This is a genomic window from Blautia sp. MSK17_66 (genome assembly GCF_020538025.1).
In the GTDB taxonomy this organism is placed as follows: Bacteria; Bacillota; Clostridia; order Lachnospirales; family Lachnospiraceae; genus Blautia_A.
The window spans coordinates 1-57,671 of record NZ_JAJBNQ010000004.1 but is presented as its reverse complement, the minus strand read 5'-3'; the positions used below and the strand labels follow the sequence as shown (position 1 = coordinate 57,671).

50 protein-coding genes (1 of these 50 running past the window's edge) are annotated in these 57,671 nt (G+C 43.9%); 43 read left to right on the top strand and 7 right to left on the bottom strand.

The window, feature by feature from the left end; translation table 11 throughout:
* The 5 genes from LIR34_RS03280 to LIR34_RS03260 all read left to right on the top strand — a co-directional run.
* Positions 1–470, top strand: the 3' portion of a protein-coding gene (locus tag LIR34_RS03280; protein ID WP_161284557.1) for an ABC transporter permease. 385 nt of this gene lie to the left of the window's left edge; 470 of the gene's 855 nt are visible here — the last part of the coding sequence; its start codon lies off the left edge, out of view; it ends in the stop codon at positions 468–470.
* On the top strand, positions 467–1,258 hold the full coding sequence (locus LIR34_RS03275; protein ID WP_161284556.1) for an ABC transporter permease: 792 nt from the start codon (positions 467–469) through the stop codon (positions 1,256–1,258). The genes LIR34_RS03280 and LIR34_RS03275 overlap by 4 nt, the downstream gene beginning before the upstream one ends.
* 140 nt (positions 1,259–1,398) lie before the next feature.
* Positions 1,399–2,433 (top strand): polyamine ABC transporter substrate-binding protein, encoded by a 1,035-nt coding sequence (locus LIR34_RS03270; RefSeq protein ID WP_173901903.1) that lies wholly within the window; start codon positions 1,399–1,401, stop codon positions 2,431–2,433.
* A 21-nt stretch (positions 2,434–2,454) separates the two neighbouring features.
* Entirely contained in the window at positions 2,455–4,086 is a 1,632-nt protein-coding gene (gene ptsP, locus LIR34_RS03265) for a phosphoenolpyruvate--protein phosphotransferase (RefSeq protein WP_173901904.1), read from the top strand.
* On the top strand, positions 4,079–5,218 hold the full coding sequence (locus LIR34_RS03260; RefSeq protein WP_173901905.1) for a DUF362 domain-containing protein: 1,140 nt from the start codon (positions 4,079–4,081) through the stop codon (positions 5,216–5,218). The genes ptsP and LIR34_RS03260 overlap by 8 nt, the downstream gene beginning before the upstream one ends.
* Before the next feature lie 89 nt (positions 5,219–5,307).
* Here LIR34_RS03260 and LIR34_RS03255 read toward each other — a convergent pair whose 3' ends face one another.
* Positions 5,308–6,177, bottom strand: a complete 870-nt coding sequence (locus LIR34_RS03255) for a homocysteine S-methyltransferase family protein (RefSeq protein ID WP_161284553.1) — start codon at positions 6,175–6,177, stop codon at positions 5,308–5,310.
* Positions 6,178–6,487: 310 nt separating this feature from the next.
* On the opposite strand from LIR34_RS03255, the gene LIR34_RS03250 reads away from it, so the two are divergent.
* From LIR34_RS03250 to LIR34_RS03185, 14 genes are all read left to right on the top strand, one after another.
* Positions 6,488–7,228 (top strand): DUF3825 domain-containing protein, encoded by a 741-nt coding sequence (locus LIR34_RS03250; RefSeq protein WP_192925977.1) that lies wholly within the window; start codon positions 6,488–6,490, stop codon positions 7,226–7,228.
* 98 nt (positions 7,229–7,326) lie between these two features.
* Positions 7,327–7,962: a signal peptidase I gene (locus LIR34_RS03245; RefSeq protein ID WP_173901906.1), complete on the top strand. Its 636-nt coding sequence runs from the start codon at positions 7,327–7,329 to the stop codon at positions 7,960–7,962.
* 61 nt (positions 7,963–8,023) lie between these two features.
* A complete protein-coding gene (locus tag LIR34_RS03240; RefSeq protein WP_173901907.1) occupies positions 8,024–8,743 on the top strand; it encodes a hypothetical protein in 720 nt (239 codons plus the stop codon).
* Between the two features lie 131 nt (positions 8,744–8,874).
* Complete coding sequence (locus LIR34_RS03235) at positions 8,875–10,902, top strand: signal peptidase I (RefSeq protein WP_173901908.1); 2,028 nt, start codon at positions 8,875–8,877, stop codon at positions 10,900–10,902.
* 60 nt (positions 10,903–10,962) lie between these two features.
* Complete coding sequence (locus LIR34_RS03230; RefSeq protein WP_207718743.1) at positions 10,963–11,628, top strand: hypothetical protein; 666 nt, start codon at positions 10,963–10,965, stop codon at positions 11,626–11,628.
* A 99-nt stretch (positions 11,629–11,727) separates the two neighbouring features.
* Positions 11,728–12,801: an ABC transporter ATP-binding protein gene (locus LIR34_RS03225; RefSeq protein WP_173901910.1), complete on the top strand. Its 1,074-nt coding sequence runs from the start codon at positions 11,728–11,730 to the stop codon at positions 12,799–12,801.
* Positions 12,791–13,606, top strand: a complete 816-nt coding sequence (locus tag LIR34_RS03220) for an ABC transporter permease (protein ID WP_161284546.1) — start codon at positions 12,791–12,793, stop codon at positions 13,604–13,606. The genes LIR34_RS03225 and LIR34_RS03220 overlap by 11 nt, the downstream gene beginning before the upstream one ends.
* Positions 13,603–15,483, top strand: a complete 1,881-nt coding sequence (locus LIR34_RS03215) for an extracellular solute-binding protein (RefSeq protein WP_161284545.1) — start codon at positions 13,603–13,605, stop codon at positions 15,481–15,483. Before LIR34_RS03220 ends, LIR34_RS03215 begins: the two co-directional genes overlap by 4 nt.
* A 282-nt stretch (positions 15,484–15,765) precedes the next feature.
* Entirely contained in the window at positions 15,766–16,245 is a 480-nt protein-coding gene (locus LIR34_RS03210) for a complex I 24 kDa subunit family protein (RefSeq protein ID WP_161284544.1), read from the top strand.
* The gene (locus tag LIR34_RS03205) at positions 16,242–18,110 is read left to right on the top strand and encodes an NADH-quinone oxidoreductase subunit NuoF (RefSeq protein ID WP_173901911.1); all 1,869 of its coding nucleotides are present in this window, start codon (positions 16,242–16,244) and stop codon (positions 18,108–18,110) included. The genes LIR34_RS03210 and LIR34_RS03205 overlap by 4 nt, the downstream gene beginning before the upstream one ends.
* Positions 18,111–18,130: 20 nt before the next feature.
* On the top strand, positions 18,131–20,836 hold the full coding sequence (fdhF, locus tag LIR34_RS03200; RefSeq protein ID WP_173901912.1) for a formate dehydrogenase subunit alpha: 2,706 nt from the start codon (positions 18,131–18,133) through the stop codon (positions 20,834–20,836).
* 217 nt (positions 20,837–21,053) lie between these two features.
* The gene (locus LIR34_RS03195; protein ID WP_173901913.1) at positions 21,054–22,259 is read left to right on the top strand and encodes a molybdopterin molybdotransferase MoeA; all 1,206 of its coding nucleotides are present in this window, start codon (positions 21,054–21,056) and stop codon (positions 22,257–22,259) included.
* A gap of 13 nt (positions 22,260–22,272) precedes the next feature.
* Positions 22,273–22,815 (top strand): molybdopterin-guanine dinucleotide biosynthesis protein B, encoded by a 543-nt coding sequence (gene mobB, locus LIR34_RS03190; RefSeq protein WP_173901914.1) that lies wholly within the window; start codon positions 22,273–22,275, stop codon positions 22,813–22,815.
* Positions 22,816–22,846: 31 nt separating this feature from the next.
* On the top strand, positions 22,847–23,239 hold the full coding sequence (locus LIR34_RS03185) for a winged helix-turn-helix domain-containing protein (RefSeq protein ID WP_161284539.1): 393 nt from the start codon (positions 22,847–22,849) through the stop codon (positions 23,237–23,239).
* Here the strand turns inward: LIR34_RS03185 and fdhD are convergent.
* Positions 23,232–24,041, bottom strand: coding sequence for a formate dehydrogenase accessory sulfurtransferase FdhD (fdhD, locus tag LIR34_RS03180; protein ID WP_161284538.1), 810 nt, complete (start codon positions 24,039–24,041; stop codon positions 23,232–23,234). The genes LIR34_RS03185 and fdhD overlap by 8 nt on opposite strands.
* A gap of 166 nt (positions 24,042–24,207) precedes the next feature.
* On the opposite strand from fdhD, the gene moaA reads away from it, so the two are divergent.
* Both moaA and mobA read left to right on the top strand, forming a co-directional pair.
* The gene (moaA, locus tag LIR34_RS03175; protein ID WP_161284537.1) at positions 24,208–25,182 is read left to right on the top strand and encodes a GTP 3',8-cyclase MoaA; all 975 of its coding nucleotides are present in this window, start codon (positions 24,208–24,210) and stop codon (positions 25,180–25,182) included.
* A 56-nt stretch (positions 25,183–25,238) separates the two neighbouring features.
* Positions 25,239–25,829 carry a molybdenum cofactor guanylyltransferase gene (gene mobA, locus LIR34_RS03170; protein WP_173901915.1) on the top strand — a complete coding sequence of 197 codons (591 nt, stop codon included), beginning with the start codon at positions 25,239–25,241 and terminating at the stop codon, positions 25,827–25,829.
* 27 nt (positions 25,830–25,856) lie between these two features.
* On the opposite strand, the gene LIR34_RS03165 is transcribed toward mobA, so the two are convergent.
* Positions 25,857–26,651, bottom strand: coding sequence for an ABC transporter permease (locus tag LIR34_RS03165; protein ID WP_173901916.1), 795 nt, complete (start codon positions 26,649–26,651; stop codon positions 25,857–25,859).
* A complete protein-coding gene (locus LIR34_RS03160) occupies positions 26,644–27,411 on the bottom strand; it encodes an ABC transporter ATP-binding protein (RefSeq protein ID WP_173901917.1) in 768 nt (255 codons plus the stop codon). The genes LIR34_RS03165 and LIR34_RS03160 overlap by 8 nt, the downstream gene beginning before the upstream one ends.
* A 180-nt stretch (positions 27,412–27,591) precedes the next feature.
* On the opposite strand from LIR34_RS03160, the gene LIR34_RS03155 reads away from it, so the two are divergent.
* The 7 genes from LIR34_RS03155 to LIR34_RS03125 all read left to right on the top strand — a co-directional run bounded on the left by LIR34_RS03155 (position 27,592) and on the right by LIR34_RS03125 (position 35,844).
* A complete protein-coding gene (locus LIR34_RS03155) occupies positions 27,592–28,251 on the top strand; it encodes an epoxyqueuosine reductase QueH (protein WP_173901937.1) in 660 nt (219 codons plus the stop codon).
* Positions 28,252–28,351: 100 nt separating this feature from the next.
* Positions 28,352–29,731: an argininosuccinate lyase gene (argH, locus tag LIR34_RS03150; protein ID WP_173901938.1), complete on the top strand. Its 1,380-nt coding sequence runs from the start codon at positions 28,352–28,354 to the stop codon at positions 29,729–29,731.
* 103 nt (positions 29,732–29,834) lie between these two features.
* Entirely contained in the window at positions 29,835–30,920 is a 1,086-nt protein-coding gene (asd, locus tag LIR34_RS03145; RefSeq protein WP_161284532.1) for an aspartate-semialdehyde dehydrogenase, read from the top strand.
* Positions 30,921–31,148: 228 nt separating this feature from the next.
* Positions 31,149–32,180, top strand: coding sequence for a selenide, water dikinase SelD (gene selD / locus LIR34_RS03140; protein ID WP_173901918.1), 1,032 nt, complete (start codon positions 31,149–31,151; stop codon positions 32,178–32,180).
* 189 nt (positions 32,181–32,369) lie between these two features.
* Positions 32,370–33,128 (top strand): formate/nitrite transporter family protein, encoded by a 759-nt coding sequence (locus tag LIR34_RS03135; protein WP_173901919.1) that lies wholly within the window; start codon positions 32,370–32,372, stop codon positions 33,126–33,128.
* Between the two features lies 1 nt (position 33,129).
* The gene (locus LIR34_RS03130) at positions 33,130–35,175 is read left to right on the top strand and encodes a DNA topoisomerase (RefSeq protein WP_173901920.1); all 2,046 of its coding nucleotides are present in this window, start codon (positions 33,130–33,132) and stop codon (positions 35,173–35,175) included.
* On the top strand, positions 35,176–35,844 hold the full coding sequence (locus LIR34_RS03125) for a UDP-N-acetylglucosamine pyrophosphorylase (protein ID WP_173901921.1): 669 nt from the start codon (positions 35,176–35,178) through the stop codon (positions 35,842–35,844).
* Between the two features lie 9 nt (positions 35,845–35,853).
* On the opposite strand, the gene LIR34_RS03120 is transcribed toward LIR34_RS03125, so the two are convergent.
* Complete coding sequence (locus tag LIR34_RS03120; protein ID WP_161284527.1) at positions 35,854–36,609, bottom strand: TraX family protein; 756 nt, start codon at positions 36,607–36,609, stop codon at positions 35,854–35,856.
* Positions 36,610–36,929: 320 nt separating this feature from the next.
* Here LIR34_RS03120 and LIR34_RS03115 point away from each other — a divergent pair, with 320 nt between their 5' ends.
* The 7 genes from LIR34_RS03115 (at position 36,930) to LIR34_RS03085 (ending at position 44,051) form a co-directional block, all read left to right on the top strand.
* Complete coding sequence (locus LIR34_RS03115) at positions 36,930–37,694, top strand: alpha/beta hydrolase (protein WP_173901922.1); 765 nt, start codon at positions 36,930–36,932, stop codon at positions 37,692–37,694.
* Positions 37,695–37,698: 4 nt separating this feature from the next.
* Entirely contained in the window at positions 37,699–38,457 is a 759-nt protein-coding gene (locus tag LIR34_RS03110) for an esterase family protein (RefSeq protein WP_173901923.1), read from the top strand.
* Between the two features lie 28 nt (positions 38,458–38,485).
* Positions 38,486–39,679 carry an ATP-grasp domain-containing protein gene (locus LIR34_RS03105; protein WP_173901924.1) on the top strand — a complete coding sequence of 398 codons (1,194 nt, stop codon included), beginning with the start codon at positions 38,486–38,488 and terminating at the stop codon, positions 39,677–39,679.
* Between the two features lie 122 nt (positions 39,680–39,801).
* Complete coding sequence (locus LIR34_RS03100; protein WP_005422272.1) at positions 39,802–40,494, top strand: iron-sulfur cluster assembly scaffold protein; 693 nt, start codon at positions 39,802–39,804, stop codon at positions 40,492–40,494.
* Positions 40,495–40,527: 33 nt separating this feature from the next.
* Complete coding sequence (locus tag LIR34_RS03095) at positions 40,528–41,538, top strand: GGGtGRT protein (RefSeq protein WP_005422274.1); 1,011 nt, start codon at positions 40,528–40,530, stop codon at positions 41,536–41,538.
* Positions 41,539–41,671: 133 nt separating this feature from the next.
* Positions 41,672–42,982 carry a glycosyltransferase family protein gene (locus LIR34_RS03090; protein ID WP_173901925.1) on the top strand — a complete coding sequence of 437 codons (1,311 nt, stop codon included), beginning with the start codon at positions 41,672–41,674 and terminating at the stop codon, positions 42,980–42,982.
* Positions 42,957–44,051, top strand: coding sequence for an acyltransferase family protein (locus LIR34_RS03085; protein WP_173901926.1), 1,095 nt, complete (start codon positions 42,957–42,959; stop codon positions 44,049–44,051). Before LIR34_RS03090 ends, LIR34_RS03085 begins: the two co-directional genes overlap by 26 nt.
* Positions 44,052–44,105: 54 nt before the next feature.
* Here the strand turns inward: LIR34_RS03085 and LIR34_RS03080 are convergent, their stop codons facing one another.
* Positions 44,106–45,575 (bottom strand): glycosyltransferase family 2 protein, encoded by a 1,470-nt coding sequence (locus LIR34_RS03080; protein WP_173901927.1) that lies wholly within the window; start codon positions 45,573–45,575, stop codon positions 44,106–44,108.
* A 180-nt stretch (positions 45,576–45,755) separates the two neighbouring features.
* On the opposite strand from LIR34_RS03080, the gene LIR34_RS03075 reads away from it, so the two are divergent.
* From LIR34_RS03075 to tagD, 5 genes are all read left to right on the top strand, one after another.
* Positions 45,756–46,895: a glycosyltransferase family 2 protein gene (locus LIR34_RS03075; protein ID WP_173901928.1), complete on the top strand. Its 1,140-nt coding sequence runs from the start codon at positions 45,756–45,758 to the stop codon at positions 46,893–46,895.
* Positions 46,896–46,986: 91 nt separating this feature from the next.
* Positions 46,987–49,122 carry a glycosyltransferase gene (locus tag LIR34_RS03070; protein ID WP_173901929.1) on the top strand — a complete coding sequence of 712 codons (2,136 nt, stop codon included), beginning with the start codon at positions 46,987–46,989 and terminating at the stop codon, positions 49,120–49,122.
* Positions 49,123–49,208: 86 nt separating this feature from the next.
* The gene (gene glf / locus LIR34_RS03065) at positions 49,209–50,330 is read left to right on the top strand and encodes a UDP-galactopyranose mutase (protein WP_161284511.1); all 1,122 of its coding nucleotides are present in this window, start codon (positions 49,209–49,211) and stop codon (positions 50,328–50,330) included.
* A 162-nt stretch (positions 50,331–50,492) separates the two neighbouring features.
* Positions 50,493–51,884 (top strand): InlB B-repeat-containing protein, encoded by a 1,392-nt coding sequence (locus LIR34_RS03060; protein ID WP_173901930.1) that lies wholly within the window; start codon positions 50,493–50,495, stop codon positions 51,882–51,884.
* 33 nt (positions 51,885–51,917) lie between these two features.
* Entirely contained in the window at positions 51,918–52,325 is a 408-nt protein-coding gene (gene tagD, locus LIR34_RS03055; RefSeq protein WP_161284509.1) for a glycerol-3-phosphate cytidylyltransferase, read from the top strand.
* A gap of 14 nt (positions 52,326–52,339) precedes the next feature.
* Here the strand turns inward: tagD and LIR34_RS03050 are convergent, their stop codons facing one another.
* Positions 52,340–53,182 (bottom strand): polysaccharide deacetylase family protein, encoded by an 843-nt coding sequence (locus LIR34_RS03050; protein ID WP_330603594.1) that lies wholly within the window; start codon positions 53,180–53,182, stop codon positions 52,340–52,342.
* Between the two features lie 519 nt (positions 53,183–53,701).
* On the opposite strand from LIR34_RS03050, the gene eno reads away from it, so the two are divergent.
* The 3 genes from eno to rnr all read left to right on the top strand — a co-directional run bounded on the left by eno (position 53,702) and on the right by rnr (position 57,584).
* Positions 53,702–55,039: a phosphopyruvate hydratase gene (gene eno, locus LIR34_RS03045; protein ID WP_173901931.1), complete on the top strand. Its 1,338-nt coding sequence runs from the start codon at positions 53,702–53,704 to the stop codon at positions 55,037–55,039.
* Positions 55,040–55,243: 204 nt separating this feature from the next.
* Positions 55,244–55,483, top strand: a complete 240-nt coding sequence (gene secG / locus LIR34_RS03040) for a preprotein translocase subunit SecG (RefSeq protein WP_161284506.1) — start codon at positions 55,244–55,246, stop codon at positions 55,481–55,483.
* A 67-nt stretch (positions 55,484–55,550) separates the two neighbouring features.
* The gene (rnr, locus tag LIR34_RS03035) at positions 55,551–57,584 is read left to right on the top strand and encodes a ribonuclease R (RefSeq protein ID WP_173901932.1); all 2,034 of its coding nucleotides are present in this window, start codon (positions 55,551–55,553) and stop codon (positions 57,582–57,584) included.
* Positions 57,585–57,671: the final 87 nt, after the last annotated feature.

The window sequence follows — 57,671 nt, the reverse complement described above, 5'->3', positions numbered from 1 at the left end:
TTCTGAACCATGCACTCAAAAGTCTGGGACTGATCGACAAGCCGCTTCGGATTCTCTACAGCTATCCGGCGATCGTGATCGGTATGACCTATGTGCTGCTTCCGTTTATGATCCTCTCTGTATATTCCAGTGCGGAGAAGCTGGACTGGTCACTAGTCGAGGCAGCCAGAGATCTTGGGGCAAAGCCGTTTAAGGCGTTCTGGACAGTCTCTTTTAAACTGACACTTCCGGGTCTGCTGTCCGGTGTGATCCTGACGTTTGTTCCGTCCATGGGACTGTTTTTCATCGCAGACATTCTGGGCGGAAATAAGATCGTACTTGTGGGAAGTCTGATCCAGGAACAGATGACAAGAGGAAGTAACTGGCCGTTTGCAGCAGCTCTTGCGGTGGTCCTCATGATCCTGACGACACTGATGATCATGCTTTACCGTAAAATTACAAATGCAAAAGAATTGGAGGGTGTGGGATGAAAAAAAATTCAAAACTCTCCGGGTTTTACCTTGGACTGATTTTTGTACTGATGTATCTGCCGATCGCAGTTGTCATCGTATTCTCGTTTAATGAATCAAAACTTCCGGTACGTTTTACCGGCTTTTCGCTGAAATGGTATCAGCAGCTTTTTTCAGACAGTGCCATGATCGAGGCACTTGGAAACAGTTTGTTCCTGGGTGTGGTCAGTTGTCTGGTATCAGCTGTGATTGGAACTCTTGGGGCAGTGGGACTTTCCAGGATTCACTGGAAGACAAAGGGAGCTCTGGAATATATTTCTATCCTGCCGCTGATGATCCCTGAGATCATCCTCGGTATGGTTATGATGGCATTTTTTTATATGCTGAATCTGCCGTTCGGCATGCTGACACTGCTGATCGGGCATACAGTGTTCTGTGTACCATATATTCTTATGGAAGTAAAGGCGCGTCTGGCGGGAATGGATCCGTCTCTTGAGGAGGCAGCCAGAGATCTTGGAGCGGGACCTTTCAGGGCCTTCTGGGATATCATCCTTCCGCTCATCATGCCGGCGGTAATGTCAGGTTCACTTCTGGCATTTGCAATGTCCATGGATGATGTGGTCATCAGTATTTTTATCAATGGTCCGAGACTGTCCACCCTGCCAATCAAGGTGTACACACAGATAAAGACCGGTGTTACGCCGGAGGTCAATGCACTCTGTACGATCATGCTGGCAGTAACGATCCTGATTCTGCTTATTTATACAGCAATTGGGAAAATTACCGGAAGAAATCAGAAAAATAATTAAGAAACTCTTTTCAATGCAACAAAAGTAAGCTATACTAAACCTGTCTGAGGTTTAAAGTAAATAATGAGTAACTGTTTACAGCTAATGTTACTGCGAACAAAGTGGACAGTAACATGAAAGACAAGAAGAGGAGAAAAATTATGAAGAAATTAGTGGTATGTGCATTATGTGCGGCACTTGTGGTTCCGACACTGGCAGTTTCTGTCTCGGCAGATGACTCCAAAGAACTTGTACTTTACACATGGGAGAATATGTTCCCACAGGAAGTTCTGGACGGCTTTGAAGAAGAAACAGGTATCAAGGTTGTCTATTCCAATTTTGATACAGATGAAAACATGCTGGAGAAGCTTTCCATGGCAAAGGGCGGAGATTATGATGTTATTGTAGCAGACGATTATATCATCCAGACAGCAATCGAGGAAGGTCTGGTAGAGAAGCTTGACACATCTAAGCTGACAGGCTGGAAAAACATCAATCCGCTTTATCAGGGACAGTTTTATGACCCGAACGATGAATATACAGCACCATACGGTGCAGGCATTCCGCTGATCGTTTACGATCCGGAGCTGGTGGACATCGATATCAAAGGCTATAATGACCTCTGGGATGCCTCTTTAGAGGACAGCATTGCCCTGACTGCCAATTACCGTGTGCTCAACGGTATCACAAATCTTGCTCTTGGCCAGGACTTTAATGACCAGAATACAGATGATATCGCCAAAACAGGGGAGAAGCTTCTGGAGTTAGCACCAAACGTGCGTCTGATTCAGGATGACAATACACAGGATGCGCTTCTTAATGGGGAAGCTAGTGTTGCCTTCCTTTATACATCTCAGGTAACAACAGCCCTTCAGGAGAATCCGGATCTCAAGGTTGTTTATCCGGAAGAGGGACTTGGATTTGGCGTTATGGGTATGTTTATCCCAAGCCAGGCACCGGACAAGGATGAGGCATATCAGTTCATGGACTACATTCTTCAGCCGGAAAACGCAGCAAAATGTTTCGACTACATCGGATATTACTGCACAAACAAAGCAGCAGATTCCCTGCTTGAGAATCAGGACCTTGTTGTCCCGGATTCTGTCACAGAGGGATCAGCAGTAGAAAACATCAGTGCAGAGGCAGATGAAGCCTACAATAAGAACTGGACAGAATTCAAGGCTGCCTGCAACTGATAAAAACAAGGGGGAAGCAGGATGGAAATCTACAAAGGTGTCGCTACCTTTTCGGGAATTGCCATCGGTAAAATTTTATATTACAGCAGAGGAGAATATCAGATACGCCAATGTCTGGTCAGCAATATCAAGAAAGAAATCGATGATTTCCAGAAAGCCAGAGAACAGGCAGTCAGTAAACTCAGAGAGCTGTACGAAACCAATAAATCTCTGAATGAGCAGGAGGCCAGAGCTTTCCTTGACCAGGCAAAGCTTCTGGACTCCGAAAGTTTTCAGAGAGCAATCGAGAGCAGCATTGCCAATGAAAAAGTCAATGCTGCTTATGCAGTTATGACAAACCGTGATGAACTGGTGGAGACCTTCCGCAATCTGGAGGAACCAGTGATCCGTAAGAGAATTTCAGATATGCAGGAGATTTCGAATCGTTTGATCCAGATTCTTGGAGGTGCGGCAATTCGCATAAACCTGGGAGAAGAACCGGTGATCCTTGTTGCGGAGGCACTTTCACCGACAGAGATCATGGAGATGGACAAAGAGAAGCTTCTCGGGGTTGTCATGCATCATGGCTCAGCTGTCTCACACGCCTCTATCATGACGAAGACCATGGAGATCCCGACTCTGGTGGATATTGCACCGGATGATGAGTGGGATGGCATGACCGCGATCGTAGATGGTTATACGGGAACTTTGTACCTGGATCCGGATGCAGAGATCAAGCGGGAATATGAGATCCGTCTGGAGGCAGACAGAAAAGAAAGAGAAGAACTTCTCAAACTCAAGAGCCAGAAGGATGAGACAAAAGACGGCAGAAAGATTGGCCTGTATGCCAACATCGGCAACATGAGTGATCTGAGCAGCGTTCTTTTTTACGGAGCGTCGGGTATCGGACTTCTTCGAAGTGAGTTTCAGTACCTTGGAAGAGAAAATTATCCAAGAGAGAATGAACTTTTTCATGCGTATAAGAAGCTGGCAGAGACAATGGGCGAGCGTATGGCAGTAATCCGTACAGCCGATCTGGGGGCTGATAAGCAGGCTTCTTATCTGGATATTCCATCAGAAACAAATCCGATCATGGGAAACAGAGGTATCCGTCTCTGTCTGGACCGTAAGAGAATGTTTAAGGCACAGCTTCGTGCAATCTATCGTGCCAGTGCCTATGGAAATCTTGCGATGATGTATCCGATGATTGATTCGGAGGAGGAGATGGATCAGATCGAGGAGATCATCCGTGAGGTTAAGGAAGGACTTGATGAGAAGGGGATTCCTTATCGTGACATCCGCACAGGGATCATGATCGAGACACCGGCGGCAGTTATGATCAGCCGGGAACTTGCAAGGAGAGTAAATTTCTTAAGCATCGGAACAAATGATCTGACACAGTATACACTTGCCATGGATCGACAGAATCCGCTGCTCAAGGATAAATATAACGATCATCATCCGGCAGTCCTGCGTATGATCAAAATGGTGGTGGAAGCTGCCCATCAGGAAAACCGTCAGGCGGGAATCTGTGGAGAAATTGCAGCAGATACGGAACTGACAGAAACCTTCCTCCGAATGGGCGTTGATTTCCTGTCTGTTGTACCGGCGTGTATCCTTCCGGTCCGAAAGGCGATCCGTGCAACAGATCTCGGAGAGGGTAACTATGAATAAAAAAAGCAAAGTAATTCTTCTTCCCTGTAATTCCTACAGGGAAGAACTCGTTTATGAGAGTCTGGAACTCGGTCTGGAGCTTCTGGGTGGAATTGAAGGTATTATAGATAAAAATGAGTCAATTTTGCTGAAACCGAATCTTCTTAAGAAAGCAGAAGTGGACAAGGCAGTCATCACACATCCGACCGTCGTTGGTATGTTTGCCAGACTGATGAGGGAAAAGGGATATCAGGATATCGTACTGGCAGATTCCTGCGGAAACGGAACGACCAGTAAGGTGATCCATGGAACAGGAATGGACACTTATCTGGAGAAGTTTGATATTCCGGCAATTGATTATACAAAGGGGATTCATGTGGAGAACCCGAAGGGAATCCAGGCGAAGGAGTTTGTTCTTCCTAAGGAGCTTCTGGACAGGGACTGTGTGATTTCACTGTGCAAAATGAAGACGCATGCTCTGGAACGCATTACAGGTGCAGTTAAGAACAGTTATGGATTTGTTTATGGATTTCACAAGGCAAAAGGACATACCCTGTATCCGAGTGCAGACAGTTTTGCCAGGATGTTGGTAGATCTGAACCAGTATGTGAAGCCGCGTCTGTATATTATGGATGGAATTGTTGCGATGGAGGGCAATGGACCGGGCTCCGGCGAACCGGCACCGATGAATGTAATGCTGATGTCGCAGGATCCGGTGGCACTGGACAGTGTATTCTGTCACCTGATCCATCTGAAGCCGGAGATGGTGCCGACAAACTATCACGGAGAAAAAATGGGACTTGGAACATGGAAGGAAGAAGAGATTGAGATTCTCACACCGAATGGTCCGATCACCATGGGAAATGCGACTGCCCAGTATGGCAATCCATATTTTGATGTGGACAGGAGAGTGGCACGGTCCGGTATGTGGGAGCGTCTCGCAAAGGCTCTGAATATTTTTCAGAAAAAACCATATATCCAGCCAGATAAATGTATCCGCTGCGGCATCTGTGTCAAAAGCTGTCCGGTTCCGGAAAAGGCTGTGAATTTCAGAAACGGAAGGGAAAATCCGCCGGTCTATGATTACAAAAAATGTATCCGGTGTTTCTGCTGTCAGGAAATGTGCCCGGAGAAGGCAATTCATGTAAAATAAGATTTTCAGTATATATCTTATAAAAAAATGTCCCCTGTATGGGCTGCGAAAAGGAATCCGCAGTCTGTGCAGGGGACTTTTTGTCGATATTATCTTATGGAATCATGCAGTGCTCTGATAAATGCAGGGGTAGTACCGCAGCATCCTCCGACAACGGACGCACCGTTTTCGATCAGGATCTTCATGTAGGAAGCGAAATCCTCTGGATTCATGCTGTACACGGCATTTCCCTTATCATCAATCGTCGGCATGCCTGCATTTGGTTTGGCAATGACAGGAATAGAGACATTTTCCTTAATACTTCTTACAACGGATACAAGCTGATCCGGTCCGACAGAGCAGTTGATACCAACGGCGTCTGCACCGGCTGCCTCAAGCGAAACTGCCGCTTCGATAGCATTGCCGCCGCTGAAGATACTTCCATCCGCTTCAACAGTCATAGTACACATGATCGGAAGGTCGCATACAGAATTTGCAGCATCTACAGCTGCGAGGGTCTCTTCGATATTGATCATAGTTTCGGCCGCGATCAGATCGATGCCGGCATCTGCGAGGATCTTAACCTGTTCCTGATACATTTTGAAAGCGTCATCGTAAGTATAGTCGCCGTCAGCGGTGATAAAAGAACCGGAAGTTGTGATGTCCCCGGCTACATAGACCCCGTCTCCGGCAAGTTCTCTGGAATATCCGACCAGTGTGCGGTTGATCTCTTCAATCCGGTCCGTCAGCCCGTGCTTGGCAAGATTGATACGGTTGCCCCCGAAAGTCGGAGCATAAATAACCTGGCTTCCTGCTGCGATATAGGCACGTTGAAGTTCCTGAAAGATCTCCTTGTGTTCGATCACCCAGGTTTCCGTGCAGATTCCTCTGGGCATTCCGCTTGCCATAAGATTGGAACCTGTGGCACCATCGAGAAGAAGGATGTTTTCGGTCAGTTTACGGAATTGTTCTTTTGTCATGTTGGTTGCCTCCTTGATGAAAAAATAAAATGTATAAGCAACTTACCTGGCAAGCTCCGCATTTCCGTCGGAAGTGCTTATTTCAGTTTTTTATTATAACATGGGTATCTGCAAATGTCGATATTTGTAGATGAAAACAGGTTGCCGTTTTGGCTGGTCTGTGCTATTTTTTTATTATAATCTTTGTCCGGCAGTTCTGCCGGTAAATTTCCCAAATAAATATTATATATAAAGGGATTCTCATTTTTGTGTGTAGTGAGAAACCAATCAGTATCAGAATCATAACAATACAATTTCATAAGGAGGCAGCATGAATCTATTCGATTATACGTACTGCGGAAATTATAATCGGCAGATACAGAATCTCTCCAGGATCGTTCCGGAGAAATGGAGTTTTGGCGGCACAGAAGACAACGGTATCCTCAAGGGCTATCTGGAACATACTTTTCAGAGGGTTTATGAAGAAGGAAAAATACTGGAAACAGAGAATTATGCGATTTTCAATACAGGATTATTTAATCGATACTATCAGCCCGTCTATGTATATTTTATACCAAATCAGGTGCCGGACAGGCAGAGATGGTTTCTGGAAGGATTTTATACAGAGTATTATCTTTTGAAATCGGGGATTGACAGTCTGCCAAAGAGAGCAGAGTATGTACAGGACCCTTCAGAACTTATCTTTGATACAGGACTTGATATCATTCCCCAGTATGAACATATTTTTGAGGAGACAGAAAACAATCAGCGTCTTCCGGAAAATATCAGGAACAGTGTCATGAAAGTACCTCTCTTTGACGGTGCACTCCGGCAGACAAAACGAATGCTGGAGGCGGATTATCGCACCGCAATTCCCCAGTATTATGATCATAATATTCAGTTTCTCATTCCGGTCTGTCTGCAGGATCCGGCAAGAGCAGATCTGGCACTTGCCTGCGTCAAGACAGAAGATGGCAAAAAATATCTCGGACGAACCTGCCTCACCCTTAAGATGGCGTATCACAATGCGAGACTGCTGGCCAAGATCCACAGCAGCTGGCTGTGTCCGTAATAGTAATATCCCGGAAGGGATGAAAAACAGCTGTATTTTATATCTGAATCAGAAGTGACAAGATACTATCGAATCCGTACAGAACAGGAGATGAGCAAATGAACAGACAAAGAGAAAAGCGATCAGTGATACATAAGGTTGGAAATGCAGCAGGCATTGTTCTGAGCGGCATTTTGATTTTTATTCTGAGTATGAATTGTATCCTGATCTTCAAAAGCCTTACAAATATGGAGAAAGTGCCCGGAATCGGTGGAATCATACCGATGATCGTCCTGACAGATTCCATGTATCCACAGATCCAGTCAGGAGACCTGATCGTCTGCCGTACCAGAGAGGCAGATAAGGTCAGAGAAGGAGATGTGATCGCGTTCTTTGATCCGGCCGGCAATGGAAGGAGTGTAGTAACACATCGTGTCCGAAAAATCACGAAGGATGAAGACGGAAACCTTGCCTGGGTGACAAAGGGTGACGCCAACAATACAGAAGATCAGGCGCTTGTTCCGGCAGAAAATCTGGTAGGAATCTATCGGCACAGAGTTGCAGGACTTGGCAGTGCAGCCATGTTTTTGCAGACCACACAGGGAATGATACTCTGTGTGATCTGTCCGATCCTTTTGATGGTTGTCTGCGATACGATCTGCCGCAGGAGAAACGAAAGATCAGAAAAGAAAGCGGCAGACGCCCTCAGGGTCGAACTGGAAACTCTGCGGGCAGAGAAAGAAAAGCATATTTAGTTCTGAACGTGCCACACGGAACTGGATATAAATAACACAAACTGGAAAGGAGTACATAGCAATGAAGAAAAACAAAATGATGAGAAACACAGCCGCCCTGGGGGTAGCTGTATTACTTACAGCAAGTGTGCTGTCCGGAACGTTGGCGAAGTATACGACAAGTGTAACTGGTAAAGATGAAGCAAGAGTTGCAAAATTTGGAGTTGTGATTACGGAAAGTGGAGCAATGTTTGCAGATGAATATGAAACAGATGATACAAGTGTTATAGGGACAATTGCAAAGTCAGTAGTAACAAGTGGTAAAACTGGTGATGCAGTAGTTGCACCTGGAACAACGGGAGAGTTGGTTAATGCAACTATTTCAGGTACACCGGAAGTTGCAGTCAGAGTTCAATATGAACCAACCTTAACATTAACGGGCTGGAAAGCGGAAGATAATAGTGAATATTGCCCGATTGTTATTACGGTAGGAGACAAAACTTATGGTTTAACAGGAATGAAGGACATAAATGGAATTGCTGTTACAAATGCAGCTAATTCGGTTGCTGAGTTGAAAACAACTGTAGAAAATGCTATTAAGGCATATTCAAAAAGTTACGCTCCTAACACGGATTTATCTACAATAGGAACAAATGGTTATGTTCATGCATCTTGGAATTGGGCATTTGAAAATGATGATGAAAAAGATACATATCTTGGCAAATTGGCTGCAGATGCAGATGAGAGTAACGATTCAAAAATTGAGTTAGCACTTAAAACAACTGTAAGTCAGATTGACTAACCTAGATACATATAACTGCGATCAGCCAGACTTCGTCCTTGTTCAGTGGCAGGACAGGGACGTTTTCTGACTTTTCCAAAAACCAGAATCCTCTCTGCTTTTTGGGAAGGTCAGAAGAAGGAGAAAAGAAGATGTCAAAGAACAGTTCTACTGCGAAAAAAAGGAATTACAAAAATCACAGGCTTTGTCGGTTGATACTTATGTTGTCTGTTTTTGTGTCGGTGACAGCTGTGTCTGTCCTGTCCGTGCTGCATATCTGTCACAGTGATCGTGAGATCAGCCTTTATAAGGGGCTTATGAGTGCAGATCAGAATATACACAGAGCGATGGCCATGCAGAGTACAACTGCAAAGTTTACCAAAAAGCAGGCAGAGACTTTTGAGTTTAAGGTTTTGGATGACCGGAAGGTATGGAATACGGAGACTCCCATTGAACTGTTTCATACTTCCTGCCGAAATAAGAGCAATGAAATAACTGTGCAGAGCAGGAACACCCAGAAGGCTGTGGCACCTGGGACGGAGGGCGATTATACATTTTCACTGCAAAATTCAGGCAAAAGGAATGTACAGTATAAAGTCTGGTTTGAGGCTGACAGTAATTTCAGTAATTATGAGATTCCGCTGGAATTTCGTATATCCGGAAGCAATGGCTGGATGGACAGAAGAGGAAAATGGCTGAGCGCAGAAGAATTCAGTAAGATAAGTGAAAAAAGAAAGCTTTGTCCGGGGAGAAATGCAGAGTACACGCTTTACTGGAGATGGAGATTTGAGCGGGGCAAAGATGAACAGGATACGCTCTATGGAGATTTTTCCGCCGGCACGGGAAACATATCTTCGGAGCAAAAGAACGAACATCAGGAAATTTCCTATAGAGTAGTGATACATACACTTGCAGCAGAAGAGGCAGGCACAGAAGAATCTGCGGATTTTGTCCAGGCATGGTCAAAGAATACGGGCAGTGTCTTAAAGAAAGCACCAAAGACCGGTGACAGTGCGCAAACCGGAAGCTGGCTCATTATGCTTGCTGCATCAGGAATACTGGCTGTGGTTGTCAGCTGCCGCCGCATAAATTCCGGGATTTTGCGAAGAATTTCCCGGGGACTTTTCTGGCTGATACTGGGGATAAGTCTATATTTTATGAAGGCGCAGGATGTCTCGGGGAGTCCGATGCCCATGCCGTTTGGTATTGGTGTGGCAAATGTTCTTTCCGGAAGCATGGAACCCACTTTTTCCAGAGGGAGCCTTCTGATCGTCAGAAAAACGCAGAAGGTAAACAGAGGAGACATTGTGGTATATCAATCCGGAAACAGCCTGGTAGTACATCGTATCACAGAGATCAGAAAGGACCAGATCATAACGCAGGGAGACGCGAACAATGCACCTGATCCGGCATTTGACAGGTCCGAAATTCAGGGAGTGGTGATCGGGTGGATCCCATGTCTGGGAACTGTCCTGAGCATGGTCTGTACACTGAGAGGGATGTTGTTATTTTGTACGGTAATTTTTCTGATCGAATATTTTTTGCAGCGGCGAAAAAACGAGGAAGCACAGGAACTGAATGCTGTCAGAGAAGAGATCCGTATACTCAGGCAGGAAATAGGTCATGCAGAATGTCAGAGAAAAACACTTCGAAATAACAGAATCATACAGATATTAGCCGTTTTATTCTGGATAAGCGTACTGTTTAGCTGGATAGCGTCTGATATTTTTGCGAGATGCATGACACAGGTATCGGAAAAAAACGGTGCGGTCGCGGCGAAATTTGAAGTGACGGAGACAGGGACGCTTATGCAGGAAATTTCCAATATCTCCATAGCACCGGGAGAAGCCGTTGAGTATGAAATTCAAGTAACAAATAAAAGTGAGACAGCAGTCAGGTATGCCATTTATGCAGCCAGCAGAGATAAGAATCTGCCACTGGTGTTCAGAATATACAAAACAACAGAAAACACAGAGCAAAAGCAGTTAAGCGATGGTTCAGTCCTGGCAGACAAAATCGAAGTATCTTCCGATACGATTCTGGCAGATGATCCGAAAGTGCATGGCTATATTCTTGAAATTATCTGGCCGGTGAGTGAGAATCAGGCAGAGAGGAATGAAGATTATGCAGGAAGATCAGAGACTTTTGTTGTCACACTAAAGACAGAGCAGATTGATTGATACAGACAGGAAAGGGGATGAAAAATGACAGGGACAAAGATATTTTGGGCAGTTTTTTGTATGATCATGATTTCCATTTCTTCTGTGTCGGCAAAATATATAAGACAGACAGAACTTACAGGTGTAGTAAATGCCAGGAATTTTTATTTTGTCAGTGATCTGCTGGATGGTGGCATGCATCAGGTGACGGTAAAAGAGGATGCAATGGCGTCAGTGACTCTGACTCTGATGAACTATATGGATGAAGAGAGATATTCGGAAGTGGATATTGACTATGTGGTGGAAGTGAGAGATACAGACAAAGATGAAAAAAGCAGTCTTACAGTCAGCCCGGCAGCAGGAACCATAACAAAAGGGCAGCGAAATGCGGTGGAAATTGTGGTCAGTGGACTGAAGGCAGGGCATACATATAAGATTACTGCGTCGACAGATAATGCATACGCAAAGACACTGACAGGAGTAGTAAAGGTCAACGCGGATGACAGCCCGCTGTGTGCACCGGAAGCCGATGGAAAGGGGCAGTCGGAGGAAGAATTTACAGATTCGCTCCTTCCTGAAACTACGCAGGAGAGTACTCCGGAATCTGGAGAAGAAGCAGAGCAGGAGGAGGTTGACCTGGAGGATCTGAGTGAAAGTTCGGAAGATACGGAACCGGTGGAATGTGAGCCATTACCCGAAGAGAATGAAATGGAAGCGGATACAAAAAATTATGCTGAAATCCTCTGAAACCTATTGAAATCAGAACGTTTTTATGATACAAAAAGAAAGTTGCTATTTTATATAGAATATTTATAAAAAAGAGGGGATATTTTAGGAGGACAGCCAATGAGTAATAAGCTGATCGACTTGATCGACATTTCTAAATCTTATGGGATGCAGACAGTTCTGGATGAACTGAATCTTTATATCAGAGAGAACGAATTCCTGACGCTTCTTGGTCCAAGTGGATGTGGAAAGACCACTACACTTCGTATCCTGGGAGGCTTTGAGACACCGGATAAAGGACACGTGATCTTTAACGGGCAGGATATCACAGATCTTCCGCCAAATAAGCGACAGCTTAATACCGTATTTCAGAAGTACGCATTGTTTACACATATGAATATTGCGGAAAATATTGCCTTTGGATTAAAAATAAAAAATAAAAGTAAACAGTATATTTATGATAAGATCAAATACGCATTGAAGCTTGTTAATCTGGATGGATTCGAAAACCGTATGCCGGATTCCCTGAGTGGTGGTCAGCAGCAGCGTATTGCGATTGCAAGAGCAATTGTAAATGAACCGAAGGTGCTTCTTCTGGATGAGCCTCTGGGAGCTTTAGATCTTAAGATGCGTCAGGATATGCAGTATGAGCTGATCCGTCTTAAGAATGAACTGGGAATCACCTTCCTGTACGTAACGCATGACCAGGAAGAGGCTCTTACCATGTCAGATACCATTGTGGTTATGAACCAGGGATATATCCAGCAGATCGGAACACCGGAAAAAATCTACAATGAGCCGGAGAACGCTTTTGTGGCAGATTTTATCGGAGAGAGCAACATTATTTCTGCAACTATGGTAGAGGATCGTCTGGTCAAGATCCTTGGAGTTAATTTTGCATGTGTAGATGAGGGATTCGGACAGAATCAGCCGGTCGACGTTGTGATCCGTCCGGAGGATATTGATCTTCTCAAACCAGGCGAAGGAAGTATTGACGGCGTGGTCACACATATGATCTTTAAGGGTGTCCATTATGAGATGGAGGTAATGGCAAACAATTATGAGTGGCTGATACACAGTACGGATATGTTCCCGGTGGGAACAGAGGTCAGCATTCATGTGGATCCGTTTGACATTCAGATCATGAAGAAACCGGAGTCAGAAGATGAGGAGGCGGTAAACATTGAAGAATAAGCGTATGCTTGCCGGACCTTATCTGTTCTGGGCAGTATCTTTTGTTGTGATCCCGCTTCTGGTGATCGTATATTATGCATTTACCAGTGATGATGGAAGCTTTACGTTTGCAAACCTTGCACAGATCACGACACCTGAGAATCTGAAAGCACTGGGAATGTCCATCCTGCTGTCTTTTCTGAGTACAGTATTCTGTCTGCTTCTGGCCTATCCGCTGGCAATGATCTTAAGTCAGAAAAAGGTCAACCAGACAAGTTTTGTAGTACTTATTTTTATTCTGCCGATGTGGATGAATTTTCTTCTGCGTACACTGGCGTGGCAGACTCTGCTCGAAAAGAACGGTGTTATCAACAGTGTTTTGAGTTTTTTGCATCTGCCGGCTTTGGAAATCATCAATACACCATATGCGATCGTTCTTGGTATGGTCTATAATTTCCTGCCGTTCATGGTCCTTCCGATCTACAATGTGTTGATCAAGATCGACAATAACGTCATCAATGCCGCTCGTGATCTGGGAGCAAATCCGGTACAGACCTTCTTAAAGGTTATTTTTCCACTGAGTATTCCGGGTGTGATCAGCGGTATCACGATGGTATTTGTACCGGCACTGACGACTTTTGTTATCTCTGATCTCTTAGGAGGCGGCAAGATCCTTCTGATTGGAAATGTGATTGAACAGTCCTTTAAACAGAACAGTAACTGGCATGTGGGAAGTGGACTTTCTCTTGTACTGATGGTATTTATCATTGCAAGTATGGCCCTTGTGGCAAAATATGACAACGAAGACGGGGGTGCGGCATTTTGATCAGAAAATACTTACAGAAAATCTACCTGGCACTTATTTTTATTCTGCTGTATGCCCCGATCGTAACCCTGATCGTACTGTCCTTTAACCAGTCCAAGACCAGGGCAAAGTGGGGTGGTTTCACCCTGAAATGGTACAGAGAACTGTTTCGGAATGAACAGATCATGAGTGCTTTTTATACGACACTTATTATTGCGTTTGTTTCTGCAGCGATCGCAACGATCATCGGAACTGCGGCGGCAATTGCAATCCAGGGAATGAAACAGAAATGGAAGACCATGTATATGGGACTTACCAATATCCCGATGATGAACGCAGAGATCGTTATGGGTGTATCTCTGATGCTTCTTTTTATTGCGTTTCATATGACGCTTGGTTTCGGAACGATCCTGATTGCTCATATCACATTCAACATCCCGTATGTGATCTTAAGCGTGGCACCGAAGCTGAAGCAGACAAATCGTTACACCTATGAAGCTGCTCTGGATCTTGGGGCATCTCCGGTCAGAGCATTTTTTAAGGTGGTATTCCCGGATATCGTACCGGGCGTGCTTTCCGGATTTATGCTGGCCTTTACGATGTCACTGGATGATTTTGTTATCACTCATTTTACCAAGGGACCTGGAATTGATACACTTTCAACCAAAATCTACACAGAGGTACGAAAGGGAATCAAACCGGAGATTTATGCACTCTCCACGATCATGTTTGTGACGGTTCTAGTGCTTCTTATTCTGGTCAATTATTCTCCAAAGGAGGATGAGGAGGCAGCGGCAAGAAAAAAAGTCCGCAGACCTTCCAAAGTCAAGAAGATCATCATCCGCCGTGTACTTCCGGTTACAATCTGTATTGTGTTTATCGGAGGCGGTTTTTATTATGCCAAAGAAAGCGATGTCCTGAATGATGAAAAGCTGGTCGTTTATAACTGGGGCGAATACATTGATCCGGAGGTTCTGACTATCTTTGAGAAGGAAACGGGGATCGATGTGATCTATGAAGAATTTGAGACAAACGAAATTCTTTATCCTAAGATCAGTTCCGGTGCGATCGCTTACGATGTGATCTGTCCAAGCGACTATATGATTCAGCGAATGATCAAAAATGATCTGCTTTCGGAGATTGATTTCGATAATATCCCGAACCTCAAAAACATTGGAAAACAGTATCTGGAACAGTCAAGGCAGTTTGATCCGGAGAATAAATACTCTGTACCATATTGCTGGGGAACCGTGGGGATTCTTTATAATAAGACAATGGTGGATGAGCCTGTAGACAGCTGGTCCATTCTCTGGGATGAGAAATACAAGGACAGCATTCTGATGCAGGATTCAGTCCGTGATGCCTTTGGCGTGGCACTGAAATATCTTGGCTATTCTCTGAATTCCACAGACCTGGATGAACTGACCGAGGCGAAGAATCTTCTGATTGAACAGAAACCTCTCGTGCAGGCATATGTCATTGACCAGGTGCGTGACAAAATGATCGGAAATGAGGCGGCCATCGGCGTGATCTATTCCGGCGAGGCAATTTATACACAGAAAGAAAATTCGAATCTGGAATATGTGATCCCGAAAGAAGGAAGCAACATCTGGATTGATTCCTGGGTAATCCCGAAGAATGCAGAGCATAAAGAAAATGCAGAGAAATTCATCAACTTCCTCTGCAGACCGGATATTGCCCTGATGAATTTTGATTATATTACATATTCTACACCGAACGAGGCGGCAAGAGAGCTGATCGAGGATGACGATATCCGAAACAGTAAGATCGCATTCCCGGATCTTTCGAAATATGACAATCTGGAAACCTTCCAGTATCTTGGAACAGAAGCAGATCAGACGTATGGAGATCTGTGGAATAAAGTAAAATCATCGTAACTGTGAGGGTACTGAACAGTTACAAATCATTATAAAAAGTATGGACTGTCGAAAAATGGACAGCTCATACTTTTTTTGTGCATTTTTATAATAAAAAACGATAGTTAGATTAAACTTACCGATTTGTTTTGAAAAATTATACAAAAAACAAAAGAGAAAACAGGATAAAAATATGCAAACTTCACAATTATATGCTTGCAATGCTAAAAAGTATCCTATATAATAAAAGATATCCAGGGGGAAACGTAGAATTTTTGATGTATCAATAAAGGAGGGAATTGAATGTTAGACAAAACATACTATGACAAGGCGGATGAGGTCATTGCCGTTTATGGCCGCAAACCGGCTTCGCTGATTCCAATTATGCAGGATATTCAGGCGGAATACCGTTATCTGCCGGGAGAACTTCTCAATTATGTAGCAGATGAGATTGGAGTGACCCGTTCAAGAGCGTATAGTGTGGCAACCTTTTACGAGAATTTTTCCTTTGAGGCAAAGGGTAAATATGTGATCAAGGTGTGTGACGGAACTGCCTGTCATGTAAGGAAATCCCAGCCGGTAAAGGATGCCATTGTCAAGGAACTGGGGCTGGCTGACGGAAAATGTACAACGGATGATATGATGTTTACAGTTGAAACAGTGTCCTGCCTGGGTGCCTGTGGACTGGCACCGACTATGATGGTGAATGAGGACGTTCATCCAAAAATGACACCGGATAAAGCAGTAAAACTGATCCGAGAATTAAGGGGGGATAAGGCATGAGTATTACAAGTAAAGATGACCTGTTAAAGAAGCAGATAGAAGCTCAGGAAGAAATCAATTCCTATACTTGCCGTATCCTTGTCTGTTCAGGTACCGGCTGTGTCGCTTCCGGATCACAGAAGATCTATGATGAAATGTGCAGACTCTGTGAGGGAATTGACGGCGTAGAGGTCAGCATGCAGAAAGATGTACCGCATATCGGAACCATAAAGACCGGCTGCCAGGGCTTATGTGAGCTAGGACCTCTGGTTCGTATAGAACCGCAGCATCTGCAGTATGTACATGTGCAGGTAGAGGATTGTAAAGAGATCGTAGAGAAGACAGTCTTAAAGGGAGAACCGGTTGACAGACTGTTTTATAAACATGACGAGGAAGTCTGCAGGCAGCCGGAGGATATTCCGTTTTTGAATCAGCAGACGAGAATCGTCCTGGAACATTGTGGAAATATAGATGCAGAATCAATTGATGAATATATCGCAGTGGGTGGTTTCCAGGCGGTTCTGAAGGCATTTTTTGAAATGACGCCGGAAGAAGTTATTGAAGAGATCACAAAGTCCGGAATCCGTGGCCGAGGCGGTGCCGGATTCCCGATGGGAAAGAAATGGAGTCAGGTAGCGCGCATTGAATCTGATGTGAAATATGTAGTCTGCAATGGTGATGAAGGAGACCCGGGTGCATTTATGGATGGTTCCGTAATGGAGGGAGATCCTTATAAGCTTATGGAAGGTATGATCATTGCTGCATATGCAGTAGGTGCACATGATGGATATATTTATGTACGTGCAGAGTATCCGCTTTCCGTAGCCAGACTCAAAAAAGCAATTGCACAGGCGGAGGAATATGGACTGCTCGGAGATAATATCCTGGGATCCGGCATAGACTTCCATTTACATATCAACCGAGGCGCAGGTGCTTTTGTATGTGGTGAAGGTTCAGCACTGACAGCATCTATTGAGGGCAAACGAGGAATGCCTCGTGTAAAACCACCGCGTACAGTAGAAAAGGGACTCTGGGAGAAGCCTACCGTACTGAACAACGTAGAGACTTATGCAAATGTTGCGAGAATTATTCTTGACGGTGCTGACTGGTATCGCTCCATTGGAACAGAGGGAAGTACAGGAACCAAAACTTTCTCTCTGACAGGAGCAATAGAGAACACAGGTCTGATCGAGGTTCCGATGGGAACAACACTGCGTCACATTATTTATGACATTGGCGGCGGTATTAAGAAGGGAGCAGCCTTTAAGGCAGTGCAGATCGGAGGACCGTCCGGCGGATGTCTGGTTGAGAAACATCTGGATGAACCACTTGACTTTGATTCCGTCAAGAAGTTCAATGCGATCATCGGTTCTGGCGGACTGGTTGTTATGGACGAAAATACCTGTATGGTTGATGTCGCAAAATTCTTTATGGGCTTTACGCAGAGAGAATCCTGCGGAAAATGTGGCCCATGCCGAATCGGAACGAAGCGTATGCTGGAACTGCTTCAGAAGATCACAGAGGGCAGGGGAGAACTTAAGGATCTGGACAAACTGGAAGAGACTGCAAAATTTATTCAGTCCCGTTCACTCTGTGGACTTGGAAAGAGTGCACCGCTTCCTGTTATCAGTACGCTGCAGAATTTCCGCGATGAATATGAGGAACATATTGTGGAGGGCAAATGCCGTGCCCATGTATGTGAAGCAATGAAGATTTATGAGATTGATCCTGACAGATGTAAGGGCTGTACGAAGTGTGCCCGCAACTGTCCGGTAGGTGCGATAACAGGAGAGAAGAAAGAACCGCATAAGATCGATCAGACAAAGTGTATCAAGTGCGGAACCTGTATGGAAAACTGTACTTTTGAAGCAATCAGCGTGAAATAAACGAAAAGGAGGAGGATGACATGATTCATTTGACGATAGATGGAAAGCCTGTTGAAGTGGAGAAGGGGACGACCATCCTTCATGCAGCCAGGAAGGCAGGAATTGAGATTCCTACTTTATGTTATATAGAAGACTTGCTTCCGGATGGCTCCTGCCGTTTGTGTGTGGTTGAAGTCAGAAATAACGGAAGAACCAAGATAGATACAGCCTGTACCATGCAGGTTTCTGAGGGTGATGAGGTTTTCACCATGTCAGAAAAAGTGATCGAGTCAAGAAGACAGACACTGGATCTGCTTCTGTCGGATCACAATATTCACTGCTTTTCCTGTCCGGGTAATGGAGACTGTAAACTTCAGGATTATGCATATGAGTATGGACTGGATGGCTCCAGCTATGAAGGAGAGAAGAGCGGAGGAAAGATTGATGACTCCAACAAATTCTTTACCTATGACCCAAGTCTGTGCATCCTGTGCCACAGATGTGTCAACACCTGTAATCAGATTGTAGGAAGAGGTGCGATCGCTACTCTGGAACGTGGATTCCAGTCTGTGATCGGAAATGGCGAAGGTGTGTGGGCAGACGGTACCTGTGAATCCTGTGGAAACTGTGTGCAGGCATGTCCGACCGGTGCACTTACCATGAAACGAAGAAAGAACTACCGTGCATATCAGATCGACAAAAAGGTGCTTACAACCTGTCCGCACTGTGCAACAGGATGTCAGTATTATCTGCTGGTCAAGGATAGTAAGATTGTTGATACAGAAGCTTATAACGGTCCGTCCAATAAGGGACTTCTCTGTGTTAAGGGACGCAGTGGAAGCTTTGATTTCGTACATCATCCGTCCAGGATCACAGATCCGCTTATCAAGAACAAAGAGACCGGTGAATTTGAGAAAGCAACCTGGGATGAGGCACTTGATCTGGTTGCATCTAAGTTCATGGAGATCAAGAAGAAATATGGTTCAGATTCTCTTGCCGGTTTTGCTTGCTCCCGTTCACCGAATGAAGATATTTACATGGTTCAGAAGATGGTTCGTACCTGCTTTAGAACCAATAACACGGACAACTGTGCACGCGTATGTCATTCAGCATCTGTAGCAGGTCTGGCAATGACGCTGGGTTCCGGTGCCATGACAAACCCGATCGAGGATATCACCAGGAAGCCAGATGTGATCATGTTGGTAGGCTCAAATCCGGAAGAAGCACATCCGGTTGTTGGTATGCAGATCCGTCAGGCAGTACAGCGTGGCTGTAAGCTGATCGTTGTAGATCCGCGTGATATTGGTCTTGCAAAGCATGCCGATATTCATCTGAAACTGAAACCGGGAACCAATGTTGCATTTGCAAACGGTATCATGAATGTTATTATCTCCGAGGGACTTCAGGATGAGAAATTCATCGCAGAGAGAACTGAGGGCTATGAGAAGATCAAAGAGATCGTTAAGGATTATACACCGGAGAGGGTTGCAGAAATCTGCCATATCGATGCAGATGAATTGAGAAAAGCAGCCATCATGTATGCAAAGGCAGATAAGGCTCCGATCATTTACTGCCTTGGTGTAACAGAGCATTCTACCGGTACAGAGGGCGTTATGTCCATGTCCAATATGGCACTCCTTGTAGGTAAACTTGGCCGTGAGGGCTGTGGTGTCAACCCACTTCGTGGCCAGAACAATGTACAGGGCGCCTGTGATATGGGTGCATCTCCGACAGATTTCCCGGGATATCAGAAGGTAGCGAATCCGGAAGTGATTGCCAAGTTTGAAAAGGCATGGAATACGAAACTGAACCCAAATCCGGGACTTCATGCGACAGATGTATTCCCGGCAGCAATTAAGGGAGATGTCAAAGGTCTTTATATTTATGGTGAAGATCCGGTTGTTACAGATCCGGATACCCATCATATTATTAAAGCACTGGAAAGCCTGGAATTCTTTGTGATCCAGGAACTGTTTATGACTGAGACAGCAGCGTATGCAGATGTGATCCTTCCGGGTGTCAGCTATGCAGAGAAAGAAGGAACCTTTACCAACACCGAACGTCGTGTGCAGCGTGTTCGCAAAGCAGTGACGATTCCTGGAAATGCAAGACTGGATACAGATATCATCATTGATCTTATGAACCGTATGGGATATCCGCAGCCGCATCTGACATCGGCACAGATCATGGATGAGATTTCTTCTGTGACCCCATCCTTTGGCGGAATCAGTCATGCCCGTCTGGACAGTGAAGAGGTAGGCGGAAAGGGCCTTCAGTGGCCATGTCCGACAAAGGATCATCCGGGAACACCGATCATGCATGTCGGTAAATTCGCGAGAGGTCTTGGATGGTTTTATCCTGCAGAATACATTCCTTCAGCAGAACTTCCGGATGAGGAATATCCGATCATCCTGATGACTGGTCGAATTCTGTATCATTATACGACAAGAGCAATGACAGGCAAAACACCGGAACTTATGGAAATAGAGGGCAGCTCTTTCATTGAAATGAACGAGGAGGATGCAGCGGCACTTGGAATCAGGAACGGAGACAGGGTACGACTGACTTCAAGACGAGGCCAGATAGAATCCACAGCCCGTGTAGGAACAAAAGTATCCAAGGGAGAGTCCTGGATGCCATTTCACTTCCCGGATGGAAACGCAAACTGGCTTACCAATGCCGCGCTTGATAAATATGCGAGAATTCCGGAATATAAAGTATGTGCAATTCGAATTGAAAAGGCATAGGCACATTGCCTTGAAACAGAGAACGGAATAGTTGTCCGTCAGCAGGGAATATTTTAAACCCGTCAGGGAATAAAATATTCCCTGTGTTTTTTTATAAGTTGAGGATTTTTTGTATATATGTTACAATAAAACGAAAATAGGATTGTAACATTTAGTGATAAAATATTGTCAGCGAAATGCGGTTCGGAAGATGATATTTGAAAGGCAGGATAAAGTTTTGGAGAATCTTAAGGTAGAAGATGCAATTGAACAATTATTGATCCACACAAGGATCATACAGGAAACAGAAACAGTAGACTTGCTTTCGACACGGGGAAGAATACTTGCAGAGGATATGAAAGCGGAGCTTGACAATCCTCCGTTTGACCGTTCGCCAATAGACGGATATGCCTGTAAGTCAGAAGATCTGACGGGGGCGGCACCGGGAAATCCGGTAACGCTTAAGGTGATCAGGGAGGTTGATGCAGGACAGTATTATGATGGAATGGTACAGTCCGGCGAGGCTGTTCGAATCATGACAGGAGCTGCGATCCCGAAGGGATGTGACTGCTGCGTAAAGCAGGAGGATACGGACTACGGAGAGGACAGGGTACAGATTTATAAGAGCATGAAGCAGTGGGAGGACTACTGCTTTCAGGGAGAGGACTTTAAGAAGGGTACGGTCTTACTGAGGGCAGGTACGAAGCTTGACTTTGTGGAAATCGGAATTCTTGCAAGCATGGGAGTGGCAGAAGTGCCGGTCAGAAGGCGGGCGAGGGTTGCCATCCTGACAACAGGTGATGAAGTCATGATTCCCGGTGAGCAGTTAAAGCAGGGGAAGATTTATGACTGTAACCAGAGTCTTCTTGCCGCACGTCTGATGGATTTTGGGGCAGAGCTGATTCGCGTGGACAAGATCGCAGACTGTCCGGAGGATATGACGAAGGCTCTTGAAGGAACTGTCGGGACAGTAGATATGATCATCACAACAGGGGCAGTTTCCGTCGGAAAAAAGGACATTATGCATGAGGCACTTAAGGAACTCGGGGCAGAGAGGATTTTCTGGAGGATAGAAATGAAACCGGGAATGCCGACGCTTTTTTCTGTGTACAAAGATACCCCGATTCTGAGTCTTTCCGGAAATCCATTTGGCGCAGTGGTATCGGCTGACGTTCTGATCCGGCCGATGGTGCAGAAGATGACACAGGATCCCGGGCTTGACACGATCAGGAAAAAATGCACACTGACCAATGAATTTGGAAAGAAGATCAAAGGTCGGCGCTATGTGCGTGCAGTTACGGATGGAGAGACGGTGACGATCCCGTCAGGACTTCATTCCAATGGGATCCTTGCAACAATGGCAGGATGTAACTGTCTGATCGAGATGGAGGCTGCAAGAGAAGGGAACTATGCCGGGGAACAGGCAGAAGTTCTTCTTCTGTGACGGGACAGAAAGAATGAAAACACAGAAAAAACAACTGATACTGGCAGTGAGCGGAATCAAAAATTCAGGAAAGACAACACTGATCACCGCACTTTTGCCGGCATTAAAAAAAAGAAACCTTAGTACGGCTGTGATCAAGCATGACGGGCATGAATTTGAGGCGGATATACCGGGAACAGATACCTGGAAGGCCGGAGAAGCCGGAGCCTGTGGGACGCTTGTTTTTTCCGGTACGAAATACATGATGGTCAAATATCATCCGGCAGAGTCAACGGAGGAACTGATCTCTTTATTTCCGGAGGCAGATATTATTTTGCTGGAAGGATTCAAACATTCGGAATATCCCAAAATCGAAGTGATACGAAAGGCAAATTCTTTGTGTTCTGTCTGTGACCCGAGATTCCTTCAGGGAATAGTGACTGATATTTCGAGGGAAGAACTGAAATATGATGCCGGTGAAGAAGTGGAGGAGATCCCATTTTTTGAGCTTGATGAAACAGAACCTCTTGCGGAGTGGATCTGTCAGCTATGGAAGAAAAAACAGAGTAGTTTATGATATACAAAAACAGGAGTAATAAAAACGCGGAATGAATGAAAGAAATGAGAATATAGAAGGTACTGCAGAAACACAGGCCTGTGATCTTGGTGTCAAGACAAAGGTGATCCTGACCAAAAATGCGGATTTTTTTGGGCCGGGGCTGTTTCATCTTCTGCAGTATATTGATGAGGAAGGAACGATTCATGCAGCATCCAAAAAGATGGGAATGTCTTATTCCAAATGCTGGAAGCTTCTGAATCGTGCGGAGGAACAGATGGGTTTTACCTTTCTTGACAGATATAATGGAGGCCCTCATGGTGGAAATTCCAAAATTACCGAAGAGGGCCGTGAATTTATGAAACGATATGAAGCATTATTAGATGAAATGCAGCAGACAGGTCAGAAGATTTTTGAAAAATATTTCGAGAAATATTTTAGCTGACAGTTATGAAGACTTTCATACGGTCTCTTCTTGCTGCACAGATGAGTGTCAGCTGGTATTTTCTGGCAAGCTCGATCGCCTCCGCAGTGGGAGATGCCTTTGAGCAGAGAATCGGAATGCCGGCATAGATCGCTTTTATTGCCATATCGGTGGGAATCCTGCCGCTGGAATAAATCATACATTCCCTGAGATCGATCTGGTGCCGGAGGGCATATCCGATCACTTTGTCGAGGGCGTTGTGCCTGCCGATGTCTTCACAGGAAAAAAGAACCTCATTTTTTCGGGCGAGAAGACAGCTGTGCGTGGCAAAGGTAACACTGTGAAGAGGCATTCCATCGGCAAAAGTATCAGCCATATGGAAGATCCATTCAGACTTCCATTCGATCGGAGTAACCGGAACCGGTGGATGGTCCGAGGAAAAATAATCGTTGAGGATATGGTTTCCGGTGCAGCAGGAGGGAGTGGTCTCCACAAAGGAAGCCCCCAGGGCTCCGGACTCTTTATTCTGGGACGGGCGGAGATAGACTTTGGCGCGTTTTCCATATTCGCAGATATAAATCTGCTCGATGTCATCGACGGAACGGATGATGTGCTCTGTCAGAAGCCGTCCAAGGACGAGTTCTGTGAGATGCTGTGGAAGACAGATAAGCTTCATTGTGAGACGGTCATTGATATAGACATCAAGCAGATGCTCATTCAGAACCTGCTCTTCTGTAGAGAAGTTCTGTCCATCCCGGCCAATAAACTGATAGGCTTTTGTTTCCAGTAATGGAAGATCATGGTATTGTTCGTTAATATGCATAATAATTTCTCCAATATTATAATCAGTGGATTCTGAACAGCAGCAGAGACTGCATAAGCTGTAATGCCAGAAATCCCTTTGCAGATATCTTTACTATAGCAGAAAACGGACAATTTCAAAAGAGTAATATATAGGTAGACAAAAAGAAACGGAGAAAGATTTAGTTATGAAAGACAGATATGGACGTGAGATTGACTATCTTCGGATATCCATCACAGACAGATGCAATCTCAGATGTATTTACTGTATGCCGGAGGAAGGAATCTGCCAGACAGCGCATAAAGAAATCCTGACTTATGATGAGATCAGGAGAATCTGCCGCTGTATGACAGCTTTAGGCATCAAAAAAATAAAACTGACAGGCGGAGAGCCTCTGACAAGAAAAGACAGTGCGGTTCTTGTACGAATGCTGAAAGAACTTCCAGGAATAGAGAAAGTGACGCTGACCACAAACGGGATTCTTCTGAAAGAACAGATGGCTGAACTGGCGGAGGCAGGAATTGATAATATTAACATCAGTCTGGATACACTAAATACAGAGGCTTTCAAAAAAATAACACGAAGAGAGGGACTGGCAAGGGTCCTGGAGGGACTGAAAGAAGCCATGAAATATCCGCAGATTGGTCTTAAGATCAACTGTGTACCGGTTCTCGAAGATCCGGAGAATCTGATAAATCTTGCCGAGATTGCAAGAGACAATCCCATCCATGTGCGTTTTATTGAGATGATGCCAATTGGCTATGGCAAAGAATTTCGTTTTTGTGGTGAGGATGAAATCTGTTCTGTTTTGGAGGGAGCATATGGAGAAATGACTCCGATCACAGAGAAATATGGAAATGGTCCGTGTCATTATTACAAAATCTCTGGTTTTCAGGGAAAAATCGGTTTTATCAGTGCAATGACCCACAAGTTCTGTTCGCAGTGTAACCGTGTCAGGATGACTTCAGAGGGATATCTCAAGGCATGCCTGCAATACCAGACGGGAGTAAGTCTCAAAGATATGATGCGGACCGGCTGCAGTGACGAGGAACTGACAGAAGCAATCCGTAAGGTGATCTGGGAAAAGCCGGGAGAACATCATTTCACATCAAGGGTGATCGATGAAGGAGAAAGCAGGCTGATGTCACAGATCGGCGGCTGAGAAAGAGAATCAGTCTGTTCCGGGTGACAGGCTGAGTAGAATGGCAGGAGGAAAATATGGCAGAAAATAAACTGGCAATGATCGTTCTGGCAGGAGGAGCCAGCAGTCGTATGGGACAGGAAAAAAGCGATCTGCTCCTGAACGGACGAACGTTTCTTGAGACACAGATCGCAAAAGGAAGACAGCTTGGAGTGAACAGGATTTATGTTTCCGGCTATCGTGGAGAGGGCTGCACAGAAGAAATTGTGATGGACCGGATCAAAGAAAGAGGACCACTGGGCGGACTCGAAGCCTGCCTCAGTAAAGCAGCCGGTGATGGAGCGGACAGATGTCTGGTTCTTGGTGTGGATACTCCGCTGGTCCCGGTATCGGAACTGTATAATCTTATTCAGACAGCTGAATATGAAGGCTTAAGCCGAGTGGTTCTTCTTCGGCATCATGAAAGGGAAGAGTCGTTGATAGCAGTTTATGAGACCAGTCTGTATAGGGAGATCCGGGAATTTCTGGAACGAGGACAGTCTTCGGTTTTTCGTTTTCTGAATGAAATCGGTTATTCCTGTTATGATGCACAGGAGAAGGAAGTATGTTTTACGAATATCAATGATCCGCAGATTTATGAGACAGTCTGCAAAAATCAGTATGAATAAAAGACCCTGAAAGATCGCCTTTTCTTTTTATTTTTTCAGTGTATATTTCTCGATGAGATCCAGCATTGCATACAGCACCATGGCGATGACACACAGGATCACGATCGACATCAGCACCCATGTCAGCTTGAAGGTCTGTGATCCGTAGATGATCAGATAGCCAAGACCGCATCGTGCACCGATAAATTCACCGATGACCACACCGACAAGGCATAACCCGATGTTTACTTTCATGATACTTAAAATAAGAGGTACAGAAGACGGAAGGACAATTTTTGTCAGTTCGTCTTTTTTTGTGCCGCCAAGCGTGCGGATAAGCTTTAATTTTTCCGGATCCGCCCCACGAAACCCTGTGTAAAGATTGATCACAGAACCGAAAAGTGCCACAGACATTCCTGCAACAATGATGGTTCGGACATTCGCACCGAGCCAGACAATCAGAAGTGGTGCGAGAGCGGATTTGGGCAGACTGTTCAGGACGACGAGATAAGGTTCCAGTATTTTTGATAGCTTTGGACATGCCCACAGAAGAACAGCGGTGCCGATTCCAAGTAATACCACAAATGCAAAGCTTATAAGTGTTTCCATCAGTGTGATTCCAATGTGCGCAAAAAGCGACTGATCCTGTATCATGTGGAGAAAGGTCTGCCCTATCGCGGAGGGACTGCTGAAAATAAACGAGTCGATCCACTCTTCTCTGGCAGAAATCTCCCACAAAAGCAGAAAACCCAGGAACAGGAAGATCCTGGATATCCGGATCAGATATTTTTCATGACGGATATGAGTCAGATATTTCTTCTGAGCAGGGGAAAGGTCAGTCATTCTGGTTCAGCTCCTTCCAGATGAGATTGAAATAAGATTTAAACTCCGGTGCACTGCGAGAAGCGAGAGGGGTTCGCTCTGTGAGGGACAGCCTGATCGGAACGATGCGTGCAACATGAGCCGGGCGGGCGGAAAGGATGATCACACGGTCAGCCATGCTGATCGCTTCGGAAATATCGTGTGTGACAAGGATCGCTGTCTTCTGTTCTTTTCTGAGAATACGTCCGATGTCATCACTGACATTTAAACGGGTCTGATAGTCGAGGGCAGAAAAAGGTTCATCAAGCAGCAGAAGTTCCGGCTTTAAAGCGAGAGTGCGGATCAGGGCCGCTCTCTGGCGCATTCCTCCGGACAGCTGTGAAGGATGGGCATTGCGGAATTTATCCAGCCCATAAGTCTTCAGCATTTCTTCAACGCAGGAGAGCTTCTGGGGGGTCAGTTCTTTTCGGATCTCAAGGCCGAGAATAACATTTCGATAAATTGTCCTCCATTCCAGAAGATGATCCTTCTGGAGCATATATCCGATGCGGGGATCTCCGGGAAGCGGAGGCGTACCGTTCATAAGAATCGTACCTTTTTCTGTTGGAAGAAGACCGCAGATCAGGTTCAAAAGCGTGGATTTTCCACAGCCGGACGGACCGACAACAGCCAGAAATTCGCCAGGCAGCAGATGAAAGGATATATGTGAAAGAGCCCTGGTTTCTCCGGATACGGTATGGTAGGAAAGAGAAACGTCTCTGATTTCGAGAAGGGGGTTCATGGTAATACCTCCATGCAATGTAAATTCAAAAGATGAAAATCTGTAACTGTTCAGTACCCTGTTACTGTGAACAGTTATGTACTCTCGCAGTTACGAAAATCTTATTTTAAGATATGCGAAGAGAGTCATATGTGTTATGATAGGTTACATCAGAGTATAGGATTAAAGGAATGATAAATGATGAATAAACGAAATTATCAGAGGGAACTGGATGCCCTCCTTACAGATATAGAAAAAGAACATAAAGTTCCACGGCTTTTCCTTCACAGCTGCTGTGCACCGTGCAGCAGTTATGTGCTGGAATATCTTTCGGAATATTTTGAGATCACGGTATTTTTTTATAATCCAAACATCTCTCTGGAAGAAGAATACCGCAAACGAGTGGAGGAGATTAAACGACTGGTCAGAGAGATGAAGTTTGAACATCCGGTTCATATTGAAGAAGGTTCCTATGAGCCGGAAGTTTTTTACCAGATGGCAAAAGGGCTGGAACAGGTTCCGGAGGGCGGAGAGAGATGTTTTCGCTGCTATCGTCTCCGCATGGAGGAGGCAGCAAAAGCTGCCAGAGACGGCGGCTATGATTATTTCACGACCACGCTCTCCATAAGTCCGCTCAAGAACGCACAGAAAATTAATGAGATTGGGGAAGAACTGGCAGAAATCTATGGGGTAGCACATCTTCCATCGGATTTCAAGAAGAAAAACGGTTATAAACGATCAATAGAGCTGTCTCATGAATACGATCTTTATCGGCAGAATTACTGTGGCTGTGTCTTTTCGAAACGTGAACAGGAAGGAAAAATACAGCAAAAACAAGATTCAGAGAATTCAGCCTCTTGATTTTCCACTGGAATGTGGTAAACTGATAACACGTTCTGTGCTGACAGCTTTTTCAGAGAATATTGTCAGATTAAAAATCAGCGTACAAAAGGAGGACATTATGGCACAGTTATGGGGAGGACGTTTCACAAAGGAAACCGACAAACTGGTATACAACTTTAATGCGTCTATTTCATTTGACCAGAAATTTTATAAACAGGATATCCGTGGAAGTAAGGCACATGTCAGAATGCTTGCAAAGCAGGGAATTCTGACAGAAGAAGAGAGAGATCAGATCCTTGGCGGTCTGGACAGTATTCTTGCAGATGTAGAGTCCGGCAGGCTGGAGATCACATCCGAATATGAGGATATCCACAGCTTCGTAGAGGCAAATCTGATTGAACGTATCGGAGATCCGGGCAAAAAGCTTCACACAGGAAGAAGCCGTAATGACCAGGTTGCCCTTGATATGAAAATCTATGTCCGTGATGAGATTGAGGAAATCGATGCAGAGCTTAAGAAGCTTCTGGAAGCACTTCAGACGATCATGGAAAATAATATACATACGTATATGCCGGGCTTCACACATCTGCAGAAGGCACAGCCGGTCACACTGGCACATCATGTCGGAGCATATTTTGAGATGTTCCGCAGAGACAGAAGCCGTATGGCAGATATCCGCAAGCGTATGAATACCTGTCCGCTTGGTGCAGGTGCACTTGCAGGAACTACTTATCCTCTGGACAGATTTTATACTGCAGAGCTGCTTGGTTTTGACGAGCCGACCAGAAACAGTATGGATTCTGTATCTGACAGAGATTATGTGATCGAGCTTCTTTCTGCAATGTCTATCGTTATGATGCATCTGAGCCGTTTCTGCGAGGAGATCATTCTCTGGAATTCCAATGAATATCGTTTTGTGGAGATTGATGATGCCTACAGTACAGGAAGCAGTATCATGCCGCAGAAGAAGAATCCTGACATTGCAGAGCTTGTAAGAGGAAAAACAGGCCGTGTCTATGGGGCACTGACCTCTATTCTGACAACCATGAAGGGAATCCCGCTTGCATACAACAAAGATATGCAGGAAGACAAGGAACTGACCTTTGACGCGATTGATACAGTCAAAGGTTGCATTGCCCTGTTTACAGGAATGGTTTCTACCATGGAGTTCCGTAAGGATGTTATGGAGGCAAGCGCCAAAAACGGCTTTACAAATGCGACAGATGCAGCAGACTATCTGGTAAACCATGGTGTGCCGTTCCGTGATGCACATGGCATCGTAGGACGACTTGTTTTGACCTGTATTGATAAAGGAATTTCTCTGGATGAACTTCCTCTTGAGGAGTATAAAGAAATTTCTCCTGTATTCGAACAGGATATCTATGAGGCGATCAGCATGAAGACCTGTGTGGAGAAGCGTGAGACTTATGGTGCACCGGGACCAAAAGTTATGGAACAGGTTATCGCCTTAAATCGAGAATATTTGAAAAATAATTAAAAAACCTCTTGCATTTTTATACAAAGTGGTATAGTATGTACAAAGAAAACAGATGTATGCCGTGCAAAGACATGCAAAGAATGAGTGAGGAGAAAGTATTATTATGAGCGAAAAACTGAGAGTCGGCATTTTAGGTGCAACAGGAATGGTAGGACAGAGATTTATCTCCCTTCTGGAGAATCATCCGTGGTTTGAGGTTGTTACCCTCGCTGCAAGCCCGAGAAGTGCAGGAAAGACTTATGAAGAGGCAGTAGGCGGAAGATGGAAAATGGACACTCCAATGCCGGAAGCAGTAAAGAATATTGTTGTAATGAATGTTAATGAAGTAGAGAAAGTTGCATCTACCGTAGACTTTGTATTCTCAGCAGTAGACATGTCCAAGGACGAGATCAAAGCAATCGAAGAAGAATACGCAAAGACAGAGACTCCTGTTGTATCCAATAACAGTGCACACCGCTGGACACCGGATGTACCGATGGTAGTGCCGGAAATCAACCCACAGCATTTTGACGTGATCCAGTATCAGAAGAAACGTCTCGGAACAACCAGAGGCTTCATCGCTGTAAAACCAAACTGCTCTATCCAGAGCTATGCACCGGTACTTACCGCATGGAAAGAATTCGAGCCATATGAAGTAGTTGCCACCACATATCAGGCAATTTCCGGAGCAGGAAAAACCTTCAAGGACTGGCCGGAAATGGAACATAACATCATTCCATACATCGGTGGAGAGGAAGAGAAGAGTGAGAAAGAGCCGCTCAGACTGTGGGGCAAGATTGAGGACGGTGTGATCGTACCGGCTACAGAGCCAGTGATCACCTGCCAGTGTCTGCGTGTTCCGGTACTGAACGGACATACAGCAGCCGTATTTGTTAAGTTCCGCAAGAAACCTACAAAGGAACAGCTGATCGAAGCTCTGAGAAACTTCAGAGGACTTCCTCAGGAACTGGAACTTCCGAGTGCACCGAAGAACTTCATCCAGTATCTCGAAGAAGACAATCGTCCGCAGGTAAGCGAAGATGTCAACTACGAAAACGGAATGGGTATCTCAATCGGACGTCTCCGTGAGGATACAGTTTATGATTACAAATTTGTAGGACTTTCCCACAATACTGTAAGAGGAGCTGCCGGTGGTGCTGTACTCTGTGCAGAGACACTGAAAGCAAAAGGATATATCACAAAGAAATAAGACACAGCCGTAAACTGTGAGAATAAGGAACCGCTCTGTCAGAGAAAGATCTGACCGGGGCGGTTCTTTTTGCCCGCTGTTGTGAACAGAGCAAACAGTAACGCGGAAATACCCGGAAACTCCGGGAGTGAAATTTAACCATAGAGAATGTATGGGATTTATGATATGATACATATCATAGATGGGAAGGGATGATCCCGTTATCTAAAGAAGGGGGTATCAGATAAAATGGAAAAGATATATCTGACAAAGCTTGCACCAAACTGTGGCTGTGCTGCCAAAGTCGGCCCCGGCACACTGGCGGGAGTGCTCTGCAAACTGCCGAAATTTCACAATGAACATCTTCTGGTTGGAACAGAAACCTCAGATGATGCGGCTGTCTATAAGATCTCAGATGATCTGGCAATGATCCAGACTCTTGATTTCTTTACACCGGTGGCAGATGATCCCTACGATTTCGGACAGATTGCAGCAGCTAATGCATTAAGTGATGTGTATGCCATGGGTGGAGAACCGAAGACAGCATTGAATATTGTGGCTTTTCCGAAAGAAATGGATACAGAGATCCTGGGTGAGATTCTTAAGGGAGGTGCTGACAAAGTACTGGAGGCAGGCGCAGTCCTTGCAGGCGGTCATACGATCCAGGACGACACACCGAAGTATGGACTGAGCGTCACTGGGTTTGTAGATCCGGAGAAATTCTGGAAGAACTATGGAGCACAGACAGGAGACAGACTGATCCTGACCAAGCCACTTGGAACAGGAATCGTCAATACTGCGATCAAGGCCGATCTTGTATCGGAGAGAGCAAGGGAAGCAGCTCTTCGTTCCATGAAGACGCTGAATAAATATGCATGTGATATTTTGAGAAAGTACACAGTTCATGCATGCACCGATGTGACAGGGTTTGGTCTTGGCGGTCATGGCACAGAGATGGCAGATGGCAGTCAGAAGACACTGGTCATTAATACCGAAGCCCTGCCGGTACTTCCGGATGTGGAGGAGTATGCATCCATGGGACTGATCCCCGGCGGAGCATATCGTAACCGGGAATTTGCAGATAAATCAGGATATCAGAGCAGCGCGCAGCTTTGGAGAGAGGATCTTGTGTTTGATCCGCAGACATCCGGAGGACTTCTGGCAGCAGTCCCGGCAGAAGAAGCGGAGAAGCTTCTCGCCGAACTAAAAGAGCTTAATCTGCCCTGTGCAATGATCGGAGAGGTTATTGACAGACAGGAGTACGCATTGCAGATTCGATAACGGTAAGTTATCGGTAATAGCAACAAGTTTGTTAATTAAATATCGAACTTTTTTGAAATTGTGTTGAGAATCTTTGTGGAAAATGCTATAATAAATTCACACAATATGCGGAGGATATATTGAATTATCACAACGATTTGGTGATTAAACCATAAATACAATATATCCTGGGAAAGGGAGGTATTTTTTATGAATCACGAGGATGTACAGAAAGTATCAAATGCGGCAAATGCAAAGATCACTCTGCTTCAGAATAATTTTCTGAAGTATTTTATGAGAGCGGTCATGGCAGGATTCTTCATTGTGGTGGCAATGATCTTTTCCAATGTGGTTGGCAATGTTTTTGCCGGAGCAGAGGAGCCGGCGTGGGGTAAGTTTCTTGGAGCAATTGTGTTCTCAATTGCCGTTCTTCTGATCTCAATGGTCGGAGGAGAACTCTTTACCGGAAACAACCTGGTTATGGCGTTTGGAGCTTATGACAAGAAGGTAAGCTGGGGAGATGCCGGTAAGGTGTGGGCTGTAAGCTACATAGGAAACTTTGTGGGATGTCTGATCCTGTCGCTTATCTTTGTATGGGCAGGAGCTTCAGGAACCGGAGATTATTTTGCCGGATTTATCGGAAACAAGCTTGCAATCCCGGCAGGCCAGATGTTTTTCCGTGCTGTTTTGTGTAACTTCTTTGTATGTCTTGGGGTACTTTGTGGAATCAAGTTAAAGAGTGAGACTGCAAAGTTTTTGATGATCGTTATGTGTATTGCAGGTTTTGTTGTCAGTGGATTTGAGCACTGTGTTGCAAATATGGGTATTTTTGTGACAGCGGGTTTCCTGGTACCGGGACTTTCCATTGGTGCAATGTTCAAGAGTATGGTGATCGTCACACTGGGAAATATGGTTGGCGGTGCAGTTCTTCTTGCATGGCCGCTTAGAAAGATGAGTGCAGATCAATAATATGAGTAAGGCTTTATATATTGCAGAGAAACCGAGCGTCGCTCAGGAATTTGCAAAAGCATTAAAAATTAACGGACAGAGAAAAGACGGATACCTGGAATCAGAAGATTCTATCGTGACCTGGTGTGTAGGACATCTGGTCACGATGAGTTATCCCGAAAAATATGACATCAAGTACAAAAGGTGGAGTTTTGATACCCTGCCTTTTTTGCCGCGTGAATTTAAGTACGAGGTGATCCCGGGGGTTCAGAAACAGTTTGACATTGTGAAAAGGCTTCTGAACCGCCCGGATGTAGAGACTATTTATGTGTGTACCGACTCCGGACGTGAGGGAGAATATATCTATCGTCTGGTAGCACAGATGGCTGGTGTGAAGGATAAGGATCAGAGACGTGTCTGGATCGATTCCCAGACAGAAGAAGAGATCTTAAGGGGAATCCGTGAGGCGAGGGAACTGTCAGCTTATGACAATCTGGCGAACTCTGCTTATCTCCGGGCCAAGGAGGATTATCTTATGGGAATCAATTTTTCCAGGGTGCTTACACTGCGCTATGGAAACAGTGTCTCCAATTATCTGAATACGAAATATCAGGCGATCGCAGTAGGAAGGGTCATGACCTGTGTTCTTGGGATGGTCGTGCGCAGGGAGCGGGAGATCCGCTGCTTTGTCAAGACACCGTTTTATCGCGTGATCTCCGGAATTGCTCTGGAGGGTGAGAAGTTTGATGGTGAATGGCGGGCAATGGAAGGAAGCCGGTATTTTAAGTCTCCTTATCTGTATAAGGAAAACGGCTTCAAAGAAAGAAAACACGCACAGGAACTGATCGATTTCTTAAATAAGGAGCAGCCGCTTAAGTGCTGTGTCGAGAAGATCGAGCGTAAGAGAGAAAACAAAAATCCACCGCTTCTTTTTAACCTGGCGGAGCTTCAGAACGTATGCTCTAAGCTGTTCAAGATCAGCCCGGATGAGACTTTGAAGATCGTCCAGGAATTATATGAGAAGAAGCTGGTCACATATCCAAGGACGGATGCCAGAGTGCTTTCCACGGCAGTATCGAAAGAAATTTACAAAAATATCGCAGGTCTTCGCAGTTATTCCGCAATTGGAAATGCCGCAGAAGAAATTCTGCAGATGGGAAGCTACAAAAGCATTGCAAAGACACGGTATGTCAATGATAAGCAGATCACAGATCATTATGCGATCATTCCGACCGGTCAGGGACTGAATGTGCTTGGCAGGCTTTCACTTACGTCGCAGAGAGTTTATGAGACGATCGTGCGCCGTTTTCTGTGCATTTTCTGTCCTCCGGCAGTCTATCAGAAGGTCAGTCTGGTGACGGAGATGCAGAAGGAGAAGTTTTTTTCAAGCTTTAAGGTACTTCAGGAAGAAGGATATCTTAAATATGCGGTGAATTCTTTTGTCCGCCGAAATACAGGTGGAACACAGGATACAGAAAAAAGTGACAGTGAGGATGTTTCCTGTGATGCACAGCTTCTGGCTGCATTGCATAAGCTCAAAAAGGGTGATATACTGGATGTAGATTCGCTGGAGATCAAGGAAGGCGAAACTTCACCGCCGAAACGTTATAATTCAGGTTCCATGATCCTTGCAATGGAGAATGCAGGACAGCTCATCGAAGATGAAGAACTGCGTGCACAGATCAAAGGAAGCGGGATCGGAACCAGTGCGACCAGAGCAGAGATATTGAAGAAGCTTTTTTCTATCAAATACCTTTCGCTTAATAAGAAGACACAGGTGATCACGCCGACGCTTCTGGGAGAAATGATCTTTGATGTGGTGAACTGTTCGATCCGGCAGCTTCTGAATCCGGAGCTGACTGCAAGTTGGGAAAAGGGACTGAACTATGTCGCAGAGGGAAGTATCACGCCGCAGGAATATATGGATAAGCTGGAACATTTTGTCCGGATCCGTACTGACCAGGTAGAGCAGAGCAATTATCAGTATGCGTTGCGGCAGTTTTTTGATGCGGCGGCGGTTAATTATCAGAAGAAACAGACAACGTCAAAACGAGGAGGAAATACCTGAATGTTAAAAGATTTTACAATTTCAAATCTGCTGGATTTAAATGAGACGATCGCAGGGGAATTATTCGAAGGAAAAACCTATCCGTGGGAAGTGCTTCCGGAGATTGGAGATTTTATTCTGAAGCTTGGCAAGACTCTGGATCCACAGGAATATGACTGTAAGGATGGTAATATCTGGATCGCAAAGGGTGCAAAGGTTGCACCGACAGCATGTATCAATGGACCGGCGATCATAGGAAAGGACGCAGAAGTGCGCCATTGTGCATTTATTCGCGGAAATGCCATCGTAGGTGAGGGTGCTGTTGTAGGAAATTCTACAGAGCTTAAAAATGCAGTACTGTTCAACAAAGTACAGGTTCCGCATTATAACTATGTAGGAGATTCTGTCCTTGGTTATAAGTCCCACATGGGAGCCGGATCCATCTGTTCCAATGTGAAATCCGACAAGAAGCTGGTTGTAGTCAAGGATGGTGAAGAAAAGATTGAGACCGGGGTTAAGAAATTTGGCGCAATGCTTGGAGATCACGTAGAGGTTGGCTGCGGTTCTGTTCTGAACCCGGGAACTGTGATCGGAAGAAATTGCAATATTTATCCTCTTTCACCGGTAAGAGGCTGCATTCCTGCAGACAGTATTTACAAAAATGCAGCAGAGATCGTCAAAAAGAACTGATCGTGACGTTTAACGGTAGAACAGGATCTGCCGGAGGATCACCAGAAGGATGATGTGCACCGGATAAAACAGATAAAAAAAGTATTTCGCGGCTTTTCCTTGGATAAAGCCGCGTTTTCCATTGTACATATTAATGGAAATAAAGGAAAAACACATTTTCCACTCATAATTCATCCACAGAGTGCTGACAAGTGCCTGCTGGAACTTCTGGGTACGGAGCAGATACATGATCAGGATCAGAAGAAAGCCATGCCAGCTGTAATCTGCGTGTAAAACAAAAGAGAAACCGAAGAGTCCGGCAATACATAACAACTGCAGCAGTGGCTTCTCCCACAGAGCCTCCAGCGCACAGAGTCCAAGATAACCCAGAAATAAGGTAAAAAATACATTCTGTGTATCCGGGTAATGCCAGGTATTGCTGAACATGAAATTCCATGGGATTTCTGAGATCAATGCAAAGAGAAGCAGGTTCTGTCCGTATTTCCGGCGATCATGTGTGTGCAGGAATCCTTCCATCAAAAGAAAGCAGAAGATTGGAAAGGCAGATCTGCCAATGTCCCGGACAATACGGTACCAGGTGATCTCAGTGGAACCGATGGTAAAAAGAACCCGAAGCGCGGGCTTATAGTTGGCAAGGATCAGAACTCCGGTATGATCGATCAGCATCAGAATGCAGGCAAGAAGCTTAAGGGCACTGCCGCTTAAGATCTGAAATCTTGTCGGAAAAATACTCGGAGGTAATGTCGGCTGTGTGCAGGTAGTCATAAAAATCTCCTTCGATAAAATTTTCGTGTTTTGTATGCTCATATTTTTGCATGAATGAACAATATCCTTATTTTAGCATAAAACATACTATTTTACCAATCTTGTCTGGGAAAATAGGCTATGTTATATTGTAACTGTTCACAGGTAATATTCCGCGAGGTGTTTTGCCATGTATATGATAAAATCCCGAGACATACGAGGCAAAATGCCATCACCGAAGGTGATTTGGAATGCATTTTGACCAAGTTACTGCGAACGGAGTGAACAGTAACGTTATATTAAAGTAATAAAGCAAATGGCGCAGGCTGGGAGGGATGTTTATGGTAAACAGATGGAAAATTCAGATTCCGGAGCTGACAGGGGAGGAAGAGAGGAATCTTTATATTTATCTTCCGGATTCCTATGACTGGGATAAAGAAAGATATTATCCGGTCTTGTATATGTTTGACGGACACAACGTTTTCTTTGATTCTGATGCGACCTATGGGAAATGCTGGGGAATGAAGGAATACATGGACTACACAAACACGCAGATGATCATTGTGGCAGTCGAGTGTAACCACAGCCCGGACAATGGACGGCTTAAGGAATATGCCCCATTCAGCTTCCATGACGCAAGATGTGGAAGCATCACAGCGAAAGGCACGATCACGATGGACTGGATGGTTCACACTCTGAAACCAAAGATTGACAGAGATTTCCGGACGATCAGTGACAGGAAGCATACTTTTATCGCGGGCAGTTCCATGGGAGGCCTGATGAGTCTGTATGCAGTGACCCAGTATAACGCTATTTTTGGAAGGGCTGCGGCACTGTCTCCGTCTGTATGGACAAGTGCTGATAAACTGGAGCAGCTGATCCGCAGGACCAAGATCCGCCAGAATACAGTGATCTACATGGATTACGGTTCTGTAGAATTGGAACAGCGCCCAAAGGTCTACAGAGATTTTGAGCGGATCGCGGCGGCATTTTTTCAGAAAAGAGCTCTTCTGGAAGTCAGAATCGTTCCGGGCGGCACACACTGCGAGGCAAGCTGGGAAAGACAGATCCCGTTTTTTATGAATACACTTTTGTACGAGGAATAAAGAGATGGAAGTACAATACAAAAAAGAATACAGTCCGGCTCTTGAGCGGGATATGGAGTGCAAGATCTATGGACACAAAGGCAGACCGGTGCTTTTTATCCCGTGCCAGGACGGAAGATTTTTTGACTTTGAAAATTTCCATATGACAGACACCTGGAGTCCCTGGCTGGAATCCGGTGAGGTGATGGTATTTTCTATTGACACGATCGACCAGGAAACCTGGTCAGATACAAATGGCGATCCATACTGGAGGATCCGGCGTTACGAACAGTGGCTTCAGTATATCACGGATGAGATGGTTCCGTTTATGCGCGAGATGGTCAATGAGAGGAACGGTTGGAGTGGATATCCGGGAATTATGGTGTTTGGCTGCAGTCTCGGTGCGACGCATGCGGCAAATCTGTACTTTCGAAGACCGGATCTGTTTGACCGGCTGCTGGCATTGAGCGGACTTTATTCTGCAGGTTATGGTTTTGGCTCCTATACAGATGAGGTTGTTCATCGGAATTCTCTGGTGGATTTTCTTGGTGATATGTCAAAAGATGATCCGAGGATCACGCTTTATAATCTTAAGAAAGCCGTGATCTGTGTTGGACAGGGACCGTGGGAACTTCCGGATTCCACAAGACAGCTGTCTCATATCCTGGAGGAGAAGAACATCCATGCGTGGGTGGATTTCTGGGGTTATGACTGTGCCCATGACTGGTACTGGTGGTATAAGCAGGTGGAATATTTTGTCCCATACCTGCTCAAGAACGATTGAGATAAGACGAGAAGAAAAGAGTGATATTATGAAAAATTTTCTGTTTATTTCCCCTAACTTTCCTGAAAATTACTGGATGTTCTGCCGGGAACTTAAGAAAAACGGGCTGAACGTTCTGGGAATCGGGGATCAGCCGTATGAAGAACTGAGTCAGGGCCTGAAGGACAGTCTGGACGAATATTATAAGGTGAGCAGTCTGGAGAATGAAGAAGAAGTATACCGCGCAGTTGCATTTCTGATTTTTAAACACGGCAGGATTGACTGGCTGGAGTCCAATAATGAATACTGGCTTGAAAGAGATGCAAGGCTTCGTACAGCATTCCACATCACAAGCGGATTCCAGGAGGATGATATTCCGAGGATCAAATATAAATCCAGGATGAAAGAGTATTATGCGCGGGTGGGAATTCCTACCGCGAGATATCATCTGGTCGATACGATGGAGGGATGCAGGAAGTTTATTGAAGAAGTGGGATATCCCGTTGTTGTAAAGCCGGATAATGGTGTCGGAGCAAGTCACACTTATCGCCTTGAAAATCAGGAACAGCTGGAGGAGTTCATGCAGACCAAAGAAGCAGATGTTTCCTATATTATGGAAGAGTTTGTCTTTGCAGAAGTGAATTCTTATGATGCGATCATTGACTCTCATGGAAATCCGATCTTTGAGACGGGAAACGTATCCCCGGTTTCGATCATGGACATTGTAAACAACGAAGACAATGCGATTTTTTATATTGTGAAGGAGCTTGCCGGAGATACGCGTCAGGCCGGTCGTGCCACGGCAAAAAGTTTCAATGTCCGAAGCCGTTTCGTTCACTTTGAGTTTTTCCGTCTTCAGAAGGATCAGGAAGGACTTGGAAGGAAGGGAGAGCTTGTCGGTCTTGAGGTAAATATGCGGCCAAGCGGCGGATTTTCTCCGGATATGATGGATTTTGCCTGCACAACGGATGTTTATAAGATATGGGCAGATATGATCGCATTTGATAAGACAGAAATGCATCCGGGTGAAAGACAGTACTGTGCATTTGCCGGACGAAGAGACGGCAAGAGGTTTGTCCTAAGCCATGAAGCTGTTATGGAAAAATATCGCCAGAATATCCGCATGGAAGATCGTCTGCCGGAGGTTCTGGCAGATGCGATGGGTAATCAGATTTACATTGCAGTATTTCCAACCAGGCATGAAATGGAGAATTTTTTTCAAGATATCCTAAAATCTGAGTAATAATGACAAAATTACTTAAGTTTTACTGGACTAACAAGAGGTTTTATGAGAAAATACTGTCAGGTTGTTAGTCTATCTTTTAACAACATTATAGTAAATCTATACTTGAAAGGAGTTTTAACATGATTTATTCACGCGAAGTAGAAGAAATGTGCCCAGTTGCACAGGGTGTCCATCACGGCGCCGCTCCAATCCCGGAAGAAGCAAAATGGGTTCAGGCTAAGGAAGTGAAGGACATTTCCGGTTTCACACATGGTGTAGGCTGGTGTGCTCCGCAGCAGGGTGCTTGTAAGCTGTCCCTGAACGTAAAGGAGGGTATCATCCAGGAAGCACTGGTTGAGACAATCGGATGTTCTGGTATGACTCATTCTGCAGCTATGGCATCTGAGATCCTTCCAGGACTGACTGTTATGGAAGCACTGAATACTGACCTTGTATGCGATGCTATCAATACTGCTATGAGAGAACTGTTCCTTCAGATCGTATACGGACGTTCTCAGTCTGCTTTCTCTGAAGACGGACTTGCAGTAGGTGCAGGACTTGAGGATCTTGGTAAAGGACTTCGTTCTCAGGTTGGTACTATGTACGGAACACTCAAAAAAGGTCCTCGTTATCTGGAAATGGCAGAAGGCTATGTTACAGGTATCGCTCTTGACGAAGATAATGAAATTATCGGTTATCAGTTCGTAAGCCTTGGCAAAATGACTGATTTCATCAAAAAAGGTGATGACCCGAATACTGCATGGGAAAAAGCAAAAGGTCAGTACGGCCGTGTTGCAGATGCTGTTAAGATCATCGACCCACGTAAAGAATAATTATACCGATTATAATTTCAGGAGGATAAGTAAATGGCTTTATTTGAATCATATGAGAGACGAATTGACAAGATCAATTCAGTTTTAAACAGCTATGGAATCGCTTCTATCGAAGAAGCAGAGAAAATCACTAAAGATGCAGGCCTTAACGTATACGATCAGATCAAAGGCATTCAGCCGATCTGCTTCGAGAACGCTTGCTGGGCATACATCGTAGGTGCAGCTATCGCAATCAAAAAAGACTGCAGAAGAGCAGCTGACGCAGCAGCAGCTATCGGTGAAGGTCTTCAGGCATTCTGTATTCCTGGATCCGTTGCTGATACACGTAAAGTAGGTCTTGGACATGGTAACCTTGGTAAAATGCTTCTGGAAGAAGAAACAGACTGCTTCTGCTTCCTGGCTGGACATGAGTCCTTCGCAGCAGCTGAGGGTGCTATCGGTATCGCTGAGAAAGCAAACAAAGTTCGTAAAAAACCTCTCCGTGTTATCCTGAACGGTCTTGGAAAAGATGCAGCTCAGATCATCTCCCGTATCAACGGATTTACATATGTAGAGACTGAGTATGATCCATACAAGAACGAAGTTAAGGAAGTATTCCGCAAATCCTACTCTGAAGGACTTCGTGCAAAGGTTAACTGCTACGGTGCAAACAGCGTTCCGGAAGGTGTTGCTATCATGTGGAAAGAAGGCGTTGACGTTTCTATCACAGGTAACTCCACTAACCCGACACGTTTCCAGCATCCGGTTGCAGGTACCTACAAGAAAGAATGTAACGAAAAAGGAAAGAAATACTTCTCCGTTGCATCCGGCGGTGGTACAGGACGTACACTTCACCCGGACAACATGGCAGCAGGTCCTGCTTCCTACGGTATGACCGATACACTTGGACGTATGCATTCTGACGCTCAGTTCGCAGGATCTTCTTCCGTACCGGCTCATGTAGAAATGATGGGTCTCATCGGCGCTGGTAACAACCCGATGGTTGGTATGACAGTAGCAGTAGCAGTTGCCGTACAGGAAGCTGCTGACGCAGGTAAGTTCTAAACATACTTTTAACAGAGAGATAATATAACAAGAAAGTACCGTAGTTCCAGGGACTGCGGTACTTTTCACTTTTTCACTTGATTTATATTCGTTGCACCAGCCTTGTATATCATGCAGGAAGAAAGAGATAACTATGGTATTACTAAAAAAAGTTAAAAAATCCTTACGGAAAATAGTTCCGGCAGGAAGAACCTATATAGATAAAAAATTCGAAGATCAAAAAGAGAACATTTTCAGTGAAATAAAAGAACAGAACATCGCATTGGAGGATGAACTCAGGAGTTCTCTGTCAGAATCGTATACGAAACAGCTGAAAGAGATGGAAAAGAGAATCCTCAGAGAAATGGAAGATTATTTTGAACAGCAGGAAGCCAGTCATGAGCTTCAGCAAAAAAAGACGCTGGAGATTCAGGATCAGATTGGGCGATTTCGTAAGGGAATGGAAAGAGAATTTGACCGAAGAGATAACTGGCAGAAAATGGCATCAGAAGTTGAACGGCTTGCAGAGGGACGTCAGGTTTGGGTGATAAAATGTCCTGCGACAGAGGGAATACTGAAATACCATTGGGGAGATTATTATTATGCACTGGCATTACAGAAATATCTGGAGCGAAAAGGCAGATATGTGATTCTGGATACCAGACAGGACTGGGGCTGTGATGAGGGTGCAGATGTAGTTCTTGTTTTACGTGGAAAATATTTTTACCGTCCAGACAGAAGAAACAAAAAATGCCTGTATATTATGTGGAATATCAGCCATCCGGATCAAGTATCCAAAGCAGAATATGAACTGTACGATGTAGTATGTGCAGGTTCCAGATATTTTGCAGAAAAATTGAAGAATAAAATAAAAGTTCCGGTAGTTCCGTTGCTTCAGTGTACAGATACGGAATTGTTCTGCCCGGAAGGCAAGAAGGATGAACTTCACAGCGATCAGTATATCTTTATAGGAAGTACAAGAGGTGTGATGAGAGATTGTGTTCTCTGGGCTGTAGAAGATGGAATGCCGTTACATGTGTGGGGCGGTGGATGGAAGGAAATGATTCCGGACCATACCGAAATAATAGAGGGAGATTTCAAAGAAAATGAAAAGCTTCCGGAATTATACAGGGCCGCAAAAGTAACTCTAAATGATCACTGGAAAGACATGCTGGAATATCAGATTATTAATAATCGGGTATTTGATGCACTGGCATGTGGACTGCCTGTTATTTCGGATGGTTGTCCTGAAATGAAAGAGATATTTCCGGACGCGGTTCTTTATTATGAAACCAAAGAAGAATTTGATGCCTGCGTTCAGAAAGCAGAAAAAGAATATCCCTCTTTAAAAGAAAAGGCACTTGAACAATTTGAAATGATAAAAAAAGAATATTCCTTTGAACGACGGGCAGAGGAACTGATAGAGATTGCAGAGAAATATGGAAAGAAAACAGAAGTATTATAACATAGAATTTCTTCGTTTTGCTTTTGCCATATGTATCGTGTATTTTCATCTGCTTCATTCATTTATGATGGATTATACAGGTGGATGTGATTTGTATCTGAGGCTTGCAGAGCAGTCGAAGTATGCGAAATATATTGTGGAATGTTTCTTTATCATATCGGGTTATTTCCTTTATCATACGATACGGAAACATCCGGATATGACAACGCAGAGTTTTGTTATAAGAAGAGTGATCCGCTTATGGCCTGCACTGGCATGTTCCATTATTATTTCGGCAGTATTTTTTGGAAAATCCATTTATGCATCTTTTGTAGACCTTTTGTTTCTTCAGTCCAGTGGACTTGCAACTGACTGGCAGGGTCTGAACTGGTATGTGTCGGCATTTTTTGTTGTAGAGATATTTTATTTTGTATTATACAAATGTTTTCATAATTCTTCAAAGATGAAACTTCTGATCTGTATGCTGATCTATTTTGGATATGAGATCAATATCAATGCCATGGATGGTGGATTTGGAAGGACAATGTTCCACAGTATTATCAATCTCGGAATGGCGCGTGCTGTGGCAGGAATCGGTCTGGGGTATATGTTTGCAATAGAATGGACGGATATTACAGAGAAATGGAAACAACAGAAATCATCGAGGGAAAGGCCGGATAACAGAGGATTCTGGATTATTTCTGCTCTTGAAATCCTGACATTATCCATGCTGCTGGTTGATTTCTTTTACAGCAGGAAGGCGTACGAGAATCAGTTTATTGTGGTAATCCTTTTTCCGATATTTCTGGCCTGCCTTCTGACAAGAAAAGGCATCGTTTCCAGACTGACAGATTATAAATTTGTTGGCTTTCCGGGAAAATATGCATATTCTATTTATGTCATGCAGGAAGTCGCATTTGCGATTCTTAAGAGAACACTCTGGAAAAATACAGAGTTTCTCCGTGATTATCCTGTGGCAGCGATTGCAACGTCTGTTTTTTTGACAGCAGCATTGGGAATTCTGACTTACTATCTGGTGGAGCAGCCCTCCGCCAGATTTCTGAAAAAAACATTACAGGATTATTTTTGAAAAAATCCTGCAATCTCCAGAATTAATCTTGGCAGATTGCAGGACTTTTTAAATTTATATTTGTTGCCTCTTTAAAAATAATGAATCGGAGTCAACACAAAATTGGTAGGAGTTTTTGGAGGAGGACAATATATCCGGGAATCCTGGCTCGTCGCGGAGATTTTTAAATATTACGGAATGCTCATCACATGTCATACAGAACTGTAAGCGAGTTTGTCTGCGGAGCAGCCGCAGAGGAATTCTGACTTCGAAGTTCAGGAACTGAGACAGAAGAGTCCCGTCAAAGATAAAATCAGAAGATGTATCTGCAGACCAGTCACAGGGAAAAGTATGAGTCTTCAGTAAACCGTGCAGCCGGACATAAAGTGCAGAAGGATCTGGAAATCTTCTGTTGAATTTTACAGCACCTGTAAGTTTTAACTTGTTGTCTGAAATTTCAGCATGAAATAATTTCAGAAGGTAGGAGGAGGCAGGATAAAGCTTTAAACAGTCATACTGGAAAAAAATATCGTTGCTACAGTGTTTCAGGCTGCCTTTGCCGTGTTTGAGAGATATAATATAATCTTTTTGTTCGCGGGAAAGATTTCTCTGCTGTAGAATGATCTTATCATCAATGGATCGGAGAATTTCTCTCAGAAGCGTTCGGAATTCTTCATGTTCATCTGGTGACAGGATGGATGCAGGTATTTCAGGCACACCAAAACGACTCTGAAGATCATACATGACATTATATTGTACAAAAAGCGGAATCGAACCATATTTCTGTCTGGCAGTCTGAAGAGCCCACAGAAGATAGCCTTTCAGGCAGTCCAGATACCATTCTTTGTGCAGTTTTGTTCCGTTCAGGGCAGAATTCTGTGTGTTTCGGAAACGATAATAATAGCAGCCGGAAGGAACGATTCCATAGTATGGGTGTTCCAGAAGAAGCTGCATGATTACCTTCGCATCTTCTGCATAGCGAAGTGAAGTGTCGAAGGAATGTTCATTAAGTACTTCGCGTTTTATAAAAGAAGAGGCAATAGACATCTGTACATAAGAATACTGGGTATTCAGATTTATGATCTGGTTTTTGCCGTCTTTGTATTTGTAATTCAGCCGATGAGCAGTTTCTTTTTTTTCAAAAAATTGGATAGGAACAGATACAAGGCTGATCTGATCATCGACTGTGGAAAAAAAGTGATATACTGCAGACAGGGTGCCGGGAGAAAGTTTATCATCTCCATCCAGAAAATTCAGGTACCTTCCGGATGCAAGGGCAATTCCGGCGTTTCTGGCAGAGGCGGCCCCTCCGTTTGGCTTGTGCAGTACTTTGATATTATCCGGGTATAAAGCCTGATAGTGATCGCAGATTTTACCGGAAGAATCAGTGGATCCATCATCAACAAGAATTAATTCAACAGAATCCTTAAAACCAATATCCTGGCAGAGGATGCTTTCGATGGCTTCAGACAGATAGGAAGCCACATTATATACAGCGGTGATGACAGAAAATTTAAAAGAATATGTTTCAGATTTATGGTTCATAATACGATCTCCTCGTTTAAGATATCTGTATCATATCATAAAATGTTGAAATGAACCGGAAAATTATAAAAACATAAAAGATATTTAATATTGTTCAGAGATTCATAAATAAATTGTAAAATGTATACAGTCTATGTTATACTATATACACCTATATATAGAAAAAGCAAGGAGAGATCTATGAAGGACGAGGAGGAAAGGGATAATAAACGAGATATTTCCGTTATTATTCCTGTTTATAATGTCGAAAAATATATTGATCAGTGTCTGGACAGTCTTCAGGCACAGAGCTTTGACAATTTTGAAGTAATCTGTGTAGATGATGGTTCGCTGGATCACACAGTCGACAGAATCCGGGAACATATGAAGACAGATCCGAGGATCAGACTGATAGAGATGCCGCATTGTGGCCTGGCGGGAGTTATGCGCAACGAGGGAATTAAGCGGGCAGAGGGGAAATATTGTCTGTTCCTTGACGGAGATGATTTTTTTGAGAGAGATATGCTGAAGAAGACCTTTGAAAAGGCTGAAGAAGATCAGGCAGATATTTGTCTCTTTGATGCCAGACTTTATAATGAGAGAACAAAGGTATATAAAGAGATTGATTACATTATCCAGAAAGATTATCTTCCGGAAAGTATTCCGTTTAAGGGCAGAAGTTTTCCTTATATTTTGAATATCACCACAGGATGTCCGTGGAATAAACTGATCAGGAAGAGTCTGATCGATGAATATCAGCTTCAGTTTATGCCGCTGCATAGAAGCAATGATGTTTATTTTATCTTTATGGCATTGGCACTTGCAGAAAAGATTACAGTCGTGCAGGAGGTGTTTGTAAATTATCGGCAGTCGGGGAGCAGTCTTCAGGCAAATAATGTCAAAAGTCCCTGGGACTGGTATGAGGCATTAAAGGCATTGAAGCTTAAATTCGAAGAACTGCAGATTTACGAAGAACTGCGAAGCAGCTTTCGGAACCTTGCGTTTGGTGTCGGAATCTATAATCTGTGCTCCCTGAAATCAGGGGAAGCCTTCTGTAATGTGTATGAACGGATGAAGCAGGAATTTTTTGAGGAGTTTGATCTGACAGATTTCAAAGAAGAAGAGTGCTACTCCTATAACAGCAAAAAATACGAAATCTATCGGAATATGATGCAATGTACAGCAGGAGAATATCTGTTTCTGGAGGTTCAGAAACTAAAACAGGAAAAATCATACTGGGTAACCAGAGCCAAAAACGCTGAAAAAGAAAATAAAAGTAAAAATCCGAAAGAAAGACTATCCTCACTGGCACATAAAGCGATGAGAAAATTCGGACGATAAGAATGCTTTTGTTCTCGAAATAAATATAATGTGATATTATGGTGAGACTGAGAACAGAGATTGTAAAAAATGAATGTTTGGAGGAAGGAAAATGGCAGTAAAAGTATCGGTGATCATTCCGGTATACAATGTAGAGAAATATCTTCGGGAATGTATAGACAGCATTCTGAATCAGACACTTCGAGATCTGGAACTTATCTGTGTAGACGACGGGTCGACAGATGGATCGCTGGAAATCCTGCATGAATATGAGAAAGCGGATAGCAGAGTCAAGGTGCTTACACAGCACAATATGGGGGCAGGCGCAGCAAGAAATAAGGGACTGGCAATCGCAACCGGAGAGTATCTTTCATTTCTTGATTCGGATGATTTCTTTGCGTCAGGACTTCTCGAGGAGAGTTACAGAAGGTGTCAGGAAACAAGGGCAGAAATCTGCATATATCAGATTATGCGTTATAATGATACAACGCATGAGACATATTTTGACAAGGGATCTTTCCGGAAAGAAAATGCTCCCCGCAAGGAGGTTTTTTCTTACAAAGATATGCCGGAGCATATTCTTGATTCCTTTCAGAACTGGGCATGGAACAAACTTATCAGTCATGATCTGGTAAAACGGAATGGAATCAAATTCCAGGAAATTTTCAGAACAAATGATCTGTTCTTTGTTGCGTCCTGTATGATGCTGGCAGAGAGAATTACGCTTCTTGAGAAAAAACTGGTATATTATCGTATAGGAATCAAAAACAACTGTCAGTCTACAAATTACAGATTTCCACTGGATTTCCTTAAGGCGTTTTATGCAGTGCGTCAGTTCCTTGAAGAGCATGGAATGTATGCGGAGGTAGAACGAAGTTTTGTGAACAAGGCTGCATCCGGATGTGTATATAATCTGGCTTCCATCAAAGATCCAGAGGCCAGAGAATTATTATATAATGAACTGAAAGAAACTGGTTTTGAGAAGCTTGGAATTAAAGGTAAAGAAAAAAGTTATTTTTACGATGAAAAAATATATAAAAAATATCAGGAGATTTGTATGAACAGTTTTGAAGAATTTGAGATTAAGAATGGTTCCAAACCGGAAAAGAGAAAATATTTACAGAAGAAATTCCTTGTAAAAACAGAAAATCCTAAAGTTTCTATTATCGTGCCTATATACAATGTGGAAGATTACCTTGAAGAATGCATGGAAAGCATAGTAAGACAGACTCTGGAAGATATTGAGATCATCTGCATCAACGATGGTTCAACAGACAGTTCCATGGAGATTCTCAGCAGATATGCAGACAATGATCCGCGTATCATTGTTGTTGACAAGAAAAATGAAGGTTATGGGATTGGAATGAACATTGGTCTGGAACGTGCAACCGGTGAATATGTAGGTATTGTCGAGCCGGATGATTATGTTCCGCTTGATATGTATGAAGATCTGTATCTTAAAGCAAAAGAATATGAGCTTGATTTTGTAAAGGCAGACTTCTTCCGTTTCAAGACAGCTCCAAATGGAAATATGGAACTTGTGTACAATCATTTGACAGGAACAAAAGAGGATTATAATGTTGTATTTAATCCAAGCAATACACCGGAAGCTCTTCGTTATGTCATGAATACATGGAGTGGTATCTACAAAAATGATTTCCTGCGAAAATACAATATCCGTCATCATGAGACACCAGGAGCTTCTTTCCAGGATAATGGCTTCTGGATCCAGACATTCTGCTTTGCTTCAAGAGCTATGATCCTGGACAAGCCGTATTATATGAATCGAAGAGACAACCCGAATTCCTCCGTAAACAGTCCGGAAAAGGTATATTGTATGAATGAGGAATACAAATATATTAAGGGAATTCTGAGCAAAGATCCTGAATTGTGGGACAGATTCAAATACCATTATACATTAAAGAAATTCCAGAACTATATCTTCACATTAAACAGAATCAATGTTCGTTTCAAAAAACAGTACGTGCAGGATATCTGTGATGAACTGACAGAGGCTGAGAAAATCGGTGAACTCGACAGAGATATTTTTGCGAAGGCAGACAGAGAAAAACTGGACTTGCTCCTCGCAGACCCGGAAGTTTTCTATATGACATATTGTTCAAATACAAATGTTAAAATGAAAAAGCGTGTAGAAGAACTGGAAAGTTCAACAACCTGGAAGGTAGGAAAGGCGATCATGTATCTTCCAAGACAGGTTAAGATCAGATTAAAGAAGAATAAGAAATAATTATTTCCTGTATTCGGGAGATGGCAGATGTAATATGCAGATGCAAAAGGTGTCTGCATTATAAATTTCACAGGAGGATTGGTTTCATGAACAAACATTACGATTATCTGGTAGTAGGAGCAGGCCTTTATGGTGCTGTATTTGCACATGAAGCGAAAAAAGCGGGCAGATCAGTACTTGTTATCGACAAGCGTCCAAACATTGCCGGAAATGTATATACAGAAGACATGGAGAAGATTCATGTGCATAAATATGGTGCACATATCTTTCATACCAACAACAAAAAAGTATGGGATTATATCACACAGTTTGCGGAGTTTAATCGTTTTACAAACAGCCCGGTAGCGAATTATCATGGAGAACTGTATTCCCTTCCGTTTAATATGTATACCTTTAATAAAATGTGGGGTGTGGTGACACCACAGGAGGCAGCTGCCAAGATTGAAGAGCAGAAGCGTGAAGCAGGTATCACAGAGCCAAAGAACCTCGAGGAACAGGCTGTTTCCCTTGTGGGAAGAGATATCTTCGAAAAACTGATCAAAGGATATACAGAGAAGCAGTGGGGAAGAAGCTGTCAGGAGCTTCCGGCCTTTATCATCAAGAGACTGCCGGTGCGTCTGACCTTTGATAACAATTATTTTAACGCATTGTATCAGGGAATTCCGATGGGTGGATATACGAAGATGGTTGCGAATATGCTGGAGGGCATTGAAGTCCGTCTGGAGGAAGACTATCTTGAGAAAAAGGATGAGTGGGATGCACTTGCCGATAAGGTGGTTTACACAGGACCGATCGATGCATACTTTGACTATCAGATGGGATATCTGGAATACCGTTCTGTACGATTTGAGACAGAACTTCTTGATACACCGAATTTCCAGGGAAATGCAGCAGTCAATTACACGGATGCAGAAACTCCGTGGACCAGGATCATTGAACATAAATGGTTTGAATTCGGCAAGGATGATGAGGGACAGGATATTCCGAAAACAGTGATCAGCCGGGAGTACAGTTCTGAATGGAAACCGGGAGATGAACCGTATTATCCGGTAAATGACGAGAAAAACGGAACATTGTATGAGAAATACAGAGGTCTTGCTGCGAAGGAAGAGAAGGTAATCTTTGGCGGTCGTCTGGGCGAATACAAATATTATGATATGGATGCGGTGATTGCCTCTGCACTTGCGATGTGTGAGAATGAACTCTGATCAGATTGCGGCAATGGAGTGAACAGTAATAAAATGTGACAAAAATATGAAATTCTAATGAAAATTATATTGCAACCATTCCGGAAAGCTGTTATAGTAAAACTCGTAAATAAAGGAAGACTATGATTTTTTATGGATGAAACATAAGTAAGGAGTTTTTTTATGAGAAAAGCCACGATGAACAGGTGGAAAGGAATTGTTTTTTTAACGTTGTTGTTCGGAATTTTGTTTCTGGCAGGCAGCAGACCGATGTCAGTCGAGGCTGCCAACACGAAGAAATGCAAGGTTGTCTTTGCAAATTCCAATGGTGTAGTTTCCAATGATACGTTCCGTAAATGGGCCAAAACCGTAGACAAGGGAAGTTATATAGAACTTCCTAAGGTAACACGTTCTGGTTATAAATGCGTGTGGGTGGAGAAAAACGGAAACAAAGAATTGAAGTATTCTGTTGGAAGACGCGTTAAGATCACCAAAAACACAAAGTTCTGTCTGCGTTATTATAAGCTTTATACAGTACGGTATTATACCATGAATGGAAACAAGGAGTATGTCAGTCTTCGGGAACAGGCATATAAGGGGCAGATACTGTCAGCACCTTTGTATCCAAATGCAGTCGGATATAAATTCCTCGGCTGGAGTACATCCGTGAATGGAAAGAAAGTCATAAAAGAGGGAGATAACATACGTGTAACCGGCAATATGAAATTTTATATTGTCGGAAAGAAAATCTCCGGGGTTAATCTGCGTAAATATGATGGAACGATGTGGAAGGTTATGGATACCAGTTCCGGAAATGCAACTTTCCCGGCAGTGAACCTTAACAGTGCGAATATGTGTCTGGGCTGGTCACGTACGAAAGGAAAGACAACAGATCCTGAATATAAGGCAGGAGATAAGATTCCTACCAAAACAGGAAATTATTATATGGTTATATTTTCCGTGAAACAGGATCGGGCACCGTCCTCTATCAGAAAACCAACGAAACATGAGATGGTTTATTTTGTAGGCGACTCAAGAACTGTTTTTATGGAGAGGGCTCTGGGAAATTCTGCTCCTTCAAATGTAGATTTTGTATGCGAAACCGGTCAGGGACTCACCTGGTTCAAAGAAACAGGATACAGAGAACTGGTACGTAAACTGGCCAGACAGTCCAGAAATACCAGGAAAGCAGTAATCATAAATCTTGGAGTCAATGATCTGCAGAATATTAACGGATATGTGAGCTACATGAAAGCCGTGGCAACTAATCTGAAGAAGAACTATAACTGTGAGATGTATTATCTGTCAGTGAATCCGGTAAACAGTGCTGTGATCAGAGCAAATGCAGGATATGTGCGGACAGAAGCACAGATTGCTTCTTTTAATAAGACAATCTATCAGAAGTTGTGTAATGGCAGCAAACGTTCTTTCACTTACATTAATACCTGTACAAATCTGCAGAAATATGGATGGATCAGCAACCGCTTTAATACAGGCGTGAATGACGGACTTCATTATTCGACGGAAACAACTCTTCGTATTTATGACTATTGTATCAGGAAATTAAATTCCTGATCTATCATTGAAATCAGAGAGGAATCTTATAACATGAGACGAGTAATCACATACGGAACTTTTGATCTGCTTCATTATGGACATATTAATCTTCTGCGTCGTGCCAGACAGCTTGGAGATTATCTGATCGTTGGTCTTTCTACAGACGAGTTCAACTGGAACGAAAAGCAGAAGAAATGTTATTTTTCCTACGAAAAACGAAAACAGCTTCTGGAGGCAATTCGATATGTGGATCTTGTGATTCCGGAAGAAAACTGGGAGCAGAAGCGTTCCGATGTAAAAGAATATCATGTAGATACGTTTGTCATGGGAGATGACTGGGAAGGAAAGTTTGATTTTCTTAAGGAAGAAGGCTGTGAGGTTGTTTATCTGCCGCGTACGCCTGAGATTTCCAGCTCTCAGATCAAAGAGGATCTTCATACAATCGAAAAACAGAAATAATGACTGGCCGGGGATCATACCCCGGTCAGTTCTTTTAAAGAATGAAACTCATAACCCATTTCTTCCCATTTGGTAAGAAGTTCATCCAGAATTTCGGCATTGGTGGAAGAAGTGTTGTGAAGGAGGACAATTGCTCCGGGATGAATGCGTGTCAGCAGTTTCTGAAAAGCTTCTTCTCTGGAGGGCTGCTGATCCTGGATCCAGTCGACATAGGCAAGACTCCAGAAAAAGGTGGAGTATCCCAGTTCTTTTGCCATCGAGAGGTTTTCTGTGTTGTAGATACCGCGTGGAGGACGGTAAAATTTTGTCATAGCCTCCCCGGTCAGCGAGGTATATAATTCTTCCACATCCTGAAGTTCTTTTTGGAAAGCGTCCATTGAGGAAATCTGTGGCAGATCGGGATGTGTCATAGTGTGATTCCCTATGATGTGATCGTCTGCCAGGATACGTCTGATCAGATCAGGATTATCTTTTATAAAATTGCCGACTACAAAAAAGACAGCAGGTGCCTGATGCTTCTTCAGTGCATCAAGGATTGCCGGAGTATTTCCGTTTTCGTATCCGGCATCAAAGGTCAGATAAATGATTTTCTGGTCTGTATCACTGGCATAGTAGGCATTGTACTGTTTAAGATCATCGATGGAGGCGTTTCCGGCAGGACGTTTCCCCTCCTCCTGAAAGCTTAATCCCCAGCCCGTGGACTGAGCAGCAGAAGAAGTTTTTTGGGAACGGGGAATTTGCCCGGTGAAAACACCCAGCATACTGCCAAGAATAAAGGCAGTGACCATCAGAAGAAGAAAGCGAAGAAAAAAGGAGTTTTTCAGGCGGCGAAGGAAACGAGAAACATAAGATAGCATGGAAATCTCCGGCGGACTTTTGATTTAATATATGCGCAAGGGCAAAAAAATAGAGCCATCAGATGAATGATTTAATCTGGTGGCTCTTTTACTGTTCATTGTCCAATGGAACGTACCTCCTGTTTTTTTATAAAACTTCTGGAATTGTTATAAGATTATGTTTCTGGTGGTCCGTACCTCACTTTCTTAAATTATGATGTATTAAGATTTACGTTTCTGGTGGTCTGTACCTTCCTTTCTTAAAATAGGATAATTCATTTAAGTTTTCGGTGGTCTCACGCCTTTCTGTTTGTTTTTTGTTTTCGTTCCTTTGTTTTATGTACTTAATATAACAGATAAAACTTGAAATGTCAACAATAAAAAATAAAAATTTTAAATAAAATATTTTGTATACTGCAAATAATAAAAATAAAATACAATTATCAGAAAATATACAAGGAATAAAACAGGATGGCTCCTGCATAGAAACAGAAGTCTGAGGGAAAACTATCCGTATCATTTAATGAAGGAGGTATTCTCATGCTGCGTTATTTACCTGTACGCAGGATTCATGCAAGACAGATTCTGGATTCCAGAGGAGTTCCTACCGTAGAGGTGGAGGTCACTGTAGGAGAGGGAATCATTGGAATTGAGGGATATACGGCGAGGGCGATCGTGCCTTCCGGGGCATCGACGGGAAGGTTTGAAGCAATAGAACTTCGGGATGGAGAAAAAGGCTGCTATCTTGGCCTTGGCGTACAAAAAGCAGTGGAAAATGTAAATACAAGACTTGCAGAAGTGATTGTAGGAGAAAATGCACTGGATCAGGTGCGAATCGATGAACTTCTGATACGGGCAGATGGAACAGAAAATAAAGCAAGTACAGGAGCCAATGCTGTACTGGGAGTATCCATGGCAATTGCAAGAGCGGCGGCAATGGCGTTGAGGATTCCTTTGTATCAATATCTGGGAGGCTGTCATACGAAAAAACTCCCTGTTCCTATGATGAATATTATGAATGGGGGAAAACACGCGGATAATACCGTCGATCTGCAGGAATTTATGATTATGCCCTGTGGTGCCGGAAGCTTTGAGGACGGGATCCGAATGTGTGTGGAAATCTATCAGTTTCTGAAAATCCTTCTTCGAGAAAAGGGATTTTCTACAGCAGTCGGAGATGAAGGCGGTTTTGCACCGGACCTTAAAGACTCCGAAGAGGTTCTGAGAATGATTGTGGAAGCGGTTGAAAAAGCCGGATATGAACCGGGAAAGGATATTTTTATCGCTATAGATGCAGCTGCAAGTGAACTGTACGATGAAGAGTTGGGAGTATACCGTTTCCCGGGTGAAAGCAAGATGAAAGACAGGGAGATCCTCAGGGATGCGAAAGAAATGATAGAGTATTATGAGAAACTGTTGGAGAAATTTCCGCTCATATCTATCGAGGACGGTCTTCAGGAAGATGACTGGGAAGGATGGAAGACAATGACAGAGCGTCTTGGTTCCAGAATCCAGCTTGTAGGGGACGACCTTTTTGTGACAAATGTCAAGAGACTTGCCTGTGGAATCAGGCTTCAGGCGGCGAATGCGATTCTGATCAAGGTAAATCAGATCGGAACATTAAGCGAAGCGATCGATGCTGTCAAAATGGCTCAGCAGGCGGGGTATCGGACGATCATCTCACATCGATCCGGAGAAACCGAAGATTCGTTTATCGCGGATCTTGCGGTGGCAGTCGGAGCAGGACAGATCAAAACCGGTGCACCATGCCGGTCGGACAGGAATGCAAAATATAATCAGCTTCTCAGGATCAGTGAGATGCTTGCGGAAACTGCGGTTTATGAAAATCCATTTCCAAAAGAGAAATCAGAAAGCTGAAATGGACATTACAGGGATCAGATTGTAACTGTTCACAGGCAGAGCTGCTGTGAACGGAGTGAACAGTAACATCCGATTCTGTCTGCAGAGCACAGAAAAGCAGAGAGAATCGGATTTTTTGCCCTGAAACTTATTCGAAAACGGTTGAAATTCAAAGGGCAGTATGGTACAATATTTTGCAGTTGATTAGGAGGTGTAACCGAGGTGCAGATTTTAAGAACGATACTGACTATTATTTTTGCTATAGATTGTATTGCACTGACTGTTGTTGTCCTGATGCAGGAAGGCAAGCAGCAGGGTCTGGGTGGAACAATTTCCGGTGCCGCAGATACATACTGGGGAAGAAACAAGGGACGTTCCATGGAAGGCGGACTTGTGAGAGCAACTACGATCATGGCAGTGTTATTTTTTATACTGGCAGCTGTTTTAAATATGAATTTTTAGAAATCAAAGGAAACACTCTTGTATAAATTACAAGAGTGCTTTTTTTTCATAATAGAGGAGCACATAAGTGGGCAGAAAGAAAATCTGGGAAAAGAAAAAGAAATTTTCCAAACAAAAAAAGACAGACAAGAATAAATTTAAATTAAAGAAAAGAGATCTCAGAGAACTTGAAAAGAAAGGTCTGGTTAAAGAGGGAATGTTCATCGGCAACCAGAAGGGCTTCGGCTTTGTAGAGCTTGAGGATGAAGAGGATGATATCTTTATACCGGCAAATGCGGTGGGAACTGCTATGCACCAGGATACGGTGCGGGTTCTTGTGAAGGAAAAAAACGGCGGAGGGAAGCGTCATGAAGGCAAAATTATTGAAATCCTGGAGCGTGGCACGACAGAGGTCGTCGGTACCTTCCAGAGAGAACGGGATTATGGATTTGTGCTCTGTGATAATCAGAAATATGCAAAGGATATCTATATCGCGGCCAAGAACTCAAAGGGAGTCCGTGACGGAGATAAGGTTGTTGCGGAAATCATTGATTACGGTGATGAGAGGCACAAGCCGGAGGGCAGGATCAAGGAGGATATGGGAAGTATCAATGCTCCGGGAACGGACATCCTGGCAATCGTAAAGAGCTTTAATATTCCGTCTGAATTTCCACCGAAGGTGATCACACAGGCACAGCGCGTACCGGATCACGTACTCGATGCTGACCGGGATGGCAGAACCGATCTTACACATCTCCAGACAGTAACCATTGACGGAGAGGATGCAAAGGATCTTGACGATGCGATTTCTCTTTCAAAAGAAGGGGATATTTATCATCTCGGAGTCCACATTGCAGATGTAAGCAATTATGTTCAGGGAGGAAGCGCACTGGACAGAGAGGCTCTTAAGAGAGGAACCAGTGTCTATCTTGCAGACCGCGTGATCCCGATGCTTCCTGAGAGACTGTCCAATGGCATTTGTTCTCTGAACCAAGGAGAAGACAGACTGACTTTAAGCTGTCTTATGGATATTGACAGGAGCGGACAGGTGGTTTCGCACGAAATCTTAGAAACGATCATCCGTGTAGACCGCAGGATGAGCTACACACAGGTTCGCTGTATTTTAGAGGATGGAGATACAGAGACAAAGCGTGAATATGAAGAATTTGTACCGATGTTTTTCCTGATGAAAGAGCTTTCAGAACTTCTCAGGAGCCGGAGACATCACAGAGGTTCGATCGACTTTGATTTCCCGGAGAGCAAGATCACGCTTAATGGTGCGGGCAGGGCAATCGATGTGCAGCCGTATGAAGCAAATGTGGCGACAGAGATTATAGAGGATTTTATGCTGATGGCCAATGAAACAGTAGCTAAGGAGTACTGTCAGGGTGACTACCCTTTTGTATATCGTACGCATGAAACACCGGATCCTGAGCGTGTGGAAAGCCTTCTGACACTTCTTCGAAATCAGGGTGTTTCGGTACAGAAGGCAGGGGAAGAAATCACCCCAAAGGAAATCCAGGAGATTCTGGAAAGCATCCATGGTCTTCCGAATGAAACCATGATCAGCAGACTGACTCTTCGAACAATGAAGCAGGCAAAATATACGACGCAGTGCAGCGGACATTTTGGTCTTGCAGCGAAATACTACTGTCATTTTACATCTCCGATCAGAAGATATCCGGATTTACAGATTCACCGTATCATTCGTGATAATATAAGGGGAAGACTTCAGAGAGAGGGAAAGACAGAGCATTACAGGGAAATACTTGAGACCGTTGCCGAACAGTCCAGCGTATGTGAGAGAAGAGCACAGGAGGCAGAGCGGGAGTCAGACCGCCTCAAGAAAGCGGAATATATGTCCTACCATCTCGGGGAAGAATACGAAGGTATTATCTCAGGAGTAACCGCTTATGGCTTCTATGTGGAGCTTCCGAATACAGTTGAGGGACTGGTTCATGTGACAAGTCTTAGAGATGATTATTATTCCTATAATGAAGAGACATATGAGTTAAGCGGAGAATTAAGCAAAAAGGTCTATCATCTTGGACAGAAGGTCAGAGTTCGGGTGGCCGATGCAGATGCTCTGAGAAGAACGGTAGATTTTACCGTTGTCGAGTAAAGGAGGATGATATAAGTAACTAAATATATTGCAAAAAGATGTTAAATGTGTTTAAATATACTTATGGAGGTATATTATGAACACATC

What these genes read in the sequence shown, in the direction of transcription:
- LIR34_RS03060 (WP_173901930.1), top strand. Translation starts at nt 50,493, where the DNA reads ATGAGAAAAGCCACGATGAACAGGTGGAAAGGAATTGTTTTTTTAACG.
- mobA (WP_173901915.1), top strand. Translation starts at nt 25,239, where the DNA reads ATGGCAGAAAATAAACTGGCAATGATCGTTCTGGCAGGAGGAGCCAGC.
- asd (WP_161284532.1), top strand. Translation starts at nt 29,835, where the DNA reads ATGAGCGAAAAACTGAGAGTCGGCATTTTAGGTGCAACAGGAATGGTA.
- LIR34_RS03210 (WP_161284544.1), top strand. Translation starts at nt 15,766, where the DNA reads ATGTTAGACAAAACATACTATGACAAGGCGGATGAGGTCATTGCCGTT.
- mobB (WP_173901914.1), top strand. Translation starts at nt 22,273, where the DNA reads ATGAAAACACAGAAAAAACAACTGATACTGGCAGTGAGCGGAATCAAA.
- LIR34_RS03185 (WP_161284539.1), top strand. Translation starts at nt 22,847, where the DNA reads ATGAATGAAAGAAATGAGAATATAGAAGGTACTGCAGAAACACAGGCC.
- tagD (WP_161284509.1), top strand. Translation starts at nt 51,918, where the DNA reads ATGAGACGAGTAATCACATACGGAACTTTTGATCTGCTTCATTATGGA.
- LIR34_RS03165 (WP_173901916.1), bottom strand. Translation starts at nt 26,651, where the DNA reads ATGACTGACCTTTCCCCTGCTCAGAAGAAATATCTGACTCATATCCGT.
- LIR34_RS03260 (WP_173901905.1), top strand. Translation starts at nt 4,079, where the DNA reads ATGAATAAAAAAAGCAAAGTAATTCTTCTTCCCTGTAATTCCTACAGG.
- LIR34_RS03090 (WP_173901925.1), top strand. Translation starts at nt 41,672, where the DNA reads ATGGTATTACTAAAAAAAGTTAAAAAATCCTTACGGAAAATAGTTCCG.
- selD (WP_173901918.1), top strand. Translation starts at nt 31,149, where the DNA reads ATGGAAAAGATATATCTGACAAAGCTTGCACCAAACTGTGGCTGTGCT.
- LIR34_RS03080 (WP_173901927.1), bottom strand. Translation starts at nt 45,575, where the DNA reads ATGAACCATAAATCTGAAACATATTCTTTTAAATTTTCTGTCATCACC.
- argH (WP_173901938.1), top strand. Translation starts at nt 28,352, where the DNA reads ATGGCACAGTTATGGGGAGGACGTTTCACAAAGGAAACCGACAAACTG.
- fdhD (WP_161284538.1), bottom strand. Translation starts at nt 24,041, where the DNA reads ATGCATATTAACGAACAATACCATGATCTTCCATTACTGGAAACAAAA.
- LIR34_RS03240 (WP_173901907.1), top strand. Translation starts at nt 8,024, where the DNA reads ATGAAGAAAAACAAAATGATGAGAAACACAGCCGCCCTGGGGGTAGCT.
- LIR34_RS03070 (WP_173901929.1), top strand. Translation starts at nt 46,987, where the DNA reads ATGGCAGTAAAAGTATCGGTGATCATTCCGGTATACAATGTAGAGAAA.
- LIR34_RS03275 (WP_161284556.1), top strand. Translation starts at nt 467, where the DNA reads ATGAAAAAAAATTCAAAACTCTCCGGGTTTTACCTTGGACTGATTTTT.
- glf (WP_161284511.1), top strand. Translation starts at nt 49,209, where the DNA reads ATGAACAAACATTACGATTATCTGGTAGTAGGAGCAGGCCTTTATGGT.
- LIR34_RS03255 (WP_161284553.1), bottom strand. Translation starts at nt 6,177, where the DNA reads ATGACAAAAGAACAATTCCGTAAACTGACCGAAAACATCCTTCTTCTC.
- moaA (WP_161284537.1), top strand. Translation starts at nt 24,208, where the DNA reads ATGAAAGACAGATATGGACGTGAGATTGACTATCTTCGGATATCCATC.
- eno (WP_173901931.1), top strand. Translation starts at nt 53,702, where the DNA reads ATGCTGCGTTATTTACCTGTACGCAGGATTCATGCAAGACAGATTCTG.
- LIR34_RS03075 (WP_173901928.1), top strand. Translation starts at nt 45,756, where the DNA reads ATGAAGGACGAGGAGGAAAGGGATAATAAACGAGATATTTCCGTTATT.
- LIR34_RS03105 (WP_173901924.1), top strand. Translation starts at nt 38,486, where the DNA reads ATGAAAAATTTTCTGTTTATTTCCCCTAACTTTCCTGAAAATTACTGG.
- LIR34_RS03050 (WP_330603594.1), bottom strand. Translation starts at nt 53,182, where the DNA reads ATGCTATCTTATGTTTCTCGTTTCCTTCGCCGCCTGAAAAACTCCTTT.
- LIR34_RS03130 (WP_173901920.1), top strand. Translation starts at nt 33,130, where the DNA reads ATGAGTAAGGCTTTATATATTGCAGAGAAACCGAGCGTCGCTCAGGAA.
- ptsP (WP_173901904.1), top strand. Translation starts at nt 2,455, where the DNA reads ATGGAAATCTACAAAGGTGTCGCTACCTTTTCGGGAATTGCCATCGGT.
- LIR34_RS03115 (WP_173901922.1), top strand. Translation starts at nt 36,930, where the DNA reads ATGGTAAACAGATGGAAAATTCAGATTCCGGAGCTGACAGGGGAGGAA.
- LIR34_RS03235 (WP_173901908.1), top strand. Translation starts at nt 8,875, where the DNA reads ATGTCAAAGAACAGTTCTACTGCGAAAAAAAGGAATTACAAAAATCAC.
- LIR34_RS03110 (WP_173901923.1), top strand. Translation starts at nt 37,699, where the DNA reads ATGGAAGTACAATACAAAAAAGAATACAGTCCGGCTCTTGAGCGGGAT.
- LIR34_RS03160 (WP_173901917.1), bottom strand. Translation starts at nt 27,411, where the DNA reads ATGAACCCCCTTCTCGAAATCAGAGACGTTTCTCTTTCCTACCATACC.
- fdhF (WP_173901912.1), top strand. Translation starts at nt 18,131, where the DNA reads ATGATTCATTTGACGATAGATGGAAAGCCTGTTGAAGTGGAGAAGGGG.
- LIR34_RS03100 (WP_005422272.1), top strand. Translation starts at nt 39,802, where the DNA reads ATGATTTATTCACGCGAAGTAGAAGAAATGTGCCCAGTTGCACAGGGT.
- LIR34_RS03225 (WP_173901910.1), top strand. Translation starts at nt 11,728, where the DNA reads ATGAGTAATAAGCTGATCGACTTGATCGACATTTCTAAATCTTATGGG.
- LIR34_RS03125 (WP_173901921.1), top strand. Translation starts at nt 35,176, where the DNA reads ATGTTAAAAGATTTTACAATTTCAAATCTGCTGGATTTAAATGAGACG.
- LIR34_RS03245 (WP_173901906.1), top strand. Translation starts at nt 7,327, where the DNA reads ATGAACAGACAAAGAGAAAAGCGATCAGTGATACATAAGGTTGGAAAT.
- LIR34_RS03095 (WP_005422274.1), top strand. Translation starts at nt 40,528, where the DNA reads ATGGCTTTATTTGAATCATATGAGAGACGAATTGACAAGATCAATTCA.
- LIR34_RS03250 (WP_192925977.1), top strand. Translation starts at nt 6,488, where the DNA reads ATGAATCTATTCGATTATACGTACTGCGGAAATTATAATCGGCAGATA.
- LIR34_RS03230 (WP_207718743.1), top strand. Translation starts at nt 10,963, where the DNA reads ATGATCATGATTTCCATTTCTTCTGTGTCGGCAAAATATATAAGACAG.
- LIR34_RS03135 (WP_173901919.1), top strand. Translation starts at nt 32,370, where the DNA reads ATGAATCACGAGGATGTACAGAAAGTATCAAATGCGGCAAATGCAAAG.
- LIR34_RS03155 (WP_173901937.1), top strand. Translation starts at nt 27,592, where the DNA reads ATGAATAAACGAAATTATCAGAGGGAACTGGATGCCCTCCTTACAGAT.
- LIR34_RS03085 (WP_173901926.1), top strand. Translation starts at nt 42,957, where the DNA reads ATGGAAAGAAAACAGAAGTATTATAACATAGAATTTCTTCGTTTTGCT.
- LIR34_RS03270 (WP_173901903.1), top strand. Translation starts at nt 1,399, where the DNA reads ATGAAGAAATTAGTGGTATGTGCATTATGTGCGGCACTTGTGGTTCCG.
- LIR34_RS03120 (WP_161284527.1), bottom strand. Translation starts at nt 36,609, where the DNA reads ATGACTACCTGCACACAGCCGACATTACCTCCGAGTATTTTTCCGACA.
- LIR34_RS03205 (WP_173901911.1), top strand. Translation starts at nt 16,242, where the DNA reads ATGAGTATTACAAGTAAAGATGACCTGTTAAAGAAGCAGATAGAAGCT.